The organism is Paenibacillus sp. Marseille-P2973 (assembly GCF_018101095.1).
Classification (GTDB): domain Bacteria; phylum Bacillota; class Bacilli; order Paenibacillales; family Paenibacillaceae; genus Fontibacillus; species Fontibacillus vini.
Window position 1 is genome coordinate 35,065 of the sequence record NZ_JAGQEH010000003.1, and the last position, 57,483, is coordinate 92,547.

Annotated in this window: 58 protein-coding genes and 2 tRNA genes; 38 read left to right on the forward strand and 22 right to left on the reverse strand. The window is 51.3% G+C overall.

What is annotated here, in order from left to right:
- Window positions 1-404: 404 nt before the first annotated feature.
- The 3 genes from mutM to KB559_RS06945 are packed head-to-tail and all read left to right on the forward strand — an operon-like array spanning window position 405 to window position 2,499.
- Window positions 405-1,346 carry a DNA-formamidopyrimidine glycosylase gene (gene mutM, locus KB559_RS06935; protein ID WP_211021016.1) on the forward strand — a complete coding sequence of 314 codons (942 nt, stop codon included), beginning with the start codon at window positions 405-407 and terminating at the stop codon, window positions 1,344-1,346.
- Window positions 1,343-1,939, forward strand: a complete 597-nt coding sequence (coaE, locus tag KB559_RS06940; RefSeq protein ID WP_211021017.1) for a dephospho-CoA kinase — start codon at window positions 1,343-1,345, stop codon at window positions 1,937-1,939. The genes mutM and coaE overlap by 4 nt, the downstream gene beginning before the upstream one ends.
- A complete protein-coding gene (locus KB559_RS06945) occupies window positions 1,936-2,499 on the forward strand; it encodes a lytic transglycosylase domain-containing protein (RefSeq protein WP_211021018.1) in 564 nt (187 codons plus the stop codon). The genes coaE and KB559_RS06945 overlap by 4 nt, the downstream gene beginning before the upstream one ends.
- A gap of 56 nt (window positions 2,500-2,555) precedes the next feature.
- Here the strand turns inward: KB559_RS06945 and KB559_RS06950 are convergent, their stop codons facing one another.
- Window positions 2,556-2,780: an alpha/beta-type small acid-soluble spore protein gene (locus KB559_RS06950; RefSeq protein ID WP_211021019.1), complete on the reverse strand. Its 225-nt coding sequence runs from the start codon at window positions 2,778-2,780 to the stop codon at window positions 2,556-2,558.
- A 133-nt stretch (window positions 2,781-2,913) separates the two neighbouring features.
- Between KB559_RS06950 and nrdR the strand changes: the two genes are divergently transcribed.
- From nrdR to pstB, 6 genes are all read left to right on the forward strand, one after another.
- Window positions 2,914-3,384: a transcriptional regulator NrdR gene (gene nrdR / locus KB559_RS06955; protein ID WP_211021020.1), complete on the forward strand. Its 471-nt coding sequence runs from the start codon at window positions 2,914-2,916 to the stop codon at window positions 3,382-3,384.
- A 59-nt stretch (window positions 3,385-3,443) separates the two neighbouring features.
- Window positions 3,444-3,638 carry a hypothetical protein gene (locus tag KB559_RS06960; protein ID WP_211021021.1) on the forward strand — a complete coding sequence of 65 codons (195 nt, stop codon included), beginning with the start codon at window positions 3,444-3,446 and terminating at the stop codon, window positions 3,636-3,638.
- Window positions 3,639-3,801: 163 nt separating this feature from the next.
- Entirely contained in the window at window positions 3,802-4,740 is a 939-nt protein-coding gene (locus tag KB559_RS06965; RefSeq protein ID WP_211021022.1) for a phosphate ABC transporter substrate-binding protein, read from the forward strand.
- Window positions 4,741-4,817: 77 nt separating this feature from the next.
- Window positions 4,818-5,720, forward strand: a complete 903-nt coding sequence (pstC, locus tag KB559_RS06970) for a phosphate ABC transporter permease subunit PstC (RefSeq protein WP_211021023.1) — start codon at window positions 4,818-4,820, stop codon at window positions 5,718-5,720.
- Window positions 5,717-6,604 carry a phosphate ABC transporter permease PstA gene (pstA, locus tag KB559_RS06975; RefSeq protein WP_211021024.1) on the forward strand — a complete coding sequence of 296 codons (888 nt, stop codon included), beginning with the start codon at window positions 5,717-5,719 and terminating at the stop codon, window positions 6,602-6,604. The genes pstC and pstA overlap by 4 nt, the downstream gene beginning before the upstream one ends.
- A gap of 10 nt (window positions 6,605-6,614) precedes the next feature.
- Window positions 6,615-7,373, forward strand: coding sequence for a phosphate ABC transporter ATP-binding protein PstB (gene pstB, locus KB559_RS06980; protein WP_211021025.1), 759 nt, complete (start codon window positions 6,615-6,617; stop codon window positions 7,371-7,373).
- 76 nt (window positions 7,374-7,449) lie between these two features.
- Here the strand turns inward: pstB and baiCD are convergent, their stop codons facing one another.
- Window positions 7,450-9,375, reverse strand: coding sequence for a bile acid Fe-S flavoenzyme BaiCD (gene baiCD / locus KB559_RS06985; protein WP_211021026.1), 1,926 nt, complete (start codon window positions 9,373-9,375; stop codon window positions 7,450-7,452).
- A gap of 206 nt (window positions 9,376-9,581) precedes the next feature.
- Here baiCD and KB559_RS06990 point away from each other — a divergent pair, with 206 nt between their 5' ends.
- Window positions 9,582-10,121, forward strand: a complete 540-nt coding sequence (locus KB559_RS06990) for a PadR family transcriptional regulator (RefSeq protein WP_211021027.1) — start codon at window positions 9,582-9,584, stop codon at window positions 10,119-10,121.
- A 128-nt stretch (window positions 10,122-10,249) separates the two neighbouring features.
- Window positions 10,250-10,891: a DedA family protein gene (locus tag KB559_RS06995; RefSeq protein ID WP_211021028.1), complete on the forward strand. Its 642-nt coding sequence runs from the start codon at window positions 10,250-10,252 to the stop codon at window positions 10,889-10,891.
- A 33-nt stretch (window positions 10,892-10,924) separates the two neighbouring features.
- On the opposite strand, the gene KB559_RS07000 is transcribed toward KB559_RS06995, so the two are convergent.
- The gene (locus KB559_RS07000) at window positions 10,925-11,131 is read right to left on the reverse strand and encodes a hypothetical protein (RefSeq protein WP_211021534.1); all 207 of its coding nucleotides are present in this window, start codon (window positions 11,129-11,131) and stop codon (window positions 10,925-10,927) included.
- A 203-nt stretch (window positions 11,132-11,334) separates the two neighbouring features.
- Between KB559_RS07000 and KB559_RS07005 the strand changes: the two genes are divergently transcribed.
- The 5 genes from KB559_RS07005 to KB559_RS07025 all read left to right on the forward strand — a co-directional run bounded on the left by KB559_RS07005 (window position 11,335) and on the right by KB559_RS07025 (window position 16,089).
- The gene (locus tag KB559_RS07005) at window positions 11,335-11,451 is read left to right on the forward strand and encodes a sporulation protein YjcZ (protein WP_211021029.1); all 117 of its coding nucleotides are present in this window, start codon (window positions 11,335-11,337) and stop codon (window positions 11,449-11,451) included.
- A 183-nt stretch (window positions 11,452-11,634) separates the two neighbouring features.
- Window positions 11,635-12,474, forward strand: coding sequence for a patatin-like phospholipase family protein (locus KB559_RS07010; protein ID WP_211021030.1), 840 nt, complete (start codon window positions 11,635-11,637; stop codon window positions 12,472-12,474).
- A gap of 519 nt (window positions 12,475-12,993) precedes the next feature.
- Window positions 12,994-14,343 carry a lytic polysaccharide monooxygenase gene (locus tag KB559_RS07015; protein ID WP_211021031.1) on the forward strand — a complete coding sequence of 450 codons (1,350 nt, stop codon included), beginning with the start codon at window positions 12,994-12,996 and terminating at the stop codon, window positions 14,341-14,343.
- A gap of 185 nt (window positions 14,344-14,528) precedes the next feature.
- Window positions 14,529-15,026 carry a DinB family protein gene (locus KB559_RS07020; RefSeq protein ID WP_211021032.1) on the forward strand — a complete coding sequence of 166 codons (498 nt, stop codon included), beginning with the start codon at window positions 14,529-14,531 and terminating at the stop codon, window positions 15,024-15,026.
- Between the two features lie 70 nt (window positions 15,027-15,096).
- The gene (locus KB559_RS07025; RefSeq protein ID WP_211021033.1) at window positions 15,097-16,089 is read left to right on the forward strand and encodes a helix-turn-helix transcriptional regulator; all 993 of its coding nucleotides are present in this window, start codon (window positions 15,097-15,099) and stop codon (window positions 16,087-16,089) included.
- A gap of 62 nt (window positions 16,090-16,151) precedes the next feature.
- Here the strand turns inward: KB559_RS07025 and KB559_RS07030 are convergent, their stop codons facing one another.
- On the reverse strand, window positions 16,152-18,218 hold the full coding sequence (locus tag KB559_RS07030; protein ID WP_211021034.1) for a HelD family protein: 2,067 nt from the start codon (window positions 18,216-18,218) through the stop codon (window positions 16,152-16,154).
- Between the two features lie 189 nt (window positions 18,219-18,407).
- Window positions 18,408-19,601, reverse strand: a complete 1,194-nt coding sequence (fabV, locus tag KB559_RS07035; RefSeq protein WP_211021035.1) for an enoyl-ACP reductase FabV — start codon at window positions 19,599-19,601, stop codon at window positions 18,408-18,410.
- Between the two features lie 285 nt (window positions 19,602-19,886).
- On the opposite strand from fabV, the gene KB559_RS07040 reads away from it, so the two are divergent.
- A complete protein-coding gene (locus KB559_RS07040) occupies window positions 19,887-20,876 on the forward strand; it encodes a glycoside hydrolase family 43 protein (RefSeq protein WP_211021036.1) in 990 nt (329 codons plus the stop codon).
- Between the two features lie 111 nt (window positions 20,877-20,987).
- Here KB559_RS07040 and KB559_RS07045 read toward each other — a convergent pair.
- From KB559_RS07045 to KB559_RS07055, 3 genes are all read right to left on the reverse strand, one after another.
- Window positions 20,988-21,060 (reverse strand) — tRNA-Lys (locus KB559_RS07045).
- Between the two features lie 12 nt (window positions 21,061-21,072).
- Window positions 21,073-21,148, reverse strand: a tRNA-Ala gene (locus KB559_RS07050).
- 107 nt (window positions 21,149-21,255) lie between these two features.
- Window positions 21,256-21,564 carry a hypothetical protein gene (locus KB559_RS07055; protein WP_211021037.1) on the reverse strand — a complete coding sequence of 103 codons (309 nt, stop codon included), beginning with the start codon at window positions 21,562-21,564 and terminating at the stop codon, window positions 21,256-21,258.
- A gap of 230 nt (window positions 21,565-21,794) precedes the next feature.
- Here KB559_RS07055 and KB559_RS07060 point away from each other — a divergent pair, with 230 nt between their 5' ends.
- From KB559_RS07060 to racE, 7 genes are all read left to right on the forward strand, one after another.
- Window positions 21,795-22,682, forward strand: a complete 888-nt coding sequence (locus KB559_RS07060) for an AraC family transcriptional regulator (protein ID WP_211021038.1) — start codon at window positions 21,795-21,797, stop codon at window positions 22,680-22,682.
- A 96-nt stretch (window positions 22,683-22,778) separates the two neighbouring features.
- A complete protein-coding gene (locus KB559_RS07065; protein WP_211021039.1) occupies window positions 22,779-23,768 on the forward strand; it encodes an N-acetylglucosamine kinase in 990 nt (329 codons plus the stop codon).
- Window positions 23,765-25,075, forward strand: coding sequence for a 6-phospho-beta-glucosidase (locus KB559_RS07070; protein WP_481856445.1), 1,311 nt, complete (start codon window positions 23,765-23,767; stop codon window positions 25,073-25,075). Before KB559_RS07065 ends, KB559_RS07070 begins: the two co-directional genes overlap by 4 nt.
- Window positions 25,076-25,273: 198 nt before the next feature.
- Complete coding sequence (locus tag KB559_RS07075; protein ID WP_211021041.1) at window positions 25,274-25,561, forward strand: Dabb family protein; 288 nt, start codon at window positions 25,274-25,276, stop codon at window positions 25,559-25,561.
- A gap of 56 nt (window positions 25,562-25,617) precedes the next feature.
- Entirely contained in the window at window positions 25,618-26,046 is a 429-nt protein-coding gene (locus KB559_RS07080) for a DUF86 domain-containing protein (protein ID WP_211021042.1), read from the forward strand.
- Between the two features lie 151 nt (window positions 26,047-26,197).
- Window positions 26,198-26,653: a YtxH domain-containing protein gene (locus KB559_RS07085; protein WP_211021043.1), complete on the forward strand. Its 456-nt coding sequence runs from the start codon at window positions 26,198-26,200 to the stop codon at window positions 26,651-26,653.
- A gap of 190 nt (window positions 26,654-26,843) precedes the next feature.
- Window positions 26,844-27,662, forward strand: a complete 819-nt coding sequence (gene racE / locus KB559_RS07090) for a glutamate racemase (RefSeq protein WP_211021044.1) — start codon at window positions 26,844-26,846, stop codon at window positions 27,660-27,662.
- 62 nt (window positions 27,663-27,724) lie between these two features.
- Here racE and KB559_RS07095 read toward each other — a convergent pair whose 3' ends face one another.
- The gene (locus tag KB559_RS07095; RefSeq protein WP_211021045.1) at window positions 27,725-28,636 is read right to left on the reverse strand and encodes a diacylglycerol/lipid kinase family protein; all 912 of its coding nucleotides are present in this window, start codon (window positions 28,634-28,636) and stop codon (window positions 27,725-27,727) included.
- 225 nt (window positions 28,637-28,861) lie between these two features.
- Between KB559_RS07095 and KB559_RS07100 the strand changes: the two genes are divergently transcribed.
- The 5 genes from KB559_RS07100 to KB559_RS07120 all read left to right on the forward strand — a co-directional run bounded on the left by KB559_RS07100 (window position 28,862) and on the right by KB559_RS07120 (window position 31,779).
- On the forward strand, window positions 28,862-29,494 hold the full coding sequence (locus KB559_RS07100) for a TraX family protein (protein WP_211021046.1): 633 nt from the start codon (window positions 28,862-28,864) through the stop codon (window positions 29,492-29,494).
- 86 nt (window positions 29,495-29,580) lie between these two features.
- A complete protein-coding gene (locus KB559_RS07105) occupies window positions 29,581-30,528 on the forward strand; it encodes a M14 family metallopeptidase (RefSeq protein WP_247681641.1) in 948 nt (315 codons plus the stop codon).
- A 301-nt stretch (window positions 30,529-30,829) separates the two neighbouring features.
- A complete protein-coding gene (locus KB559_RS07110) occupies window positions 30,830-31,087 on the forward strand; it encodes a YkvA family protein (protein ID WP_211021047.1) in 258 nt (85 codons plus the stop codon).
- A gap of 128 nt (window positions 31,088-31,215) precedes the next feature.
- On the forward strand, window positions 31,216-31,518 hold the full coding sequence (locus KB559_RS07115) for a HesB/IscA family protein (RefSeq protein ID WP_211021048.1): 303 nt from the start codon (window positions 31,216-31,218) through the stop codon (window positions 31,516-31,518).
- A gap of 27 nt (window positions 31,519-31,545) precedes the next feature.
- Entirely contained in the window at window positions 31,546-31,779 is a 234-nt protein-coding gene (locus KB559_RS07120) for a YuzB family protein (RefSeq protein ID WP_211021049.1), read from the forward strand.
- Between the two features lie 83 nt (window positions 31,780-31,862).
- Here KB559_RS07120 and KB559_RS07125 read toward each other — a convergent pair whose 3' ends face one another.
- The 4 genes from KB559_RS07125 to KB559_RS07140 all read right to left on the reverse strand — a co-directional run bounded on the left by KB559_RS07125 (window position 31,863) and on the right by KB559_RS07140 (window position 36,233).
- A complete protein-coding gene (locus tag KB559_RS07125) occupies window positions 31,863-32,537 on the reverse strand; it encodes a YdeI/OmpD-associated family protein (RefSeq protein ID WP_211021050.1) in 675 nt (224 codons plus the stop codon).
- A 4-nt stretch (window positions 32,538-32,541) separates the two neighbouring features.
- Entirely contained in the window at window positions 32,542-32,844 is a 303-nt protein-coding gene (locus KB559_RS07130; RefSeq protein ID WP_211021051.1) for a putative quinol monooxygenase, read from the reverse strand.
- 179 nt (window positions 32,845-33,023) lie between these two features.
- Window positions 33,024-35,048 carry an LTA synthase family protein gene (locus KB559_RS07135; RefSeq protein WP_211021052.1) on the reverse strand — a complete coding sequence of 675 codons (2,025 nt, stop codon included), beginning with the start codon at window positions 35,046-35,048 and terminating at the stop codon, window positions 33,024-33,026.
- A gap of 30 nt (window positions 35,049-35,078) precedes the next feature.
- Window positions 35,079-36,233, reverse strand: coding sequence for a THUMP domain-containing class I SAM-dependent RNA methyltransferase (locus KB559_RS07140; RefSeq protein ID WP_211021053.1), 1,155 nt, complete (start codon window positions 36,231-36,233; stop codon window positions 35,079-35,081).
- 126 nt (window positions 36,234-36,359) lie between these two features.
- On the opposite strand from KB559_RS07140, the gene KB559_RS07145 reads away from it, so the two are divergent.
- Both KB559_RS07145 and KB559_RS07150 read left to right on the forward strand, forming a co-directional pair.
- Entirely contained in the window at window positions 36,360-36,986 is a 627-nt protein-coding gene (locus KB559_RS07145; protein ID WP_211021054.1) for an O-methyltransferase, read from the forward strand.
- Between the two features lie 103 nt (window positions 36,987-37,089).
- Window positions 37,090-37,884 (forward strand): glucose 1-dehydrogenase, encoded by a 795-nt coding sequence (locus tag KB559_RS07150; RefSeq protein WP_211021055.1) that lies wholly within the window; start codon window positions 37,090-37,092, stop codon window positions 37,882-37,884.
- Window positions 37,885-37,981: 97 nt separating this feature from the next.
- On the opposite strand, the gene KB559_RS07155 is transcribed toward KB559_RS07150, so the two are convergent.
- Window positions 37,982-39,217, reverse strand: coding sequence for an MFS transporter (locus KB559_RS07155; RefSeq protein WP_211021056.1), 1,236 nt, complete (start codon window positions 39,215-39,217; stop codon window positions 37,982-37,984).
- 162 nt (window positions 39,218-39,379) lie between these two features.
- On the opposite strand from KB559_RS07155, the gene hemE reads away from it, so the two are divergent.
- From hemE to KB559_RS07190, 7 genes are all read left to right on the forward strand, one after another.
- Window positions 39,380-40,447, forward strand: a complete 1,068-nt coding sequence (gene hemE, locus KB559_RS07160; protein WP_211021057.1) for a uroporphyrinogen decarboxylase — start codon at window positions 39,380-39,382, stop codon at window positions 40,445-40,447.
- A 37-nt stretch (window positions 40,448-40,484) separates the two neighbouring features.
- Window positions 40,485-41,423: a ferrochelatase gene (gene hemH / locus KB559_RS07165; protein ID WP_211021058.1), complete on the forward strand. Its 939-nt coding sequence runs from the start codon at window positions 40,485-40,487 to the stop codon at window positions 41,421-41,423.
- 166 nt (window positions 41,424-41,589) lie between these two features.
- The gene (locus tag KB559_RS07170) at window positions 41,590-42,942 is read left to right on the forward strand and encodes a CapA family protein (RefSeq protein ID WP_211021059.1); all 1,353 of its coding nucleotides are present in this window, start codon (window positions 41,590-41,592) and stop codon (window positions 42,940-42,942) included.
- Between the two features lie 34 nt (window positions 42,943-42,976).
- Window positions 42,977-43,708 (forward strand): glycerophosphodiester phosphodiesterase, encoded by a 732-nt coding sequence (locus KB559_RS07175; RefSeq protein WP_211021060.1) that lies wholly within the window; start codon window positions 42,977-42,979, stop codon window positions 43,706-43,708.
- Between the two features lie 32 nt (window positions 43,709-43,740).
- Entirely contained in the window at window positions 43,741-44,385 is a 645-nt protein-coding gene (locus KB559_RS07180) for a fumarylacetoacetate hydrolase family protein (protein WP_211021061.1), read from the forward strand.
- A gap of 2 nt (window positions 44,386-44,387) precedes the next feature.
- Complete coding sequence (locus KB559_RS07185) at window positions 44,388-45,221, forward strand: DUF92 domain-containing protein (protein ID WP_211021493.1); 834 nt, start codon at window positions 44,388-44,390, stop codon at window positions 45,219-45,221.
- 96 nt (window positions 45,222-45,317) lie between these two features.
- Window positions 45,318-47,321 (forward strand): ABC-F family ATP-binding cassette domain-containing protein, encoded by a 2,004-nt coding sequence (locus KB559_RS07190; protein ID WP_211021062.1) that lies wholly within the window; start codon window positions 45,318-45,320, stop codon window positions 47,319-47,321.
- A 289-nt stretch (window positions 47,322-47,610) separates the two neighbouring features.
- Here KB559_RS07190 and KB559_RS07195 read toward each other — a convergent pair whose 3' ends face one another.
- From KB559_RS07195 to KB559_RS07230, 8 genes are all read right to left on the reverse strand, one after another.
- Window positions 47,611-51,834 carry a 2-hydroxyacyl-CoA dehydratase gene (locus KB559_RS07195; RefSeq protein WP_211021063.1) on the reverse strand — a complete coding sequence of 1,408 codons (4,224 nt, stop codon included), beginning with the start codon at window positions 51,832-51,834 and terminating at the stop codon, window positions 47,611-47,613.
- A 14-nt stretch (window positions 51,835-51,848) separates the two neighbouring features.
- On the reverse strand, window positions 51,849-52,331 hold the full coding sequence (locus KB559_RS07200) for a MarR family winged helix-turn-helix transcriptional regulator (protein ID WP_211021064.1): 483 nt from the start codon (window positions 52,329-52,331) through the stop codon (window positions 51,849-51,851).
- Between the two features lie 312 nt (window positions 52,332-52,643).
- Window positions 52,644-53,426, reverse strand: a complete 783-nt coding sequence (locus tag KB559_RS07205; protein WP_211021065.1) for a hypothetical protein — start codon at window positions 53,424-53,426, stop codon at window positions 52,644-52,646.
- Window positions 53,413-54,450, reverse strand: coding sequence for a M42 family metallopeptidase (locus KB559_RS07210; RefSeq protein WP_211021066.1), 1,038 nt, complete (start codon window positions 54,448-54,450; stop codon window positions 53,413-53,415). Before KB559_RS07210 ends, KB559_RS07205 begins: the two co-directional genes overlap by 14 nt.
- A gap of 32 nt (window positions 54,451-54,482) precedes the next feature.
- On the reverse strand, window positions 54,483-54,806 hold the full coding sequence (locus tag KB559_RS07215) for a LapA family protein (protein WP_211021067.1): 324 nt from the start codon (window positions 54,804-54,806) through the stop codon (window positions 54,483-54,485).
- Between the two features lie 79 nt (window positions 54,807-54,885).
- The gene (pepF, locus tag KB559_RS07220; RefSeq protein ID WP_211021494.1) at window positions 54,886-56,676 is read right to left on the reverse strand and encodes an oligoendopeptidase F; all 1,791 of its coding nucleotides are present in this window, start codon (window positions 56,674-56,676) and stop codon (window positions 54,886-54,888) included.
- Window positions 56,677-56,883: 207 nt separating this feature from the next.
- Complete coding sequence (locus KB559_RS07225; RefSeq protein WP_211021068.1) at window positions 56,884-57,063, reverse strand: hypothetical protein; 180 nt, start codon at window positions 57,061-57,063, stop codon at window positions 56,884-56,886.
- A gap of 43 nt (window positions 57,064-57,106) precedes the next feature.
- Complete coding sequence (locus KB559_RS07230; RefSeq protein WP_211021069.1) at window positions 57,107-57,340, reverse strand: hypothetical protein; 234 nt, start codon at window positions 57,338-57,340, stop codon at window positions 57,107-57,109.
- Window positions 57,341-57,483 lie beyond the last annotated feature (143 nt).

Consider the following 57,483-nt stretch of genomic DNA (forward strand, 5'->3'; position numbering starts at 1 on the left):
TTGAATTCAGCAGGGCCTTCCGGTGCTCACGTAGGAATATCCTACGCTCCGCTCCTCAGTCCCTGCCTCATCCAACCTTCTCGGTGCTGAAAACCCGACTTTTTGAACCTCCATTGAAGTTAGGTAGTTCAAAAAGTCAGCTTTTGATCACGAAGTGTTGCTGTGTGGCGTATTCGACATCGAATCTTGAATTCAGCAGGGCCTTCCGGTGCTCACGTAGGAATATCCTACGCTCCGCTCCTCAGTCCCTGCCTCATCCAACCTTCTCGGTGCTGAAAACCCGACTTTTTGAACCTCCATTGAAGTTAGGTAGGTCAAAAACTCAGCTTTTGATCACGAAGTATTGCTGTGTGGCGTATTCGGCATCGAATCTAGATATATCAATCATTAGAGGTGAAATTGGCATGCCGGAATTACCGGAGGTAGAGACGGTCAGACGAACATTGACCGGGTTAATTGTCGGCAAAACGATACAATCCGTAACGGTATCGCTGCCGCGGATCATTCAGCGGCCTGACGATATTCGGCGTTTTGAAATGGAACTGGCGGGACATCGGATTCTTGATGTCGGCCGCAGAGGCAAATTTTTAAGAATTATAATGGATGGACTTGTACTGGTCTCCCATCTGCGGATGGAGGGCCGGTACGGGCTGTACCGCAGCGAGGAACCCGTTGAGAAGCATACGCATGTCATTTTTCATTTTACGGACGGGACCGAGCTCAGATATAAAGATGTCCGTCAGTTTGGCACGATGCATCTATTTCTTCCGGGTGAGGAATTTAACCATAAGCCGTTGGCCAAACTGGGATTGGAGCCGTTGGACGAGGGATTTACCAAGGAGGCTTTCCGGGGTGCGATTGCCAAACGGACATCGAAGATCAAGCCTGTCCTCCTGAACCAGGAATATGTAGTGGGACTAGGGAATATTTATGTAGACGAAGCGCTCTTTCGCGCGGGGATTCATCCGGAGCAGCCTGCGAACACCTTAAGCGATACAGCTCTGGAGTCTCTGTACGAAGCGATACTTGCTACTTTGAATGAAGCGGTCAATGCAGGAGGATCCTCGATCAAGTCCTATGTCAATGGCCAAGGTGAGATGGGAATGTTTCAGCATTCACTGCGGATTTACGGACGGCAGGGAGAGCCATGTCTCAATTGCGGACAACCCGTCGAGAAGACGGTAGTGGGCGGAAGAGGGACGCATTATTGTCCAAACTGCCAGCCGTCGGATCGCACTGGAAGTTCGCTCAAAGCCGGCCATGGAGGAGGGAATGCGGTCAAAAAGCGGTTCGACAACGTCCATGCGTCATCCGGCCGCAGTACCGGAAATGGAGTGAAATCATGAATATCGGGTTGACCGGCGGGATCGCCACCGGGAAAAGCACGGTTTCGCAAATGCTCGTCCAGCGGGGAGCCGCATTAATTGATGCCGATGTCATCGCCAGGGAGATCATGGAGCCAGGTCACCCGGTCCTTGCCCAAGTGGCGAAGCATTTTGGACAAGACGTCCTGCTTCCCGGAGGACAACTGGACCGGAAGCGGCTAGGGAGTATCGTGTTCTCCGATCCGCAGCAGCGAAAAGCGCTGGAGAACATTACGCATCCGGCCATTCGCAGCGAAATGAAGAGACGGATGGCGGAGCTTGAAGCCAGCGATCCAAACAGGTTGGTCGTTGCGGACATTCCGCTTTTATACGAATCCGGTTTGGAAAGTCTCTACGACGAGATTATGGTTGTTTATGTGCCGCGCGGATTGCAGCTTGAACGGTTAATGGCCAGAGACGGATTGACCCGTGAAGAGGCTGAAGCGAGACTTCGGGCACAGATGGACATTGAATTAAAAAGAGAGAGGGCGGATATTTTGATTGATAACAGTCTCGGCAGGAAAGAGACGGAACTTCAAATAGACGACTTCTGGCGGAAAAAGGGACCGGCATGAGGTTTCTGCGAAAAAAGCGGGTCCTGCTTCTGCTGCTCCTTGGCTTTATACTGATTTTATTTTTTAATTCCGCTTGGTTATCATTGTTTTATCCGATTCATTACAAAGACGAAATCCGGTATCATGCCCGGAATAACGGTCTTGATCCTTTGATGGTCGCTGCGATCATCAAGGTCGAGTCGAAATATAACTCGGAGGCCGAATCAAGAAAAGGTGCGCTTGGAATTATGCAGATTATGCCGGATACGGCAGAGTGGATTGTTGAAAAGGCGAAAATGGAAGATGTGCCGCTGGACCGCTTAAAAGAGGAAACCGCAGCGAATATTCAGATCGGAACCTGGTATTTGAGGTGGTTGTCCGAGCAATTCGACGGTAATATGATTGAGGTTATCGCCGCCTATAATGCAGGACCGACAAACGTAAAAAATTGGATCAAGAGCGGACGTTGGGACGGCCGGTTGGAAACGGCCAAAGATATTCCGTTCGTTGAAACCCGTCATTACGTACAACGGGTATCCCATTATTATAATCAGTACTCCAGTATTTATGAGAATTTCTGACGCAAAAAAGGAAGCTTAGACAGCTAACGCTGTCTAAGCTTCCCGGTGATCGGTGTTTATTGGAATTGACCTGCCAGTTGTTGCTCGGCCAAAGTTACCAGACGTTTGGTAATGTAACCACCGATCGAACCGTTTTCGTAAGATGTCAGGTTACCAGCATATCCGTCTTGCGGGAAGTTAATCCCAAGCTCTTGAGCTACTTCATACTTCATTTGCTCCAGGGCTCCGGTAGCTTGTCTAACCACCAGGTTATTCGAAGAACTATTGTTGTTTTGGGCCATGATTGTTCACCTCCTTGCGGTTGGTACAAGTATTATGCTCGGGGAAGGCAAAGTTCATTACGTGTTTTTAAAGTAATTTATTGGAATTATTATAAAATGAGATTATAGCTTATTTAGAAGGGAGGGCATACATATGAAATGCCCCTACTGCGATTATTTAGGGACCAAGGTACTGGACTCCAGACCCGCCAATGAAAACAGGTCGATTCGCCGCCGCCGTGAATGCGAAAAATGCAGCCGCCGTTTTACAACTTTTGAAATGGTCGAAGAAATGCCGCTGATCGTGATTAAGAAAGACGGCAGCCGGGAAGAATTTAGCCGTGAGAAGATGCTGCGCGGTCTCATCCGGGCTTGCGAGAAAAGACCGGTCTCAGTTGAACAACTGGAAACGATCGTTTCCGAGGTGGAACGGTCGATGCGCCACTCGGCTAATGCCGAGGTGGAGAGCCGGGAAATCGGCGAACTGGTGATGGAGCAATTGTATCCGGTCGATGAAGTCGCCTATGTCCGCTTTGCATCGGTTTACCGTCAGTTTAAGGATATCAATATGTTTATGAAAGAATTAAAGGGACTTTTGTCCAAAAATACGGGAGAGGACCTCTGATAGGAGTGTCAGAAAGTCTGATCTGATCGTCCTGATTCCCAAGGAAGGAGCGGCAACGAGTGAAAACAGACGCTTTGAACGGACCGGCCATCGGCTTTTTGGCAGGAACGACCTTCGGCAGCGGACTGGCCTTTCTGTTGGGATGGCAGGCGTATCAAGTGGTATCTTCTGTTTCGATATTCGGAGTGGCAGGAGTTTTATTAGGTGTGATTGCCGGTCAAAGGATTCGTAGGCGGAAGACGGGCGTATCATGATGAATTGAATACATTATAAGTTTACAGACGGTTGTATTAGGGCATTGTCCTATGCAATCGTCTTTTTTATTTTTAACACTGCGTTTACAAAACGAAAACACGGGATTGATACTTGCTTTTTATAATCAGGTTATACAAACAAATCAAGGGGGAAACCTTCACAATGAAAAAGAGCTTGATGCTGGTTATGGCACTGATTTTAACATTTACTTTGGCTGCGTGCGGTCAAGGAAACAAAACGAACAATTCTGCTACAGGAAATAATGCGGGGACAAACAGTTCGGCAAACGGTGGAAATGACAAGGCGAGCGAGCTTTCCGGTTCTATCCTGGCCGTTGGTTCTTCCGCTTTACAACCATTGGTGGATCAGGCTTCCAAAAGCTTTATGGACAAAAATCCGAAAGTATCGATTCAAGTTCAAGGCGGCGGCAGCGGTACCGGCTTGACTCAAGTATCGGGCGGACAAGCGGATATCGGTAACTCTGACGTATTCGCAGAAGAAAAGCTTGAAGCCGGACCGGCCGGCGAATTGGTTGACCACCAAGTCGCAGTCGTAGCTATGGCAGCTGTAGTCAACCCGGATGTAAATATCGATAATCTGACGAAAGATCAGTTGGTCCAAATCTTCACAGGCAAAATTACGAACTGGAAAGATGCAGGCGGTCCGGATCAAGCGATCCAAATCGTCAACAGACCATCCAGTTCCGGTACCCGGGCCACTTTTGAAAAATATGCGCTTGGAACGAAAACCGAAGATCTTGCGGGCGCAATCCAAGAGGATTCCTCCGGTACGGTTAAGAAGCTTGTAGGCGAAACACCTGGGGCTATCGGCTACCTTGCTCTTTCTTACCTGGACGATTCCGTGAAAACATTGAAATATGAAGGCGTGGACGCAACGGAAGAAAATGTGGCGAATGGTACTTATCCGGTATGGGCTTATGAGCATATGTACACGAAAGGCGAGCCGAATGAAGTTGTAAAAGCATTCCTGGATTACATGACATCCGAGGAAGTGCAAAACGGCGATGTTGTTGAGCTTGGTTACATTCCGGCCAGCAAAATGCAAGTTAAACGCGACGTGGACGGTAACATCACGAAATAATTCCGGAGAACATCATACAGCAGGACAAGAGGCGGAACCATCTGCCTCTTTCTGTGCTGTAAAAAAGGAGAGGTCTCATGGCTCAGTCCAGAGAAAAACGCAAACTAAAACAGCATATTATTGAAGAGTGGACTGGTAAAGTATTTACCTCCTTATGCATCGTGCTATTGGTGGTGACTATTTTTTCCTTAGTCTATTTTGTCGCTACCAAAGGTTTTAGTTCCTTTATTAAAAATGGAATCTCGTTAGGAGAAATTTTCGGAGGTACCAAGTGGAAACCGGAAGGGGAGCCGCCGTTATTCGGTGCGCTGCCGTTTATTATAGGTTCATTCAGTACGTCGATTTTGGCGGCGATCATCGCCGCCCCGCTCAGCATTTGCGCCGCCTTGTTCATGGTGGAAATTATGCCGAAGATCGGTAGAAAATATCTTCAGCCGGCGATTGAGCTGCTGGCGGGTATTCCGTCCGTTGTCTACGGGTTTGTTGGACTCAGCGTTATCGTACCGTTTTATAGGGACATTTTTCCCGGACAAGGTCTAGGGATCGCTGCCGGGGCCAGCGTATTGTCGATTATGATTCTTCCGACCATGACATCCATTGCTACGGATGCTCTAGCCGCGCTTCCACCGGGGCTAAAAGAGGGCTCTTATGCGCTTGGTGCTACACGCTGGCAAACTCTTGCACGTACGGTCATTCCAACTACATTGCCGGCTTTAATGACCGGGGTGGTGCTGGGGATGGCTAGAGCGTTTGGGGAAGCTCTTGCCGTACAGATGGTTATCGGGAATGCACCGCATATTCCAAAATCCCTGTTTGAGTCTGCGTCGACGCTAACAAGCGCGATTACGCTCAGCATGGGGAATACGGTTATGGGCTCGGTTCAAAATAACGTCCTCTGGACACTGGCTTTAATTCTTATGTTAATGACCTTCGTCTTCGTCTTCATTGTCCGGTTTCTTGAAAGGAGAGCAAATCGATGAGCGCAAAAACCGCCGATAAAATCGCTACCGCAGTCATTATATTTTTTGCTGGCATCATCGTTCTGATCATGGCCGGTTTGCTCGGATTTATTCTCGTGCGCGGTATTGGACACATCAGTTTTGACTTCCTGACCTCGCCTCCCGAAACGATCAAGAAGGGCGGGGGGATCGGACCGCAATTATTCAACTCTTTGTTCTTGTTAGTATTGACGATGCTTATCACGGTTCCGCTCGGGTTAGGTGCGGGCATTTATATGAGCGAATACGCCAAGCCGGGAAAAGTAACGGATTTTATACGTCTGATCGTTGAGGTGCTGTCCTCTTTTCCGTCGATCGTGGTTGGTTTGTTCGGTTTGCTTGTCTTTGTCAATGTGTTCGGCTTTGGGTTCTCGCTGTTCTCAGGCGCGCTCGCGTTGACAGTATTTAACCTGCCGCTTATGGTACGGATTACGGAGCAGGGCATGCAAAGCGTTCCCCAGGCCCAAAAAGAAGCCAGTCTGGCGCTGGGCTTGTCCAAATGGAAAACGATCAAATCCATTATGCTTCCTATCGCTCTGCCGATTATTCTGACCGGTACGATTCTGGCCGCCGGCCGCGTGTTCGGTGAAGCCGCAGCCCTGCTGTTTACGGCAGGTATGAGCAGTCCGCGTCTGGACTTTTCGGATTGGAATCCGCTCAGCCCGATGTCGCCGCTGAACCCGTTCCGTCCTGCGGAGACGCTGGCCGTCCACATCTGGAAGATCAATTCCGAGGGACTTGCGCCGGATGCGCCGGAGATTGCCGCAGGAGCTTCCGCAGTGCTGATTCTTATGGTGCTGCTGTTCAACCTGTTGGCACGATGGATCGGTCGCCTGTTGCACAAGAAATTTACGGCTACGAAATAGGAGGACTCCCATGCAAAATATAGAATTGTCCACCAAGGATTTGAGCGTGTTCTATGGGGAAAAGCAAGCGGTCAAAGGAATCTCTCTCGACTTTGCATCCAGACAGGTAACGGCTTTGATCGGCCCGTCAGGCTGCGGGAAATCGACCTTTTTGCGCAGCTTGAACCGGATGAATGATTTGATCGGAGGCGCCCGGATCACCGGGGAAATCTGGATCGGAAATGAAAATATCAACGATCCCAAGACCGATGTGGTTCTGCTACGGCAAAAAATAGGGATGGTTTGGCAACGGCCGAACCCGTTTCATAAGTCCATTTATGAGAATATTGCCTTTGGTCCGCGTTACCATGGTATCCGCGATAAGAAGAAGCTGGATCAGATCGTGGAGGAATCGCTAACGAAGGCTGCTTTGTGGGAAGAGACGAAAGACAGGCTGAACCGTTCGGCGCTCTCCCTGTCAGGCGGCCAGCAGCAGCGTCTTTGCATTGCGAGATCGATTGCGGTCAGTCCGAGCATCATCTTGATGGATGAGCCGGCGTCCGCCCTGGACCCGATCTCGAGCGCAAAGATCGAAGAGCTGATCGCGGAGCTCAAGCGCGATTATAGCATCATTATCGTGACCCACAATATGCATCAAGCGGCCCGCGTATCGGAGAAGACGGCGTTTTTCCTGATGGGCGAAGTGGTTGAATACGATGATACGAGCAATATTTTCACGAACCCGTCGGATAAACGGACGGATGATTATATTTCCGGACGTTTCGGCTGATACGAAAAAGGATAAAAAAAACAACCCGGCTGGCTCAGTGCCTGCCGGGTTGTTGTATGTTCGGATGGTGTTAGTGTTAGATGGATCGTGCCACTTTGGCGCCTTCCCAAACCGCGTTGAGGGCACGGCGGGCCTGTTTGGCGTCGCCGATGACATGGTAAGGGATGCTGCATTCCTCAAGACAATCGGTAAGCTTTTGTTTGTCCAGGGCCCGGGAGCCGGCGGCGAGAACGACGTAATCGGCAGGGATGGATACTTCCTCTTCGCCTTGGAGGACGACGACGCGGTCCGATTCAATAGCGAGGCACTTGGTGTTCGTCATAAGCTGTACACCGTGGCCGTAAAGACTTTCCATCACGCATATTTTGCGAAGCAGTCCAAGATCCGCGGCCACCTCGTTTTGCATTTCAACCACGGTCACCTTCTGGCCGCGCTCGACGAGCAGCTCGGCGACTTCAAGGCCGACGAGGCCGCCGCCGATGATGACGATGTTGCCTACCGGGCGTACCGTGCCCCAAAGGACATCATGCGAGCCTACGACATGTCCGCGGTCCACACCTTTCACAGGAGGTATGACCGGTGTTGAGCCGATGGCGAGGATCACTTCATCCGGTTGAATCTCCCGGATCAATTCCGGCGTGACCTCCGTGTCCAGGCGAATCTCCACGCCAGCCCGCTTCGCAGCCTCGCCCATGCCGAGCGCCGCACTGGCCATCTCTTCTTTGCGCGGAGCCGCGCCGGCGATATACAGCTGTCCGCCGAGCATATGGCTCTTCTCGCAAAGGATCGGCTCATGTCCGCGCCGCTTCAATGTTACGGCCGCTTCCAGCCCGGCCGGTCCTCCTCCGGCGATGAGGACCCGTTTCGGCCGCTCGGCTGGTACAAGCTCATATTCGCTTTCCCGGCCGGTGGCGGGGTTGAACATGCAGCTGATAAACGGCACGTTCGGGTTGACGAACCCGTCGAAGCAGCCCTGGTCGCAGCCGACGCATTTGATGATCTCGGCTTCGCGGCCGCTTTCCGACTTCGCGCAGAATTCCGGGTCGGCAAGCTGAGCCCGGCCGATAGCGACAAAGTCGGCCAGCCCTGCGGCGATGATCCGGTCGGCGACCGCAGGATCGTTGATGCGGCCTACGGCAATGACGGGAATGCCGACCACCGATTTGATCTGGGTTGCATTATCAACGTTAAAGCCTACCGGCAGATCGATCGGAGGCACTTCATATTTGATCGCGGCCCCGGAAGGAACTCCGCGCGACACGTTAATCGCGTCGATCCCGGCCTGCTCTGCGAGCACAGAAAATGCCTTCATATCTTCTAGTGTCAGTCCGCCCGGCAAATCCTCAATAGCGGAGATGCGCATCAGAATCGGAAAGTCCGGGCCGACCGCCCGGCGAATGGCTCGAATACATTCCAGCGGGAATCGGGTACGGTTCTCCCAGGAGCCGCCGTATTCATCCTGCCTGAAATTCATGGCAGGGCTCAAAAATTGCTGAGGCAAATATCCGTGTCCGGCATGGAATTCCACGCTGTCAAACCCCGCTTGCTTGGCACGGGCCGCCGTTTCCGCATAGGCTTGAACCATTTCCGGGATTTCCGCAGTTTCGAGTTCTCTCGGCACGATGGCAACGCCCTCGAACGCGATCGGAGATGAGGAGACCTGGTTCGGATTGTAGGCGACTTTTCCACCATGCCATAGTTGCAGACAGCTCTTACCGCCGGCTTCGCGGATACTATCGGCCAATTTTTTCATGCCAGGGATAAATTTATCGTCAAACAGCGCTGGCGAATCTTCAGTGAAAGCCGTCGGATGCACGGTGGTAACTTCTACGGTGTTCAAGCCGCATCCGCCTTTGGCGCGGGCCACATGGTAATCGATCAGCCGCTGGCTTACGAAGCCGCCGGGTTCATTCATTTTGGTACCCATGGCAGGCAGAATAATGCGGTTCTTCAACTCCATACTTCCGATCTTATGCGGACTGAACAAATTTGGAAATGCCATGCTGCATCTTCCTCTCGAGATTAAGAATGATATAACATAGGTTAATTTAACCTAATTATAAAATGGAGTAGAAGACAAATATGTGAAAAGTATCACAACCAATGTGAAAATCCTCCTATAAACAAGTGATTGGCACGTTATGGCGAATAGAGTAAAATAAAGGGATATGAAACGATGTAATTGATTCGAGGGTTCGGAGGATTTGCATGGAAATCGAGTTATTGATATTGGCCCAGTTAATGCAGGGGCCTAAGCATGGTTATGAGATTAAGAAAAATATCGTATTTGTCATGAATAATAAAAAAATCATCAATAACAATTCGCTTTACCCGAAATTAAGGCGGTTTGAAGAGCAGGGTATGGTCAGCAAAACGATGGAAGAACAGGAAGGCAGACCGAACCGGCATGTCTATGCCATTACCGAAAAAGGCCGCAAGGACTTTTACGATAAAATTAACTGCTTTACGCCGGAAATGATCGAAGTGGATGATGAATGGAGTATCCGCCTGGCATATTACAATCTTCTGAATGAGCAAACCCGCACCAGATTGTTTGAATACCGTATGCAGATGATACAGGACCGGATGAGCCGGCTGGAAAAATTGTCTCTTTCGGTCGGGGACAGCAAATACTTGATGTATTCGCCTGAATTGTATTTTTATACGCAGAACATGCTGGAGAAGGAAAAAGAATTGATCTCAGCGATGGAAGAGCAAATGAAGGACAGGTTGTCCAATTCGGACTAAAGTCCGGGAAAGATTACGACCGGAGTCTATTTTGAATTATCGCTTCGCCGTTCATACTAATAACGAACGATCAGGCGGCGTGTTCCGGAAAGGGCCTTTGGAACAGAGAAAGAGGAGACAACCTAAATATGAACCTGCTGGAATGGATTGAAGGGATGTTCCGGGAATACGGATACTTCGTATTACTGCTTGGACTTCCTGTGGATTTTATTGCATTGCCCCTGCCTCCGGGGCAGACTACCTTAACATATACGGGATATCTGGCCTATAAAGGGGTTCTTTCTTTATTTCCCGCAATATTAGTCGCGTTCGCGGGCTCCGTGATCGGCATTACTATTACCTACCTCATTGGACATCATGTAGGGGCGCCGCTGGTTCAGCGTTACGGCAAGTGGTTTTTCCTGAAGCCTTCCCATCTTGAGAAAACGAGGAAGACCTATGACAAATACGGGAACAGGATGCTGCTGATCAGCTTCTTTATTCCGGGGGTCAGACAGTTCTTTGGCTATTTCGTCGGCATCATTCAGGTGCCTTTCCGTACTTTTGCGCTGTATGCATATCCGGGAGCGGCCCTATGGGTTGTCGTCTTTGTCGGTATCGGCTACATATTTGGAGAGCAATGGCAGCATGTCATCCTGTTGGTGGAGAAGTACCTGGTTTATTTCTTCAGCGGGTTGGGAGTGCTTCTGATCGGACTCCTGTACTTGAGATGGCGCAGATGGAAAAAATGGCGGCTAAAGCATGCCGGCCCGAAAAAGGAGCTCGGATAGAAAAAGCGTCGGGATGAGAGTCCCCACGCTTTTTTATTTCTCTTTTCCGGCTGCCGCATCTTTTTCTTCTTGTTGAACCTTGATCAGTGATAAAAAAGCAAACAGATCTCCCAGGACAGCCAATCCTGCCCCGATAATCGCCAAATCATCCGAAGTAATTTCGTCACTGATGATATTGCTGCTGCTGTTGCCGCGGTTCTTGTTTCTATTTTTATTTAACGGTCTTCCTCTGTTGGGCAAACGTACCACCTGCTTCAAATCGTCTTTATTTATGATATGCGGGCCGGATGTGACTTGAATAGGCTACTTTTAAAATATAGGCGCGTGAAGAAGTAAGGTACCTCTGCTAAGCGGCATTATTTTTATTGGAACTATGCATATGCCGTTTCCTCAGTCCGGAGAACATAATATGATACCGTATATTAAAAAAGGGAGGGAAAGCCATGTCGGGCTGCGATAACGGAAATCAGGGTGGATACGTAGGCGGAATCTGGACTTCTACCGGCGTTATTTTGGTATTGTTCATCCTTTTGGTTATTGTATCTAGAACCTTCGTGTAAATACGATCTGAGTTCAACATGAACCCAAGGACTCTGCCGCGGCAGGGTTCTTTCTAATTTATCGGGATTATAGCAGTTATTTACATATTTATCTCCTTGGACTATGATTTAGTAAGATGATTTTAATTTAAGTGTGAGTTCAAAAAGTCGCTTTTCAGCATTTGCGCAATAAGGAGGATTTAAGTGCCTAGTTTAGTATTGGAAGGGGGAACCCTCCGTCCTATTTTCAGTGCCGGGGTCATGGATGCACTTCTGGATCATGATCTAATGTTCCCGTACTGTATCGGAGTGTCCGCCGGAATCAGCAACGGGATTTCCTATATTTCGAAGCAAAAGCGGAGAAATCTTGAAATTATGGAGAAGTATCGTCATGATCGCAGGTACATAGGTTATCGAAACTTTTTGAAGAGCCGCAGCTTGTTCGGACTTGATTTTGTATTCGGAGAAATTCCGGCCAAGCTGATTCCGTTTGATACATTAACCTATCGTAATTATACAGGCAGACTTCTGGTCGGTGTTACGAATGCACATACGGGAATGGCGGAATATATGGATGGAATGGAAGCGGACGAGCGATGGACTATGCTTAGGGCCACTTGTGCCATACCGCTTGTATTTCCGGCGATCGAGCTGAATGGTCAAAAGTATTATGACGGCGGGTTGAGCGACCCTATACCCATCCGCAAGGCCATCGCAGACGGAAATGATAAGCATTTGATTGTGTTGACGCAACCTAAGGGGTACAGAAAATCGTTCAGCAAACGAAATACGCACGTGGCGCGTCTTCTTCGCCGCAAGTATCCGAACCTGGAGGAAGTACTGCTTACGAGGCATGAGCGCTACAATGAAACGGTGGCGTTTTGTGAACAGCTTGAACGAGAGGGGCGGGCGATTATTCTTCGTCCCGAGACACCTTTAGACAGCTTCGAAAAGGATATCGGCAAACTGAGGGAGACCTGTCAACAGGGCTACGAATTGGCGAACGGGCGAATCGAGGACATCCGGAGGCTGTTTGAGATCTAGTGAACGACGATTAAAATATCTTTCTACCCAATGCTTCGGACTCAGTTCGGGGCTTTTTTTACATTTGTGAGACAAATATAAATAAGTTAAAGCGAGAAAAATTATAAATAACTACAATTTTTGTTAAAAATCACCGTTTTTCAACGATAGTTCACACAAAGTTCATAACTAGCGTTATAATTGGACAAGAATACAATATTTACTTTTTTCTTCCTCTTTTTATAGAATCTTCGGTTTTGTCTATTTGCTTCCGATTCAGCTTCTTCTCTATTTTCTTACCCTATTTCCAGCAATCATCCACGGTATCTTTGTCATGTTGTATATAAACCTATCAAGGTTTATATAAATTTGCTTAGAAGGGAGTGCGCGGCCATCGAGTTTGCCTGAGATTTCTTCATAACGGCTAATTCAGAGACGGGAGGGGGAAGGCGTTTGGTCGTCAAGAGCGACAGGAAATTATAACTATACAGCGCTTTAAAATGATATGACATGTCCAAAATCATAAGGAGGTATTTGATAATGACTTCTATTCGTTTATCGAATTCTTTGTTATTGAAGGCGCTTACTTCTTTCGGGATTATGTTGATTGCTGTTTTTTGTATGTTCCTGTTAGCTGAAAAAGCTTCTGCTCACGGATATATAGATTCACCGGGTAGCCGGGGTTATCTCTGCAAACTTGGTCAGAATACGGACTGCGGTGCGGTAGTCTATGAACCTCATAGCTTAGAAGCGCCGAAGGGATTCCCTGCTGCAGGACCAGCTGACGGCAAAATCGCCAGTGCGGGCGGCATCTTCCCGAAACTGGATGAGCAATCGGCTAACCGCTGGACCAAAGTCAATATGTCTTCGGGGACGAATACGTTCCACTGGACGTTGACCGCGGCCCATGCAACGTCTAGCTGGAAATATTATATTACCAAACCCAATTGGAACCCGGATGCCCCGTTGACTCGGGATTCTTTTGATCTGACACCGTTCTGCTCCGTGGATTACGGCGGCGTACGGCCTCCGTTTACGTACTCCGATACTTGTAATGTACCGGTTCGTACCGGTTATCATGTCATTCTGGCGGTTTGGGAAATCGCAGACACGGCCAATGCTTTCTACAATGTAATCGATGTTAATTTTGGCGGAAGCAATCCGGTGGATACGCAAGCGCCAACTGCTCCATCTTCCCTCGCATTCTCCGGAGTTACTTCAACCAGCGTTAATTTATCCTGGAATGCCTCCTCGGACAACGTGGGGGTGACGGGTTATCGTATTTACAATGGAACTAATCAAATTGCAGCGGTCTCTGGATCGACTTTGAACTATAATGTAACCGGTTTGACGGCAAATACGGCTTACTCCTTCCAGGTGAAGGCAGTGGATGCTGCGGGCAATTTGTCCGCTGCCAGCAATACCGTGAACGTTACGACAAGCCAGGTTGTAAATGATACGCAGGCGCCTACTGCTCCAGGCAATCTGCATGTCATGGGCACTCCCACTTCTTCCAGCGTTACGCTCATGTGGAATCCATCCACTGACAACGTTGGGGTAACCGGTTATAAAATCTACCGCGGCACAACGCTTGCTGGAACCGTATCCGGTACGACGACCGAATACACCGTTTCCGGCCTGAGTGCCAGCACGTCGTACACCTTTACGGTTCGTGCCATAGACGCAGCCGGAAACGAATCGGCGGCCAGCAATTCCGTGAGCGCCACGACGGCAGCACCACCTGCCGCGCAGCCTTGGGCGCCGAATGTAGCTTACACCGCCGGGACGCTCGTAAGCTACAACGGAAACACCTATGAATGCCGCCAGAGCCATACCTCGCTGACAGGCTGGGAACCTTCCAATGTGCCAGCCCTCTGGTTGTTGAAATAATAGATATGATATAAACATCTGCTTTAGAACAATATATTGATTGAGTGGAGCTGTGCTTCAGTAGGGTAACTACCGGAGTACAGCTTCAATATTTTAATTACTTTAAAAATCACTGACCGAATCTGTCAGTGATTTTTTTATATACTCGGTTTGTAAAAGATCCCTTAACTAATGGAGGAATGATGATGTTCGTGAAAATCAATGACTTTGCAAAGGAATGGGAAGAGGAGCTTAAGCTAACGGAAAAGGTAATGGGGGCGCTCACGGACGATTCGCTGTCCAGGGAAGTGATTCCCGGCCGGAGGACACTTGGGGATATCGCCTGGCATCTGGTTCTTTCTCCGCACTATATGACAGGATGCGGTCTGGTTTTTGACGGACCGGCGGGCGGAAAGGAAGTTCCTGCTTCGGCGGCAGTGATTGCGGAGGAATACGGCAGGATCAGCCGGGCACTCCTTGAAGCGGTGAAGACGCAGTGGAGCGACGATAGTCTGCTGGAAACCGTAGATATGATGGGAGAAAGTTGGGCGAACGGGGTAACTTTACGGTTTACGCTAATGCACCAGGCCCATCATCGGGGACAGATGACGGTTCTTATGAGACAAGCGGGACTTCGTATTCCGGAAGTATACGGACAAACTTATGATTCCTGGATTGAAGCAGGAATGGAACCGCTCAAGTAAACAAGTTACAATAGAATAAAATAACGGGGATTGGCTTGCGGTTCCCGGAAACAACCGAAAGGAATCCGACATGTCCAAATCCGACCAGATGCTGTCCATTCTGTGGCTGCTCCGCTCCGGGAGGAAACTGACCGCTGGGGAGCTGGCAGACAAGCTGGAAATTCATATTCGAACAGTATACCGTTGCATAGATTCATTGTGCGCAAGCGGTGCCCCGATTATAGCGGATTCGGGCCCGGGCGGCGGATACCGCATATTAGGGCGGTTTGCTGAATCCCCCTTACTGTTTGATCAGGAGGAACAAAAAGCCTTGGTCCATGCATCGACCTTTGCCAGGGAGGCGGGCTATCCCCATTCGGAAAGCCTGGAGCGGGCGATCGACAAATTGAAGCTTTATACGAATGATGAGCAGCTTCTTCGGCTGGAGCTCCATGACCAAGGGGTGTCGGTGATTTATCCGCCTTTGGAGGAGCGGGAACGATCCTTTCTTCAACAGCTTGAGGAAGCGGCGGCCCAGGGAATGACTCTTGAAATGGTTTATGATAAAGGCCGGAGCGAGCCGCCGGTTTCAAGAGATTTCGATCCCTATGGTATTGTCCATTGGAAAGGCTGCTGGTATACGGTTGGATACTGCCGGCTGCGGCAAACGATACGGAGCTTTCGGGCCGACAGGATCGTGAAACTGGGGCCGACGGAGCAAAGGTTTGACAGGCCTGGCGGCTTTTCCGCCAAGGCCCACCTGCTGGAGAGCCTGCTTCCCGGCTCACTTGATGGAGAGACGATGGTCAATGTGCGGATTGCCGGGCCCGAACAGGCCTTGAATGAGCTTGGCCGCCACTGGTTGTTCGGACACGCGCTGATCTCCCGTGAACCGGAGGAGGCGCTGTTCCGGATTGGACAAGCCGCTTTGGTATCCTACGTGCCGTATTTTTTATTGCCTTACGGCAAAGCACTGACGATTCTCGAACCATTATCCCTGGTTGAACGACTGGTTCGGGTCAGCGCGGAGGTGGCAGCGCATTATGCCGAGATGAAGGGACAATTTGGAAAGAGACTTCGCTAAAGCACAATGCCGCTGACGATCTGTAATCAGATCGCAGCGGCTTGTTTTTGTTTAACAGCGGTTCAAGGCAAAAAAGGGGAAGGTTTCCCCGTATAAGTCAGGGCCAATTGATGCATGGCACGAGTACAGGCGATGTACAGCAGGCTTTGATCCAGATCTTGGCTATAATTTGCTGCATCCGCTCCAGGAATGAGAACCCGGTCGAATTCCAGTCCTTTGGCCAAATGAGCCGTAGTGACCACGACACCTTCTTGAAACTGTACACTGTTGAAATCAAGCCGATGGACCGGAAGCGAAGGCAGCGACAATTTCAAATGCTGATACATCTCCTCGGCCTGCCGCCGGGTTTTGACGATAATCCCCAAGGAATGATGACCCGAAGATACAAAGTCATTCAACAATTCCGCGATTCTCCGCCATTCTTCCTCGGCGTCATCGCATTTCAGGACGCGGGGTTCCTCGCCGTGCCGCTCAACGGGGACCAGCGAAGGATTGACTTTGATTTTACCGGCAAAGCTGTTGATTTCTAAGGTGGACCGGTAGCTCTTGGTCAATTCCACGGTTTCCGCACCCGGGAACATTTTGCTTATTTCCTCAAGCGAGGAAGAGGAGTAAGGGTTCACGGATTGGCTGCTATCGCCCAAGATCGTTTTTTTGCAGGTAAACAGCAAGGACAGAACGGCATATTGGATCGGTGTATAGTCCTGCATTTCATCGACTAGAATATGCTTCACAAACTCAAATGGGGATAATCCTTCGTAGTAATGTTTTAAATAAATTAGAGGAAATACATCGGAATATTCTACGGTCCTTGTCTTGGATTGCGAGTATTTAAAGAGCTCCGGCATTCCCAGATGATCGTAAAATCCCTTGTAAAGTGAGAGTAGATTGGAATGCTTGTACAATTTTTTGATGGCGGCTTTAAGCTTTTTGGTGGTGGAAGGGTCGGGTTTTTCGCCGTCTTGACTTCGGCAGTTAGCTATGAGCTGACCGGCGAGCTTTTCTAATCGAAGTTTAACCGGCATTCTAAATTGTGATGCATAACCGTTCCTTAGTTCCTCTTGGCGTATTGTGAACTTTCCGACGGTAATGTCATTGGGAGTAAAGAAGGCTTCATCCGCATATTCGATAAACGAGTTCATTTCACCGACAAGGCGGGAAGTGGCTTTATAAGCAATTCTTTCTCTGAACCTGGGATCATCGTGCTCGGTCAACTCCGTAACCTGTTCATAAAAGGTTTGAAAAGCACAAATACCTGCAAGCTCTCCGGCAGCTAGATCTTCAAACCCGGACTCCAGCATATTCTCTTCACCCAGTTCGGGAAGCACATTGGATATATAATCCGCGAACACCTTGTTGGGCGAAAGGATCAACACATTTTTCGAAGTGATTGTTCCTTTGTATTTGTAGAGTAAAAAAGCGATTCTGTGCAAAGCCACTGAAGTTTTTCCTGAACCGGCCACGCCCTGGATAATGAGCTCATGCGAGCTTTCATTGCGAATGATGGCATTTTGTTCTTGTTGAATCGTCGCCACGATATTTTTCATTTTTTCATCCGTAGTGCTGCTGAGTTCCTTTTGCAAAACGTCGTCATTGATGTTCATGGAGGTTTCGATCATGTATTCAAGCGATCCGTTTTTGATTTTATATTGCCGTTTTAACGTGATCTCTCCTTCCACATTCCCTTCAGGGGCTTGAAAAGAAGCTTGACCTGTGCCGTAATCGTAAAACAGGCTGGCTACCGGGGAGCGCCAATCGTAGACCAGGTTGGTTTGATGATCTTCGGCCGAAAAGGAATGGATGCCGATATAGAATGGCTCGGATTCGCCTTCGGTGTTCCTTTTAAAGTCCACCCTTCCGAAATAAGGAGATTGCTCCAGCTTGTATAGCTTCCTGAGCTTGTCTTTGGATTTCTCGCCTGCATTGATGGAAAGACCGATGTCGATCACATTGGCTGCTCTTTCCGCAGGATCCAATTGGCTGATATTGTGCCATACATATTTCTTGGCTTCGATGATCTCCCGATAGGTATCGGTGAGATTTCCGGCCAATCGGCTTATGGTTTGGTGCAGCAGGCCGGTAATTCTCTGTAAATACTGTTTTTCCGCCGCCTCGGTGTGATTTAACATAATAGCTGCCTCCTCGTTAAGAATATCTCTAAGTATAGAAGCAACTTGGAAAAAGTATAGACTTATACTTTCCGTTGTAGTATTGTATTTAGAACGAGGGTCCAAAAATAGTCATACGACTTTGATAAAAAATAACGGCTGGAACAGAGGGGATTTCCCTTTGTCCAACCGTTTTTTTGCATGTGCGGTTTATTTTTGATTGACTACTTCAACAATCGGATCGGTGTCCGCTTCATAGTCCACGCCATCGACTTCAAAGCCGAAAAGCTGGAAGAACTCGCGACGGAAGCCTTCGAGATCGGACAGATCATAAATATTGTCCGTCGTCAGGTTATCCCAGAGCTTTGTGACTTCCGCTTGCACGTCCTCGCGCATCTCCCAATCATCAAGACGAATTCGGCCTTCCTCATCGACTGGAACGGCTTGCGGCCCGTACAGTCTGTTGGAGAATAACCGGTACATCTGCTCGATGGTCCCTTCGTGAATCCCTTTTTCTTTCATCGTTTTGTACAGCGCTGACATATACAGCGGAACGATGGGAATCGCCGAGCTGGATTGCGTAACGAGCGCCTTGCTCACGACGACATAGGCATGCCCGCCGCCGTTCGCTGAGAGCCGTTCGTCCAGCTTCCGGGCGGTTTCCTCCAAATGATCCTTCGCCCGGCCGATCGTGCCTTCCCGGTAGATCGGCATCGTAATTTGCGATCCGATGTAAGAGTAAGCGACGGTGACAGCATTCGGGGCCAGCGCTCCGGCATTTTCCAGAACGTTGATCCATTCCTGCCAATCCTCGCCTCCCATCACAAATACCGTATCCTCGATTTCTTGCTCTGTGGCGGGTTCAAGAGTAATATCGCTGATTTCTCCGGTATGGAAGTTCACCGTTTTATTCGTATACGGTTTGCCGATCGGTTTCAGCACGGAGGTGCGAGGCTGCCCGGTAACCGGGTCGGTCCGGCGAGCGGTAGCCACGCTGTATACGACCATATCAACTTGGCCCAGCTCGCTTCGGATTAATTCGGCAGTTTTCGCCTTAGTCTCTTCAGAGAAGGCGTCTCCCGTCACGCTGAAGGACTTAAGTCCGGCCGCCTGAGCGGCCTTTTCGAATGCAGCGGAATTGTACCAGCCTGCCGAGGCAGTCCGGGTTGCGCTGGCGGCGCTTGGACGGTAGACGCCCACTGTGTTGGCCTGCGCTCCAAAAGCGGCAACAATGCGGGAAGCAAGGCCATATCCCGTCGAAGCTCCGATGACAAGCACATTTTTCGGCCCCTGAATGGCCGTTTGGTTTTTGACGTAATCAATTTGCTGCTCTACCTGGCGCTCGCATCCTGCCGGATGCGACGTCGTACAAATAAAGCCGCGTGTCCGTGGTTTAATGATCATAGATTGATGTTTTCCTTTCTAATGTGAGTACAGCATTCTTTAAATTTTTATTAATCTTATCTATTGTACCTGTATTTTTCATTTTGAAAAAGAGCGCACGGATTCCGGGGGTCAAATGATGGAATTTTGCTGCTAAAGACTCTGTGCGCCCCTAAACCCCGACTGAGCAAATGAAGGAACAACTAAAGTTTTTGGGATATAACCTATACTTTCATGAATTCACAGGATACTGTTTATCTGATACGATGAAAACGCATGCATTTCAGTTAAATAGGAGGAAAAGACGTGACAAAACCTGCACAACCCAATGAGCCAATCGTGACTCATATTTATACCGCAGATCCTTCGGCTCATGTTTTTGAAGGTAAAATCTTTATCTATCCTTCCCATGACTTAGACCATGAGAAGCTTTCAAATGATAACGGGGACCAATATGACATGGAGGATTATCATGTTTTGTCCATGGACGATGCAGGGGCTCCGTGCGTGGATCATGGTGAGGTGCTTCATCTTAAGGATATTCCTTGGGCCAGTCAGCAGCTATGGGCCCCTGATGCCGCTTATAAGAACAATACCTATTATTTATTCTTCCCGGCTAGGGACCATGAAGGCGTATTCCGAATCGGCGTAGCCAAGAGCTCTTCCCCTGCGGGTCCGTTCACGCCGGAGCCGGAGTATATTCCTGGAAGCTTCAGCATCGATCCTGCCGTTTTCATTGACCAGGACGATAGAGCCTATATGTATTTCGGTGGACTATGGGGAGGTCAGTTAGAGAAATGGCAAACCGGCACCTACAATCCAGATGCTGAAGGTCCGGCTCCTACGGAACCAGCACTTGGTCCGATCGTTGCGGAATTAAGCGAAGACATGCTTACATTTAAAGCACGGCCGCAGGAGATTTCGATCGTGGATGAGGACGGCAATCCGATCCTTGCCGGAGATGAAGAGAGACGTTACTTTGAAGGACCGTGGGTTCACAAGTATAACGACTATTACTATCTGTCCTATTCTACAGGAACTACACACAGTATTGTATACGCTATCAGTAAGAATCCGATGGGTCCTTATCAATATCAAGGAAAAATCCTTACTCCCGTAGTCGGGTGGACCACTCATCATTCCATCGTCCAGTTCAAGGAGAAATGGTACTTATTTTATCATGACAGTTCCTTGTCCGGCGGAGCCGACAATAAGCGCTGCGTCAAGTATACCGAATTAAAATACAATGATGACGGTACGATCCAGACGATTGAGCCTTATAAAAACGAAGAATAATAATAGCAAGCAGCTGCTCCGATTCTTGTATCGGGGCGGCTGTTTATTTATAAGGCCGGATAAAACAAAAACATCCAGCATTTCTGCCGGATGTTTCATATAAACTCGGTATGGATCGTCAGGGACTCGAACCCTGGACCTGTCGATTAAGAGTCGAATGCTCTACCAACTGAGCTAACGATCCGTAGAAGTAATATGGTGGAGCCTAGGGGGATCGAACCCCTGACCTCATCGCTGCCAGCGATGCGCTCTCCCAGCTGAGCTAAGGCCCCTTGTCTCATAAGCGACTATTTTATTTTATAAAAATGGTTGCTTGATGTCAAGAATTTTTTTGAAAAAAATATCCGGCAAGATTACCGGATTAAATACTGCCCTAAAATTAGAAGCGGACTGCGGTAATTCTCGGAAATGGAATCATTACGACTTGTCCGGAATCATCGATCAGTTCGAGAGATTCTGTTTGGATAGATACGAGAGTTCCTTGAATCAGGGATTCTCCGGCAATAACCGTCAAAAACCTTCCTTCCGACTTGGCTAACTTCTCGTAGGTTTCGGCATCCGGAAATTTTGAGGCCTCGATGGACGATTCTAGGTGGTCAATCCGGTTCTCCAGCAGTTCGATTCTGGCCTGGAGTGTTCGTATTCGTGTGCGTAGCGGGGTATTCAACAGAAATTGTAATGCGCGCATACATATCACCCCCTTCACTATATGATATGTTTAATAGTTTGATAGGGTTTGGACAACGTTAAGAAAGGTGAGAAGCCGGCGGGCTTTCGGTGTGGTTACTTTGGAAAACATTCAGGTCTGCAACGCTATTGTGCGGTCATTTAGGGTGTGGTTCAATAGACTGGTAAGGCGGATTTTGATGTTTGCTTTTATATAAAGCGATTCACACGGGAGCAAAAGGAGGAATTAAGGTGAAGCCTTCGACTTCGTCTTCTCTTCATATTCAGCCGGACCAAATAATCTTGCCGTCAAGGTTTCCGCTCTCGATTTCGAGCTCCAAGGGGGTGACTCCTTCCTTTCAGCGGCTGCACTGGCACCGGGCGCTCGAGATTAACTGGATTACCGGAGGCAGCGGGATTTATACGATCAATGGCCGGGAATATCATTTCGAGCAGGGGGATCTGTTTCTGATCGACTCCCATGATCTGCACCGTGCCTATGAAGGCAAAAACCTGGAGATGGTGATCGTGATGTTTGAACCCGCATTACTAGGAGCGGAACAGAGATACGATCCGGATATTTTGCAGCCATTCAGACATACGGGAACGAGATTCTCGAATCACATTTCTCATACACATCCGTCCAGTCCATTGCTGGGCGAATATATTGAAAAAATGCAGCGGGAGTATGAGTTGGGCCAGCCTTCCTTCATCTCGGCTGTCCGCGGGCTGCTGCTGTTGTTCATGGCGGAAATTAACCGGCGTTTCCGCACGGAGCAAGACACATTCGGGTACGCCAGCACGAAACATTTGGAGCAAATCCGCGAGGTGATCCAAACGATGGATGCGGACTTGGCGAAGCCCTGGTCCTTGAAGGAGTTAGCCGATCTGGTTCATTTAAGTCCCTCTCGCTTCAGTGTGTTATTTAGTCAAATCGTCGGATCGTCGCCGATGAATTATCTGGTTCAACTGCGGCTCGAATACGCTGTCAAGCTGCTGGAGGAAGATGATCTGAGTGTACTGGAAATTGCCGAGGCCGCCGGATTTCGAAACTTGTCCAATTTTAACCGATTATTTCTTCATCATATCGGGGTATCGCCGAGCGTTTTAAGAAGACGGCTTCGCGGTAAAACCGAATAAGACTCGAAACAGTAAGATAGTATCATTAAAGAGGACTATTGCAGAGGAATTGCGATAGTCCTTTTTTGTATGCTAATGGTGAAGGAGAGATGCGGGATGAAGTTTTATATGGGTGTTGATGCAGGAGGAAGTAAAACTTATTGTTTGCTGGTGAACGAGAAGGGTGAGACCGTGGGCCGGGGAGTCTCCGGTAACGGAAATCACCAGACCAATCCGCTGGATGCGGAGAAGAATATAGCATCAGCGTGTTCCAACGCGCTAAGGGAAGCGGGTCTGAAGCCGGCTGAGGTGGAATTTGCTTATTTCGGGCTTGCCGGGGCGGACCGGGAACCGGATTATGCCATTCTCCGGCCGATGATCGCCAAGCTCGGCTTTCCGAGACACGCCATTGCCTGCGATACCATGATCGCTATGCGTGCCGGAACGGACCGTCCTTACGGAGCCGTTGTCATCAGCGGCACCGGGTTTAATGCGGCGGCAAGGAACCGGGCGGGAGAGGAACTCCAATATGGCGGCTTCGGTTATTTATTCGGGGATGGGCAGGGATCGGGCCGGGACATGGCCAACTTTGCGTTCCGTTCGGCGGTACGTGCTTGGGACGGCCGCGGCAGACCGACCCTCCTGCATGACATGGTCTTGGAGACGACAGGATTTGCAAGCGTTCCGGATATGCTGGATGCAGCCTTGGATGAGGGTTATGCGCCTCCGCTGCACTTGGCTGAGCTGATCTTCCGGGCAGCGGGAGAGGGTGATGAGGTGGCGGTCGGCATTCTTGCCGAGCAGGGGGTTGAGCTAGGCAATGCCGCGGCCGCATTGATCCAGCGTCTTGGGATGGAGAATGAAGAATTCGACGTCGTTTTGGGCGGGAGCGTGCTGGCCAAAAGCGTGCCGGCTATTATGCAGGATGCGCTGGCAAAGAGGGTACGCCTCACGGCTCCGCAGGCGAAAATCACGAGAATCACCATGGAGCCGGTTGCGGGCGCTGTACTAAGCGCAATGGATCAGGCGGGAATTCAAGCCGGGACCCAAGTGATGAATAATCTGAATACTGTTTCATTTGACGATTTGAAAGGGGATGCGAGATAGTGAAGGATCAACGGAAAATCAAAATTGCTGTCATTGGCGGGGGCTCATCCTATACGCCTGAACTGGTGGAAGGCTTGATCAAAGGTTACTCGGATATGCCGGTATCCGAATTATGGCTCGTTGACATTGAAGAAGGCAGACACAAGCTTGAAATCGTAGGAAGTCTGGCGAAACGGATGGTAAAAAAATCAGGACTTCCCATGCAGGTCCATTTGACGCTGGACCGGCGGGCGGCGATTCAGGGCGCTGATTTCGTTACTACCCAAATGCGCGTAGGCCTTTTGGAAGCCCGGAAGCTGGATGAGCATATTCCGATCCGTCACGGAGTTATCGGTCAGGAAACGACGGGTCCGGGAGGCATGTTCAAAGCGCTCCGAACCATTCCTGTCATCCTGGATATTTGCCGTGATATCGAAGAATTGGCTCCGAACGCATGGATGCTGAATTTTACGAATCCGGCCGGAATGGTAACGGAGGCGGTGACCAAATATTCCCGCGTGAAAACCGTAGGCTTATGCAACTCACCGATCAATTTTAAGAAATTTCTCGCCGAAGCCTACCAAACGCCCGAAAGCCAGGTTTTACCCGAATTTGTCGGAATCAACCACCTGCACTGGGTAACCTCGGCACTAGTGGACGGTAAAGAAAGATTGCCGGAATTGCTGATGGGCAAGGGCGAATACACAGCCAAAAACGTACCTACCATGGGCTGGGATCCGGAATTTTTGCAATCCCTCGTCTGTATTCCGACGTATTATCTGAAATATTACTATATGACGACGGAAATGCTTGAAGAGGAGAAGGCAGCGCTTGAAAAGGATGGGACCCGGGCCGATGTCGTTAGCCGTGTGGAGAAAGAATTGTTTGAGCTCTATGCCGACGAGACACTGGAGGACAAACCGAAACAATTGGAGCAGCGGGGCGGAGCGTTCTACTCCGAGGCGGCGGTTCATTTAATGCAGTCGCTTTATCTGGGCCGGAACGATATTCAAACCCTCAATGTGCGAAACGGCGGAATTTATGATTTCCTGCCGGAAGATGCCAGTATCGAAATTAACTGTGTCGTTACCTCGGGGGGCCCGATTCCGCTTGCGCCAAAGCATGTTCCGCAGCAAATCAAAGGATTGCTGCATGCGGTGAAAACCTATGAAAGCCTGGCGATCGACGCGGCCGTCAGCGGGGATCGGGGGCTTGCCCTGCAAGCGATGGTTCATCATCCACTCGTGCCTTCGGTCTCCATCGCCAAGGTGCTGCTGGAAGAATTGCTGGAGGCTCACAAGCGTTATCTTCCGAACTTCTTTGCTTAATTCAAACAGTTTTGCATGACCACAGCAGCCTTGGGATCATCTGGCCCCGGGCTGCTTTTTTTGCGGGCTTATCTCGTTCCTGATTCCACAGTACAAAAGCTTCCTTCCTTGCTTCTGACCGTTATGATATATTTTGATTAGAGCAGTTGGACAAGCATAGGCCGAAACGGCCACTATCGTTGAAGGAGAGATTGCGGAATGATCAAGCATATCGTGTTGTTCAAATTGAAGGACTCCTCCCCGGAAAGCATTGCAACTACGGCCGGCGTGCTGAGCAGCCTGAAGGGAAAAGTAGAGCAGCTCCGGGAGCTGGAGGTCGGGATCGATGTGGTTAAATCCGCGCGTTCCTACGATATCGCACTGGTGGCAACATTTGATTCTCTGGAGGATCTGGAAGGCTATCAGGTTCATCCCGAGCACAAAAAAGTAATCGAGCATATGACGCAGGTCCGGGAAAGCCAGGTAGCCGTCGATTTCGAATTTTAGATCTTAATTAAACGGATTTCATAACTTCATCTATTGATCACGAAGGAGAACATGCCATGTATTATGTGAACCGGGAACAAATCGAACGCCGGCTGAATGTAATTCCTGAGCTTGTGCAAGTTGTCGAAGCTGCCGGCTCCGCCCGCGAAGCGTCATTGCTCGAACGGTTTGCCGAAGAGAGAGCGCTTCATTTGGCGATTGAGATCGTAACGGACGTAGGGAGTTATTTGATCGACGGCTTTATTATGCGGGATGCAAGCAGCTACGAGGATATCGTTGACATCATGCATGACGAAAAGGTGATCGGCGAGGAGTTGTTTCAAATGCTGACCCGCCTGGTCCGGTTACGGAAGCCCCTCGTTCAGGAATATTTCGATTGGGACCGGAGCGGCGCTCATGCGCTGGCGGGACTTCTTCCGCAGCTGCTGGATGATTTTGCGGGCAGAGTTCGGGCGTATTTGGATAAGGAAGGGATCACAGTCTGACCGGAGCCTCTTTTTTTCTCGGGATGTGTGACGGGATAAGCCCAAGGTGCTTATAATACATTATCGATATAGGCATTTGCCCGGTAAACACAGGGATCGCCGTTTACGTCAGGGAAGATCCGGGATAATGCCGACAAGGGAGAGATGAAGCGTGAAAAAAGAAACTAAAGGCTTGATCTGGGGTGCCGCCATTGGTACGGTTCTTGGCGGGGTAACTGCGTTGCTGTTCGCTCCGAAACCGGGACGCGAGCTTCGCAAGGATATCGCCGACGGGGCGCGTCAGGTTAGCGAGAAAACGCAACAGGTCGCTGAGAAGGTTGGCGAACAAAGCAGCCAGCTGGCAGGCAAGGTAAAGGAAACGGCCGAAGGACTGGTTAATGATTTCCAAGCATGGCGTGCGGCCAAGGGGAACACGGAAAGCGAAGACAAGGAAGTGCTGATTTCCTCGTTCGGGGAAGAAGAGGTTACTTCCGATGAGACGGCCGTAATCGGTATAGCCGAAGAAGCGGAAGTTGAGGCGGCGGCTGCGGTAGAGCCGGAAGAGGCCGAAACTTCAGTGGAGACAGCCGCTGCGGTCATCGAAGGGGAAACGGAACAAAAATTATAATATGTAATTCAAGCAAAGAAACAAGGAGACCCGAAAGGGTCTTTTTGCTCTTTTACGGTTAAATATGGAAAGCGCCCTTTTAGTTGTACGGCTTCATAAATTGAGTTAAGATTTAGGTACGCTTTATGGCCGCAAAACATAAAGTAGGTAGAGAAAACGAAATACAAATTTTTTGGCAAAAGGAAGCGGTATGTTCGTGCAGCAAGCCATCGCAATATTAGACTCAGGCGTGGGAGGTCTCACTGTCGTCAAGGAAGTTATGAGACAGCTGCCTAGAGAAAAGATTATTTATTTCGGCGATACCGCGCGCTCTCCCTATGGACCTCGCTCTTCGGAAGAGGTGCGCCTATTTACCGAGCAAATCGTAGATTTTTTAGTTCAATTCGACCCTAAAATGATCGTAATCGCATGTAATACCGCAACTGCGGCTGCTTTGGACTATATCAAGGCGAAGGTTTCCATTCCCGTCATCGGCGTCATTCATCCGGGAGCCCGGGCTGCCATCAGCGCTACGAAGACCGGCAGAGTCGGAGTCATCGGAACGATCGGAACGATTCGGAGCGGCGCATACACCTCTGCTCTAAAAGAACTGAATCCGGCGATTGAAATCGTCAGCGAGGCTTGTCCCACATTGGCTCCGCTCGTGGAGCAAGGACGGTATGAAATGCCGGAAGCGCTGGGAGTCGTTGAGGATGCGCTCCGCGATATTAAACAGTATCCGATTGATTGCTTGATTCTGGGTTGTACTCATTATCCATTTTTGAAAAGAACCATGCATAAAGTGATGGGGCCCTCGGTTAAACTGATCAGCTCGGCGGATGAAACGGCCCGGGAGATCAGTACGGTCCTTCATCAAAAAGGCCGGCTTGCCCGCGGAAGCGAAATTCCGGTTCACCAGTTCTTTTGCAGCGGGGAACCTGAAATATTCCGCAGAATCGCACTGCAGTGGCTGGGAAGACAAATTGAACTGACGCCCATCGTCTGGCAGGTTTCCAACCCTTCCCGATGAAGCAAAAAACCTTTGGACGGGATTTGTTCCGCCAAAGGTTTTTTTGTACATGTAGGTCTGGGCTATACCGCCAGAGAATCCGGGCACATCACCCGCAAAGCTCCCGGATCCGCGGATGCGGTGAGCGGGGTGGATGCGACATGTTCCCCGTCCCCCAGCGCCAGTCTCGGCAGGCTGCTGTGAATAGTGACGTTGCTGCCGCGCAGCATCGTCACGAAGGGGAAGCGGGTATGCTTGCCGAACAGCAGCGTCGGGAACAGCAGCATAAGCTTCAGCCGCGAACAATCGTGGACGATGCAAATGTCCAGGAGACCGTCATCGGTTTTTGCATCGGGACAGATCGCCAGTCCTCCGCCATAAGTGGTTACATTGTTCACGGCGGCGAGCCAGGCGGATGGGAAAGTATGCTCGGTTCCGTCGCATTCGACGCTCAGCGGTGCGGGACGGAAGGTAAGCAGCGTGTGGAAGACGCCGATGATGTAAGCGAGCCGGCCCATGCCGAGCGCATTGCATATTTTTTTGTAGCGGCTGTTGTTTACGTTATGCGCGACTTCGGCGTCAAACCCGACCGCCAGCGCAGTCAGCGTGCTGCCGCCGGAAATCGAGATAAGGTCGGCGTTTCGCGGCATCCCTTCCAGCATGATGTCCAGAGCGGCGGCAGTTTTTCTGGGAATCCGGAAGCCGCGGGCAGTATCATTACCCGAGCCGGCGGGGAAGACGGCCAATGGAATGCCCGAATCCCGCATGGCGGGGAGAAGGCTGTGAATCGTGCCGTCGCCGCCCACCACACCTACCGCTCTCCAGTCGGATTTAAGGGCGAATTGCTCCTTTAAATATAAATGCGCTTCCTCTGCGCTGCGGGTATATATATAATCATAAGGAATATTCCGACGTTGCAGGATATCCCGGATCTTTTTCCAAACCCGGTCCCCTCCGCCGTTCCCGGAATTTTGATTTACGATAAATAAATACATGACCATTCCCCCATCAATTTAGCAAGCAATCACCTGTAAATTCAGTGTAAGCAAAATAACGTTAAAAAGAAATCATTATTAATTAAAAGTGTGTGTTCAAAAAGTCGACTTTTCAGCACCGGAAAGCCCGCCTGAATTTAAGATTCGATGTCGGGTAAGCAACCTGAAGCGCTTCGTGATCAAAAGATGACTTTATTGAATAACCTCTTAAAAGGAGTTTCGCGTATGCAGTTGATTGCCATGATTACGATGCTGATCGATCATATCGGACTGCTGTTCTTCCCGGGCGAAATGGCCTGGAGAATAATAGGGCGGATCGCGTTTCCGATTTACGCTTATGCGCTTGTTCAGGGCTACACCCACACTTCCAATTTTAAAAAATATGCCCTCCGGCTGCTGTTAATCGCAGTCTTATCACAAATCCCTTATCAAATTGTCGTCAACGAAGGCGGTTTGAACGTGGTGGCCACGTTGCTGGGAGCTGTGCTAGTGCTGCGAATGCTGGACAGTGTTAAACCGGGTCCGCTCTCCGCCTTGCTCATTGCGGGTTGCTGCATTGTGATGGAGGTACTGCCGTTCGATTATGGGGCATATGGACTGCTCCTCGTGCTTATATTCAAATATGCGCGTTCAACGCAAATCCTGCTGATGCACCTGCTGCTGAATCTGGTTTATTTGCTGTCTTACGGCTGGGTCGTTCAAATGGTCAGCATATTGCCGACCCTGGTCATCGTCTTTGGTCCGCAGCTTTGGAAGGCGATGGAGGCCCGGCGTGTGCCGGCCTGGGTTTGGCGTTCCTTTTACCCGGCGCATCTGGCGATCCTTGCCGTCATCGTTTATATGGCGGGAACCGGGTAGGTATCAGCCTGTTTTCGAACGGGTGGTACGTTTGGGAATACAGATGACGTTCCGGCGAAACGCATTAATGGATTGAGAGAGGGGGCTTGGAAATTCTGACTGCTGCCGGCAATCACGTCCATCGTCCTATCGTCGCCATTGAGCGCGGCGGATTCCGCAATGCAGATTATGTAGATCAAATGAGTCGCCTGTTGCAAAAATATGATGTCCTGAGAAGCAGGCAGATCGGCACAAGCGTGCTGGGGCAGCCTTTGTTTGCCCTGATTGTGGGCGATGGCCCGGAAAAGGTTCATATCAACGCCGCGGTTCATGCTAATGAGTGGATTACAGCGCCGCTGCTGCTGCGCTTTGTGGAGGAGCTGGCAGCGGCGAGAAGCGCTGGCGACCCTTGCGGCCTCGATGCGGTCACGCTGTGGGCGGTGCCGATGGCCAATCCGGACGGCGCGGACCTCGCGCAGGACGGAATCCCGCCCGGCTGCGCCTGGGCGGAGGAGCTGGCCGCGTGGAACGGCGGCAGCGGGGATTTTCGCCGCTGGAAGGCCAATATCCGCGGCGTCGATTTGAACGACCAGTTCCCGGCCTGCTGGGAACTGGAGCGGGAGCGCCGGGGACTGGCTGCCCCGGCGCCGCAGGATTACGGCGGTCCGCATCCGCTCAGTGAGCCGGAGGCGGCCGCGCTGGCCGGGCTAACCCGCGCCGAGCGGTTCAGCCGGGTCTTGTCCTTGCATACGCAGGGCAAGGAGATTTACTGGAACTACCGCGACCGCGAGCCGCAGGAAGCGGAAGCGATGGCGGAACGGCTCGCGGCGGCAAGCGGCGAAGGGAGCGATGGCAGCAATGGCAGCGGCGGCGGATACCGCGCAGTCAAGCTGAGCGGCAGCGATGCCGGATACAAAGACTGGTTCATCGACGAGTTCCGCCGGCCCGGCTTTACCGTGGAGGCGGGGGAGGGCGTGAACCCGCTGCCGGTGGAGCAGTTTGACGACATCTACAAGGGATTGGCGCCGATTTTGGCGGAATTTATCCGGGGGTAAGCTGCCCTCGGATTTTTGCCGTGAGCCTGGCCTTTTCCCCATGTAATTGGAAATATCCATTCATTTTAGCTCGACATTGCTCAAAGATATGCCTTGATTGGAAATATCCAATGAAATTATCGGATTGGCACTTGTTTATAGCAAAAGAGCCCATTATGATTGGAAATATCCAATCAAACTCTTAAATTTGCTTCTTGTGCATTGCTTTAACTGGAAATATCCAATGAGCACGGCTAGCCGATTTTTGATTTCACTAAAAATAGGGTATCTTATCGTATAAAGTATTGAAGGGGGAATGTCGATGAAATGGTCAAAAATATGGTCGCTGCGCCACTGGGGACATGTTTTTCGCCGGCTTCCCGCACTGTTGAGGTCGCCCCGGATTCCGCTTATGGACAAGCTGCTGCTTGTAGTGCCCGCTATTTTGTACTGGGTCCTGCCGGATGTGCTGCCATTCATCCCGATTGACGATATGGCGGTGACGATGCTGCTGATGAACTGGTTCGTGTCGAGAGCGGAGCGGAAAGAACAGGCCGGCATGAAGCAAATCGGGAAATGAGTAATCATGCGAGCGGAGCTCGGATTTAGCGAACATGACTTATATGTGACGGTCTTGCGCGATAGACGATGATTATTTACAATAGGAATATTGAAGATGTTACTCTGGATAGAGATAGGAGAGGTTCTATGAGCGTCAAGATTACCCGCAATGCGGCGAAAGTGATAAAGAAAGAACTGGACAAGGAAGAGAACAAAGGCCTGGTGTTGAAAGTAGTCATCACGCATGCCCATGGCGACCACGCTCACTATGGCATGGATTTGGTCAAGCCTGGAGACAACGATAACGTCATCTCGACCGATAAAGAGATCGATGTAATCATTGATAAAGACGAGCCGCTGCTGGATGGCGTAAAAATCGATTATTTGTATTTTCCTCAAGAAGGATTCGTGATTACGAACCCGTCCAAAGGAAATCACGGGGATCACTAATCAGCATGGAACAAAGAAGGGAATAGCATGGCAAACGATATTCGTATATGCGATAAATGCAATCATATCCGTATGAAGACTTTTGTGCCCAAGCTGCAAAAGCTGGCGCCGGACGCCGAGATCAAAATCGGTTGCAAGTCCTACTGCGGACCGTGCGGCAAGAGACCCTTCGTTTACGTGAACGGCCGCTATGTCAGCGGACCTACGGAAGACGAAGTGCTGGCCAAGGCCGCACCTTTTGTAAAGAAGCCGAAACAATAAATCAAAGCCGCTCCGGTCCTCCGACCAGAGCGGCTTTATTGATAGTTGTACTAAAATCGGTTATTGTTGACCTGGCCGCTCGGTTATCCTTCAACCTTGCGGTAGAGCTCCCGGCTCTTGTAGCCCGCGCCAAGAATGGTCTTCATCTCCTCACGCCGCTTGGTTCTCGTGCTCTCTTGTTTGGCGCTGTATACGTATCTGGCCCAGTCTTTCCGGTATCCAGGCGTAAGTGAACGATAAAAGGCAAGGAGCTCCGGGGCGTCGTGCAAATCTTTCTCCACTTCCGGGACCATAGCCTCGTAATCATCGACACGCTGGCTCGGCCGTGAGGTGGACTGTGGCCGGTTCCGGCTTCGGGCGTCCTCCTTTAGGCCAACGACCGTAAACACCTCATCCATGCCTACCATGCGGGCAAACTTGATGGAGCTTGTCCCGACATATCCGTCCTCGTCCGCGCCTAACCCGTCCAGCAAGTCATCGCGATGAATGAAGGTGGGGTATTTTTTGTTGCCTTTTTTCGGATATGCCAGATACAGGTACCCGTCCTGTTTTAGGCGATCTTCTTCGATCACTTTGCTGACCATAGCCTTCAAGGCATCCATGTCCAGGACGAAAGCAAAAATAAGATCGTATTTGCTTTTCGTAAGCTCGCGGTCAAAGGTCAATTCCGCCAGATCGCCGGTTTCCTGCGGCAGATTTAACACGGCGGCTGTTTCATACTTTTGCAAATTCAGCTTTTCGACGATTGATTTTGCCATAAGGTTAGAGTCCTTTTCCGCCTACGGGCCGGATTTGACAGGACTCTACCCCCGCGATTAATGGCATGGCCTGCCGGATCGAAGCTTTGCTGGCTTCTTGATCGAGAGAGGCTTGATGTGCTTCCGCATTACTCCAAATTTCATACACCCAGATGACATCCGGTTCGGTGTCCGACACGCTGATGATATATTTTTCGCAATCCGGCACACCCTCTGCGACCGCTGCAGCGCCTAGCAAGATTTGCGCCAGAGCATCCCGTTGCCCTTCTTTTGCCGTAAACTTCACATTCATTCCGAATTTGCTCATTAAACACCCCTCCAAGGGAACAAAATAGATAATCATAAACAAACCTTTACGAAAAGAGTATAGCGAATAGGCGGTAGAAGATTCAAATGAAATGCTGGCGGGAATTCATTTAAATCAAAAAAACATAAACAAGGACCCCGAGTTCCGTCAGCGGAATCATCAGGGTCCTTTCTCAAAATTTATGGTTGTTGCGCATCCTTGCCGCTTCTCAGCTCTGGAATTAGGTCTGAGGCGATCAGATCATCGGAAATTTGCAGCCGTTTCTTGGCTTCTTCATGAGGAACCCGGCATTTTTCGATATCCGTTTTCTCTTTGGTTGAAAGGTCATAGCAGTTGCCGTTCTCGAACAAATTGTCCGGGGAAGGAATGTAATATAATTTACCGTCCGTAAAAGCTCCCGATCTCAGGACGACGAATTTGTCTCCATCGGCAAACAAGTTGTTGCCCATCATGTAGTACGGTTTCGTCGATATTCCCAGCAAATGCAGGATCGAGGGGGCCATGTCGAGCTGCCCGGCCGGCTGATCGTAGATTCCGGCAGCTTTGCCGTCCGGCAAGTGTACAAGCAGCGGCACCTGGTTCATGATTTGATGCATATCGAGTTCGGTCAGCGGCTTGCCGAGGAATTTCTCGTAATCCGCTTGTTCCGTGATCGAGTTGTCATGGTCACCATAAACGTAAAGGATCGTATTGTCCCACAGTCCGTCCCGTTTCATGTCCTCCACCAGCTCGCCAAGAGCGGCGTCCGCGTAATGGATCGATTCCAGATAATTTCCGAAGATGGTGTCCTTGAATTCGCCGGTATCAAGCTGGCGGACCGATGCCGGAAGAGAGTAGGGATGATGGCTGGACAGCGTAATTAAGAACGAATAAAAAGGTTGTTGTTCTTCGGACATCTTGGCGAGCGATTGGCGGAAGAACGATTTGTCACCCAGCGACCAGCCGAGCGATTCGTCCATGGCGTATTCTTTTTTACTGTAGAAATGATCGTATCCCATCGCTTTATACATATTGATCCGGTTCCAGAAGCTGCCCTCGTAAGCATGGAAAGCACCGGTCTCATATCCGTTTTGGCTAAGAATTTGCGGCAGCGTATCATACGTATGATCCGGATAGCGGACGAATACGGAGCCTGTCGGAAGCGGGTGCAGCGAGCTTTGCGATGAGAAGTCGGCATCGGAAGTCCGTCCTTGGCCAGTCTGGTGAAAGTAGTTGAAAAAATACAGGCTCTCCTGCATCAGCTTATTGAAATTCGGGGTAATTTCCTGGCCGCCGATTTTTTTGCCGATCATGAAATTCATGAAGGCTTCTACCTGCACCGCCAGAACATTGCTCCCTTTATAAGCGCCAAAAGTCCCGTCAGTGGCTGTCTCGCGGGCATCGCCGGCTTTTTGAAACCAATCCCGGATATTGTCCTTCTCCTCCGCCGAGAGCTCGGGTTTGTCGCCGAGGTGTTCTTTAGCGTAACGATAAGCGTCATAATAATGGAAGCCGAGCAGTCCGGTGACATTGTAAAGCGAAATATTCCACCAGCCCCCTTCGAACAGGCCGACCGCCCACGTTTTTGCATAGAACCGGATCGGTCCCATCGTAATAACAAAGCCGAGTACGAAGACGCCTAGGCCTGTAATGAATCGGGATAACAGACGGGAACTTCGGGTTTTACCGGGACGGGGTGACTGAGAGTATGCTCTATGGTTTCTGGCCGTTTGTTTTCGTGTAACCGTGCGGCGGTAGAACATGAGGCCGATTGTAATTGCCAGCCAGATAATCCAGTCCGCAACGAGCCAGAGATCCCTAAAATGGATCAGCGACAGAATACTGTCTCCGAGTTCACCGACCTGACCGGCTTGAAGCAGCACCGGAACCGTGATGAAATCGCCAAAATAACGATAGTAGACGAGATCCGAGAAAATGATCCCCGTCAGCAGTATATTCAAGATAATCATTGCAATGGAGCGGCCCCGACGGGGCAGCCATAGCGTCCAGAACGATACCAGCAGGATGGAGCCGATGGCGATCACGTCATCCAGCAAATTCATATCGATATACCGTGCATGTAGATTATCGTGAAGAATATGCAATTTGAAAAAAATGATCAGCGTGAACAAAATATATTCAAAATTACGGTAATGGGCCAGTTTTTTCAAAAAATGACTCGTTTTATTGCCTGGTGTTGCCAAGTCGGATTTCCTCCTTTCCATTCCAAAACGGAGAAACCCTCCACCCGGGCATTAATGCCGCGGGGGAAGGGGTCCAAGAAACTGCAGATATTGGCATTCGATCCGGCCGTTAAACAGCTTGCGGCGTTTATCCGCTTTACGCTGAAAGTCTTGTTCGAATTGTTTCGTAGGTGTCAGCGCGAAGAACGACCAGGTCGGCAATTCGGCTGTAACGCGGCCGAGCTGGGAGATCAGGCGGCGGACTTCTTTTTCCTCGCCGATACGTTCGCCGTAAGGCGGGTTGGTAATCATGCAGCCGTAATCGCCTTCCGGCTGGATTTTGACGGCAGGGAGCTGCCGGAAGGTAATCTCTTTGGCGAGCCCTGCGGCTTTGGCCGCCGCTTGGGCCACTTCAATGGCCTGCGCATCGATATCGCTGCCGGCGATGTTCAGCGGGATATCGTCCTTCACCGCATCGATCGCTTCATCGCGGGCCTCCTGCCACATCGATTCCGGCAACACCGGCCATGCTTCCGAATTGAACGTGCGACGCAGCCCCGGAGCGATGTTCCAGGCGATCATCGCCGCCTCGATCGGCAGCGTTCCTGAGCCGCAGCACGGGTCGTAGAACGGCCGTGACGGGTTTTGGTTCCAACGGCTGAGCAGGATCATCGCTGCCGCCATCGTTTCCTTTAATGGCGCTTCGGTCGCTATTTTGCGGTAACCGCGCTTATGCAGCGCCGGGCCGGTGGTATCGAGCGTCAGCAGCGCCTTGTCGTTCAGCAGGTTGATTTCGATGACGTATCGCGGCCCGTTCTCATCAAACCATTCATTGCGGTACGTTTCCTTCAGCTTCTCAACGATCGCTTTCTTCACGATCCCCTGGCAGGCTGGCACGCTGCTGAGCTGGGATTTATGCGATCGGCCCTCCACCGGAAATTCGCCGTGCACGGGGATCCAATCCTGCCAAGGCAGCGCCTTCGTGCCTTCGAAGAGTTCATCGAACGTGAGCGCGGTGAACTCGCCCATTTTAATGAGGACCCGGTCGGAAGTGCGCAGCCACAAATTACAGCGGCAGATGTCGCTTAAGTTTCCTTTAAATGTGACCCGGCCGTTCTCGACGACGGTGTCATGGTAACCCAAATCTTTAAGCTCGCGGGCAACGACGGCTTCGAGCCCCATCGGTGCGGTAGCGATCAATTCTAATTGTTGTCCTTGTCCTGGCATATGATCATATCAACTCCGTGAAATACTTGTGGTTATAGTGCAAAAACCATACAATTCAGTATAGGACAATGTTAAATAAGATACAAACGGCTTTTTGACAACAGGAAAAAGGAGTGTGCCGGGGAGATGAACCCTGAACAATATAGTGAGGAATTATATACCGAGGACAGCATGCTGAAGAGCGTCACGGAATCCATCCTGGAAAGCGGGATGAACGATGTCTCGATCGCTCCAGGATACGGCAGGCTTCTTACGATGCTTGCCGCTGTTTCGGGAGCGGAGGCGGTACTCGAAATCGGCGCCCTCGGCGGCTATAGCGGCGTTTGCCTGGCGCGGGGAATGAAGCAGGGGGGAAGACTCGTCTCGCTCGAGTTGAAAGAGGAAAATGCCGCCCTGGCCCGACGGAACTTGGAGCGCGCCGGATTTGGTGGAATGACTGAGTATATGATCGGTCCGGCGCTTGACAGTCTGGCGCAATTGGAGAATCGGGGCGAGAGGTTCGATTTCTTTTTGATCGACGCCGACAAGGAAAACTACCCCGCATACCTGGAATACGCAATCCGGCTGGCCCGGCCCGGGGCGATTATCGCAGGGGACAATACGCTGCTGCGCGGACGGACGCTGAATCCGGACAAAAACGGGCCTTCAGTCCTCGCGATGCGGAAGTTCAACGAATCGATCGCTACCGACGAGCGGCTGATCAGCACCATGCTGCCGGCGTACGACGGCCTTGCGCTCGCAATGGTGAAGTAGGCTAGAGAGGGAAACTAGCATATAATTATCGCTCCGTGCATTAATGTTCTGCCTGAAGGTTAAATTAATACACATTCTTATTATGTTTAAGGATGTGGACTGAATGAGCAGAAGATTAGAAGGCAAAGTGATTGTAGTAACGGGTGCAGCCATGGGGCTGGGTCAAGCGACGGCGATGGAAGCGGCCAAGGAAGGTGCGAGCCTGGCCTTGATCGATCTCAAAGAAGATGCATTGGGACAAGCAAAGCAGGAGCTTTTGGCGAAATACCCGGAAGCAAAAGTGCTTACCGTAACCGCCGATGTTTCGGATGAAACGGCTGTAAAAAAGTACGTAGATGAGACCGTTAAGACATACGGCCGTATCGACGGGTTTTATAATAATGCAGGCATCGAGGGCAAACAGGCGCTAATCCCCGATTATGATGTTCAGGTTTTCAAGAAGGTCATTGACATTAATCTTATGGGCGTCTATTACGGCATGCGTTACGTTATCCCGGTTATGAAAAAACAGCAATACGGCAGAATCGTAAACACCGCATCGGTTGGCGGCATCCGAGGTGTCCTTAACCAGATCCCGTATGTCGCAAGCAAGCATGCGGTTTCCGGAATGACCAAAAATGCTGCACTCGAATTCGCACGCGAAGGTATCGTAACTAATGCGATTGCTCCGGGTGCTATATTGACGCCGATGGTTGCCGGTTCCTTCAAGCAGGTAAACCCCGTGGATCCCAAGAAGGCGGAGGCTGAATTCGCCCAGGGGAATCCGACAAAGCGGCTGGGGCTTCCTGAAGAAGTAGCTAAGGTTGTAGTCTTCCTGCTCAGTGAAGATTGCAGCTACGTAAACGGCCAGACCATTGCGATTGATGGAGGGCAGTCCAATACTTATGGTTTCGCATAAGTTGCATAAGTAAGTTAGGATTTGGATTTCCGTTTTAATGATCAAAAAAGAGCGAGCACCGAGGTTGGATGAACCGCGGACCCGCTCTTTTTTTGTTTTATTTGTATTCCAGTTTCGGCTTGCCGTACAGCTTCCAGCGTACCCATACGGTGTTAAGGACCAGCAGAACTCCGGAGACGATAAAAATCCCTTCGATTCCGATAAATCCGGACAGGAAGCCGCCGATCAAGGAGCCTAGCATGTTGCCGAGCGCCAGGGTGCTGCTGTTGAAGCCGAAGGCCCGGCTCTCCATGCCGTCCGGTGTATAGAACCGGATAAGCGCATTGACGCTTGGCAGCAGACCGCCCATGAAGACTCCCATAAGGAAGCGGATGAGAATGAGCTGCCAGACCGTATGCACAAAAGCTTGCGGGATGAGGGTGGCTGCCGCGCCGATTAAGCAAAAGGTCAATATCCGATGCGCCCCGACTTTGTCACTCACACGCCCCAGCACAGGCGAGGTGATCATGTTGGAGATCCCGGTCACGGCGGTAACGAACCCGGCCCAGAAGGGAACGTCGGTCGGAACGCCGTGCAGTTTTTCAACATAGAGGGGAAGCAGGGACATTGGGCTGAGCATGGCGAATTGCAGAAGGAACGTTACTGCAAATAAAGCGGTCAACTGCGGGGATTTGTTCAGCTCGACAAAGCCCTGCATAACGGAGATCTGCGGCGTATGAGCCGCTTCTTCCCGGTCGAATTTCTCGCGGACGAACAATAAAGCAAGCATGGAAGCCACAAACAGCAGGGCCCCGGTAATATAAAAAATAGGGCGGAAACCGATATATTCCGCCATAAGTCCGCCGATCAGCGGGCCCAGGATCGTGCCGGCCACGTTCCCTGATTGAATCGTGCCCATGGCGAACCCCATCCGCTCTTTTGGAGCGGTGCCCGATATGAGCGATACGGCCGCCGGATTGAAGCCGGAAATCGTACCGTTCAGCAAACGGAGCACCAGCAGATGCCACGGCTTTGTCGCAAAGCCCATTAGTGTAATTACGATGGCCATGCCGAAACCGGAGCGCAGCAGCATGATTTTGCGTCCGTACTTGTCGGCGAGTTTGCCCCACAGCGGTTGAAATATAAAGGACGTCGCAAAGTTGGCCGCAAAGATCAGGCCGGCCCAAATGCCGATGGCGTGTTCACCTTGCACATGCAGGTTTCTGGCCAGGTAAAGCGATAAAAAAGGAGTAATCATCGTCATTCCCGCATTGACGAAAAACAGTCCGAACCAAAGCACAATGAGGTTCAATTTCCACGATTTCAATGTGCTTTCACTTCCTTTCGGGTTCATCTGGTTGTAAACAAAGTCTTTTTAGTATAGCACAGTTTTAAGAGCGCCCTGGCGGAGCAATGTCATACGATTGTCATGGGACGAGCCGGTGTGATAGTTGTTACTTACTTTTAAAAAGGGCATAATGTATATTAGAGATTTTAGTATAGGAGGCCTGTAAACGTGGCTTATAATGATCGGTTCATCCGAGCCTGTCAAAGGCAGGAGGTGGATCGTCTCCCTGTATGGTACATGCGCCAGGCGGGTAGATATGATCCCGAATATCGTAAAGTCAAAGAAAAATACAGTCTGCTCGAAATTTGCCGACAGCCTGAACTGGCAGCGGAAATTACGATGATGCCCGTACGTAAGCTGGGCGTGGATGCCGCTATTTTATATTCGGATATTATGAATCCCGTAGCCTCGCTGGGCATTGACTTTGACATCGTCAAGAATATCGGGCCGGTTATCGACAATCCGATTCGTTCCAAGGAGGACATTGACCGCTTAAAGCCGATCGATGTCGAGAAGGATCTCTCGCATATCTTGGAAACGATCGCTATTTTGGATCGGGAGCTTGAAGTGCCGTTAATCACTTTTGCCGGTGCTCCGTTTACGATTGCAAGCTATCTGATCGAAGGACGACCTTCGAAAAGCTATATCCGCACGAAAAGCCTGATGTACGGGGAACCGGAATTATGGGACAAGCTGATGGGCAAGCTCGGCGATATGGTCATCACTTATTTGCGTGCCCACGTCAAGAGCGGCGGGAAAGCGTTCCAGCTGTTTGACAGCTGGGTCGGGGCGCTTGCTCCGAAGGATTTTGAACGGTTTGTGCTGCCGACGATTACCCGTATTTTTGCCGAACTTGGCGATTTGGATGTACCGAAAATATATTTTCCAGGCGTAAGTTCCGGAGAACTGTTGCCGACGCTGACCCAGCTTCAGGCCGATGTCATCGGTCTCGATTGGCGGGTATCCATTACGGAAGGACGCCGGCGCATCGGGGAGAAGTTTGCCGTTCAAGGGAACCTGGACCCGTATATTTTGACCGCTCCTATGGACACCATTAAACAGTATGCCAAAGAATTGATTGATCAGGGACTTGAAGCTCCCGGATACATATTCAATCTCGGCCACGGATTGTTCCCGGAAGCATCGCTCGAGAAGCTTAGAGAACTGACTGACTTTGTACACGAGTACTCGGAGCAAGTCATTTCTCAGCGTCATCATATTCAATTGAACTTTTGAGAACTCATGACACGAACTTATTGAGGTGAAGAAGACCATGAAGACAAAAATCGGTGTATTGGTGATGTCCTATGGCACACCGGAAAGTCTGGACCAGGTAGAACCTTATTACACGCATATTCGTCGGGGGAATCCGCCGACCGCGGAACAGCTGAAAGAACTGAAGGACCGTTATGAGGCGATTGTCGGAGGCGTATTCCCGCTTCGTGCGAACACGGATAATCAGGTGGCTGCGCTGCAGGATACGCTAAACCGTTTAAATCCTTACGCAGAGCAAGAATTCGTTTGTTATCAAGGATTGAAGCATGCCCGCCCGTTTATCGAAGACGGAGTGGAGGCTATGGCCGGCGACGGCATTACGGAGGCGATCGGCATCGTGCTGGCACCGCATTACTCTGTGATGAGTATCGGCGGTTATATCAAGCGGGCCGAGGCGAAAGCGGCCGAAGCCGGAATCGCCATGAAATTCGTCCGCAGCTATCATTTGCATCCGAAGCTGATTGAATCGCTGGCCGCAAGAGTATCGAGCAAATTGGATTTGTTCGTAGAAGCCGGAGCGGAGCGGGAGAAAGTGAGAGTCTTGTTCAGTGCGCACAGCTTGCCTGCAAAGATCCTCGAAATGGGCGATCCTTATCAGGACCAGCTGCTGGAAACTTCAAAAGCGGTAGCCGAACGGGCCGGAGTGACCTCCTGGCAATTTACGTGGCAGAGCGCGGGACGTACGGCAGAGCCTTGGCTTGGGCCGGATATTCTGGACACGCTCCGCTCTTTGAGCCTGGAGCAAGTCGAGGACGTTCTGGTAGCTCCGGTCGGATTCGTATCGGATCACTTGGAGGTTCTATACGATCTTGACATCGAAGCCAAAGCGATCGCCAAAGAGCTCGACATGCGGCTTGAGCGGATCGATTCGCTGAACACCGATCCATTGTATATGGAAACGCTCAGCGATGTGATTTTTCAATTGCGTAAAGAGTAGAAATTAAATATCGGCTTATCAGGCCGAAGTCGTCCTAACCGACTAGGCCCCAAGATACCCTTCGCTTAAAATAGGCGAGGGGTTCTATTTATTTCAGGTTACCTGATATAATAAAATCAATCATGTTCAAGAATCAAGGCGAGTATGAGGGAAAAAGGAGTTTACCATGTATCCACCACGTTCGGAGAAATACAGTAAGAAGAAACAGGATAAGCAGCGGGGCCAAAACCGTTTTTGGCTTGGGTTGAACGTATCGCTTATTCTGATCATCGTTGTTTTGGGAACTTATTTTTATTTATCGGATCTTACGACACAAAGCAGTCCTAAGTCAGGAGATGCGGACTATTCGTCCGATGTAAATGGTGACAATGGCAAAGGCGGAGAGGTCGGCAGCCAAATTCCGGACCAGGAAAATCAATCGCCGGACGTAAATAACGCCGTACAGGAACCTGACGGTTCAGACTCAGCGGCGGAGCCTGACGAAGCAGGGAATCGAACCGGTAATAGCGGACAGAAAGAAATAGAGCCGGATGAGACTCAGGATCCGGATCCGGTGCAAAATACCGATCCCGATGAACGGCTTCTCATTCATTTTGCGGGGGATACGATCTTTTCCAGCAAAGTGGCGGAGAAACTGCAAAAGGAAGGGTATGATTACCCTTATCGTTATGTGAAAGATCTGTTTCTGAACGATGATCTCAGCGTCGTGAACCTGGAAACGCCGGTGACGGAACGAGGTACGGCGGCCGAGAACAAACAGTTCGTGTTCAAATCGTCGCCCCAGGCGCTGCCGGAGCTGGCCAAAGCGGGAGTGGAGGCTGTAAACCTGGCCAACAACCACATTCTTGATCAGGGTGTGGAAGGTCTGCTGGATACGATAGATCATTTGAAGGAGAGCAAGCTGCATTACGTCGGAGCGGGGAAGAATAGCACGGATGCATATGCCCCGGTCTATATTGAGCGAAAAGGGATTAAAATTGCGCTTTGCGGCTACACAAGAGTGATTCCCGAGTCGCATTGGGTAGCGGGAAAGAACCCTGGCGTAGCGGCCGTGTACGATTCCAAACAGGCTCTGAAGGCCATTCAGACGGCACGTCAAAATGCCGACCTTGTGTTTGTCGTTGTTCATTGGGGTAAGGAACGTACAACGAAGCTGGAGGAGCATCAAACGACGCTGGCCCGGGAATTTATCGATGCCGGCGCTGATCTGGTTGTTGGCGGCCATCCGCATGTGCTTCAGGGACTTGAGAAATATAAAGGAAAATGGATCGCTTACAGCACGGGTAACTTTATTTTTACGAAATCGAAGGATCCGAAAACTTGGGAAACCGCCGTTTTTGCTGCGGAATGCACGCGTGGGGGCGATTGTGACCTGAAGCTGATTCCTTACAAAACGGAGCTTGGGCAACCGATTCCGATGAGTGATGAGGAAGGTAGTAAATTGTTTAAAGAGGTAGAGAGCTTCTCACCCGGAATTTCGATCGGAGCATCGGGCGAAGCGAAGGCAGACAATACCTGAACCATAGAATACAGCAGGGAGGGAGCGTGGTTGTGTGTCCAACCTTTGCGTTGCGCACCGTGGATTTTCGGGAATTGCGCCGGAGAATACAATGGCTGCCGTCTCTCTTGCGATGGAGCAGCCTTATGTTGGGTGGATTGAAATTGATGTCCAGCTGTCTAAGGACGGCGTGCCCCTGCTGATTCATGATTTCACGTTAAACCGTACTACCAACGGGCGGGGGCCGGTCAAGGACAAAACATGGGAAGAGCTGCAAAGACTGGACGCCGGCCGATGGAAGTCCAAGGCATATACCGGGGAGAAACTGATCAGTCTGGATGAATTTCTGGATAAAATCAAAGGCCGGTTGCAAGCGAATATCGAAGTGAAAACCCAGGGCAACCTGTATCCCGGCATTGAAGAGAAGATTATTTCAGCCGTTCGGAAACGGCGCATGGAGCAGGATGTCGTTCTAACCTCTTTCGAGCCGCGAATATTGGCCAAGATCAAAGAGATCGGCCGGGGAATCCGTACAGGCCTGATTGTCAACGGCAAGGCGAGGGATGTGCTGCTAAGGCTGCAGATGCTTCAATGTTCATTCTTGTCCATGAATCATCGATATTTAACGGCCGAGATCGCCGGCAAGGCCGCCAGACGCGGTATTGAGGTCATGGCCTGGACGATGGATGATGTCCGTAGAATGCGGCGGGTGGCCGCCATGCACGGCGATATACTTCTCTGCACGAACCGGCCCGATGTATGGCGCAAGGCAATAATAGAAAACTGAACTATTGACCAGGAATCCAGGAGGCTTAATGAATGAATAAAATGATTTCGAACGTCTATTGTGTTGGACGCAATTACCGGCTGCACGCCGAGGAGCTCGGCAATGAAGTGCCGTCCGAGCCGATGATTTTTCTAAAGCCTTCCCATGCGGTAGTTTCGATGGAGGGTGCCGGGCTGGCGCTCCCCGAGAACTGCGGAGAAGTTCATTATGAAACCGAGCTGGTCCTGCGGATCGGCAGACGGTATGAATCCGGCATGACGGTGGACGAGCTGGTGGATGTAGTGGCGTTCGGCATCGATTTCACGCTGCGCGATGTACAGAGCGAATTGAAGAAAAAGGGGCAGCCTTGGACGGCGGCCAAAGGATTTAGAAATTCCGCTCCGATTACGCCTTACATCGCTTTTCCCGGAGCCGAAGGAACAGCCGGAGAAGATTTCACGTTGCGGAAAAACGGGGAGCTGGTACAGCGCGGAAATATTAAGAATATGATTTTTTCGCTGCAGCAAATCGTGGATTATATAGCCGACAGATATGGATTGGATGAAGGGGATCTCATCTTCACGGGAACTCCGGAAGGGGTGGGGCCTGTGTACCAAGGAGACCGTTTGGAAATTGCTTACGGAACCAAGGTGCTGGGCAGCTTTGAAGTTTCGGCGGGTCCCCGGGCAAAACAATGATGATTGACTGGATCATAGGGGCGCTAGGCGCCCTTTTGGTCTCTACGGCCGCTTACCGTAAATCGTCCCTTTCCTTATCGGGCATGATCGCCGCCACTATAATGGGGATGGTATATTACGGGGCGGGCGATTTGTTCTGGTTCGGTATTTTGCTGCTGTTCTTCATTACGTCTTCGATATTCTCCAAATTCCGCGGGGAGCGGAAGCGGGAACTGGAGAAATCCTATGCCAAAAGCGGCAGGCGGGATGCTGGACAAGTGTTTGCCAACGGCGGGTTGGGGATGCTTGCCTGCATCGGCTATGCGATTTGGCCCGATCCTGTTTGGGCCTATCTATTCGTAGGCACCATGGCAGCGGTCACCGCGGATACGTGGGCGACCGAATGGGGCGGGCTTAGCCGCAAGCTCCCGCGGTCGGTGCTGACCTGGAGGCAGTTGCCCGCCGGAACTTCCGGAGGGGTATCGCTGCTTGGCAGCACCGCCTCACTGGCCGGCGCGATGCTGATCGGCGGGGCGGCCTGGCTGCTGCTGCGTTGGACCGACGGGACAAGCACCGGAACGTCCGTGCTTCCCGCCCTATCCTTGTGGCAGTGGCTTATCGTTGGCGGCATCTCAGGCTTTGCCGGCGCGTTTGCCGACTCCCTGCTAGGCGCAACCATCCAGCGGATGAACCGCTGTCCGGAATGCGGAAAGAGCGTGGAGGTGGACAAGCATTGCGGGGTCGATACCGTACCACTGCGGGGACTGCGCTGGATGAGCAATGATGCGGTAAATATGCTCAGCTCCCTTGCCGCAGGCCTGATTGCTTGGGGACTTGCCTCCGCGCTTTTGATATAATTAGCCGTAGACTGTCCTAGAACCCGAAGTATTTCGGACCAAAAGAATATTTTTTTGGACAACCTCTTAAATGGCTTAGAGAGTAGGTAAAACTTAATGAATATATTGACTGTGGAACATCTAACGAAAAGCTATGGCGAAAAGGTTCTGTTTCAGGATGCCTCGTTCGGCATGGATGAGCATGACAAAATCGGCGTGATCGGGGTCAACGGTACGGGGAAATCCACTTTTCTCCGCGTGATTGCCGGGTTGGAACCTGCCGATGAAGGCAGGGTTTCGGTAAACCGGGACACTCGGATTACTTTTTTATCCCAGAACCCCGAATTTGATCCGGGTATCACCGTATTACGCGGGGTGTTCCAAAACGGCGGTCCCGAGCTGGAGGTCGTCTCCGCTTACATGGAGGCTATGGAGGAGCTGGATTTGCTGCCGACGGATGAGGGTCTTCAGGCCAAAGTGACGAAGCTGAGTCAGGAAATGGACCGGCTACAGGCCTGGAGCCTGGAGAGCGACGCCAAAAGCGTGTTGTCCAGACTCGGAATTACCGACTTCGGCCGAAAAATGGGCGAATTGTCCGGAGGACAGCGCAAGCGGGTCGCTCTGGCGTCCGCGCTCATCATTCCTTCGGAGCTGCTGATTATGGACGAGCCAACCAACCATATCGACAACGATTCGGTCGCCTGGCTGGAATCGTTCCTTCAGAAACGGCGCGGCGCGCTGCTGCTGATCACGCATGACCGGTATTTCCTGGACCGGGTTTGCAATGTCATGTTAGAGCTGGATCATGGCCGTTTGTTCCGCTACGAAGCGAATTACAGCCGCTTTCTGGAGCTGAAGAGCGAACGCGAGGAGCGCGAAGCGGCCTCGGAGCAGAAGCGCCAGAATTTGCTGCGGAACGAGCTGGCCTGGATCCGGCGCGGCGCTCAGGCTCGTTCGACGAAGCAAAAGGCCCGGATCGAACGCTTTGAGAAGCTGCAAAATATGAAAACGGAATTCAAGAGCAATTCGCTTGATATTTCCGTGGCTTCGACCCGGCTGGGACGAAAAATATTGGAGATTTCCGGGCTGCGCAAATCCGCCGGGGAACGGCTTTTGATCGGTGGGTTGACCTATACGGCGGTCCCTGGTGACCGTGTCGGCATCGTCGGTCCGAACGGCAGCGGGAAATCCACGCTGCTCAACATGATCGCCGGTCGGATTCAGCCGGATGCGGGGGAAATCGAGCTCGGCCAGACGGTAAAGCTCGGTTATTTCACCCAGGAGCATCAGGAGATGGACGGCAAGCAGCGGGTGATTGAATATATCAAGGAGGAAGCCGAGGTTGTGGAAACCGCAGACGGCTCGCGGATTACTGCGGCTCAGATGCTGGAGCGGTTCTTGTTTCCGCCGGCCATGCAGTGGACTCCGATTGCAAAGCTGTCCGGGGGAGAGAAGCGGCGTCTGTATTTGCTCCGCGTCCTGATGGGCGCCCCTAACGTGCTGTTGCTGGACGAACCGACTAACGATCTGGACATTCAAACTCTGACCGTCCTAGAAGCTTACTTGGACGAATTTCCGGGCGCCGTATTCGTGGTATCCCATGACCGGTATTTCCTTGACCGTACGGTCGATAAGATTATGGCGTTCGAGGGCGGCGGCGTAGTAGCCGTGCATGTCGGGGATTATAGCGACTATGAGGAGCGATTGCAGGCGGCTGGCAAAGACGTGGTGAATCCCGGCTTATCGTCCGGTGCTGCTGGCGGCAAGAGTCTGGCGGGCAAGGCGGCGGATAGCAAGAACGCAGGAGGTGCGGACAGTTCTTCCGGCGCTGTATCCGCTTCAACCGCTGGAAGCAGTAAAGATCCGGCCCGCGGCGAGAAGCTTAAGTTCAGTTATAATGAGCAGCGGGAATATGAGACGATCGACGAGAAGGTGGAAGCCGCAGAACAGCGGCTGACCGCAATTACGGAAGGGATGGCAGCCGCAGTGAGCGACGCGGTTAAGCTGCAGGAACTGATGCAGGAGCAGCAGGAAGCCGAAGCGGAGCTGGAGCGGCTGATGGACCGCTGGGCCTATTTGAACGAGCTGGCCGAGAAAATAGACAGTCAGCGGAACGGGTAGGCGTTTCATTGTAATCCCGATGACCTGTGGATAAGGGACTTTTAGGGCGTTATTCTCATTATATTGAGCTTTCAGAGAGAAATAAGGGCTTTTTAGGTTCTTATTAATAGGGAAATCGCGAAAACAGGCTGTTTTTATATAAACCTAGGAAATAGGGCCCCTCATGTCCCTTATTTTAGGCGTAATGCGGCATTCAAGGCCCAATAAGACCCGTTTTGTCCCTTAATCATGACCCTAGATTAAAACCGCCCCCGGATCCAATATGGATTTTGGGGGCGGTTTTGCTGTCTCAGCACAACACGCCGTTCGCAATCGACATCATCAGCTTGATCCGGTTGATCTGGTTGACCTCGCTGGCGCCGGCATCGTAATCGATTGCGGCAATGTTCGCATCCGGATACATTTCCTTCAGGCCCTTGACCATGCCGCGGCCGGTAATATGATTCGGCAGGCAGGCGAACGGTTGAATGCAGACGATATTGTTGACGCCGTGATCCAGCAGTTCCATCATTTCGGCGGTCAGAAACCAGCCTTCTCCCATCTGGTTCCCGACGGATAAGAGCCGGCTGGCTTTATCCGCCAGATCATAGATACTCTCAGGAGGCGTGAGGAAGCGGCTATGTTCAAGCGCTTTTTTTACGGGCTTACGGTACATTTCCAGATAGCCGATCACCATCGGATTGACCAGTCCCAGCATTTTGCTCTTGCCGAGCTGATCGGCTTTGTAAATCGGGTTATACAGGCAGTAGAACATAAAATCCAGAAAATCCGGCACGACCGCTTCGCCGCACTCGGCCTCGATTACCTCCACGAGCCGGTTGTTGGCATCGGGATGGAACTTGATGAGGATTTCGCCGACGATGCCGACTCGGGGTTTAGTCTTCCCGGTTAGGGGCAATGCCTCGAATTCCTCAACCATCGTGGCAATATACTCCTTATATTGTGCAAAGGAAAACCGCCGCAGCGAGTGACGGCATAAATTCATCCATTTGCGAAACAGCAGTTCCGTATCCCCGGCATTGAGCTCATATGGACGGAAGCGGTAAAGCAGCCGCATCAGCAAATCGCCATAACAGCAAGCGGCGATCAGCCGGTTGATGATTTTTAGATTCAGCTTGAAGCCGGGCTGGTTCTCCAGTCCCGAAACATTGAGCGAGATGACCGGGATTTGCTCCATCTTCGCTTCCTTCAGAGCTTTGCGGAGGAGGCCGATATAATTGGTGGCCCGGCATCCGCCTCCGGTCTGCGTCAAAATGACCGCAGTCCGGTCCGGATCATAATCCCCGCTTTTTAACGCGGCCACGATTTGTCCGATGGTCACGATGGCGGGATAGCAGGCGTCATTATTGACGAATTTGAGCCCTTCTTCCGTCGTTTCTTTACTTGCCGTCTTCAACACCTTAAGCCGGTATCCGGCTTCCCGGAACACCGTTTCGAACAGCTCGAAATGAATCGGGGAAACTTGCGGCGCCAGGATCGTATAGCTATCTTTCATTTTCTTCGTAAAAGAGGCCGGGTGAACCGGGGCAGGCATACCGTCCAGTGGCGATTTAGCCGTTTCCCGTTCCTTCATGGCGGCAAGTAAGGAGCGCAGCCGAATCCGCGCGGCTCCCAGGTTGCTGATCTCATCCACTTTGATAAGGGTAAACGTTTTGCCTTCCCGTTCCAGAATTTCCTGGACCGCGTCGGCGGTGATCGCATCGATGCCGCAGCCGAAGGAAGTAAGCTGTACCAACTCCAGATCGTTCCGCTCTGTAACGACATAGGCGGCCCGGTACATTCTTCCGTGATAGGTCCATTGATTAACGACCGGCAGCGGATGCTTCACTTCGCCGAGATGGGAAATCGAATCCTCGGTCAGCACGGCGAGACCCATTCCCGTAATCAATTCGGCGATTCCATGATTGATTTCCGGGTCCGTATGATACGGATGACCGCATAGAACGATCCCTTTTGTCCCTGTGCTTTGCAAATAATCGAGTGTTTCCTCGCCTTTGGCCCGGATTTCGTCCTTGGCCCGTTCCGCTTCCTCCCAAGCGTCTGCAAACGCGGATGCCAGCTCTTCTTTTGGAATGAACGGAAACGTCTCCTGCAGGCGTTTGCGCAACACCGGTTCCGAATCGAAATTGAGGAAGGGGCTAACCAGCGGAGTTCCGCCTTCTTTTAACGCGTCGACATTCGTACGGATGACCTCCGGGTAACTGGCCACCACCGGACAGTTAAAATGATTGTCCGCGGATTCATCTTCCTTTTTCTCATATACGACGGCAGGATAGAAAATAAAGTCCACCCGGCTCCGGATCAAGCTTTGGATATGGCCGTGCGCCAGCTTGGCAGGATAACAGACGGATTCGGAGGGGATCGTCTCCATTCCGCTTTCATACAGCTTTTTCGTCGATTTCGGCGACAATACTACCCGGTACCCGAGCTTCGTAAAGAAGGTGTGCCAAAAAGGATAGTTCTCGAACAGATTCAGTACCCGCGGGATGCCGACAGTACCTCGGACGGCCTGCTCGGGCTCAAGGGAAGCATATCTGAACATCCGGTCATATTTGTAGGCCGTCAGATTCGGCAGCCCGTTCTTCTCCATCTTCTGGGTTGCCCCGCGTTCGCAGCGGTTCCCTGTCACATGGAAGCTTTTGTCGGGAAACCGGCTTACGGTCATGGCGCAATTATTGCAGCACAGATAGCATCTGGCATGAGAGACCTCGCAAGCAAAAGTATCCAGCGCTTCCCGCGACAAAATTGTGCTAGATCCGGTCCCGGCGTAGCCGGTCCGTGCGATCAAAGCACAGCCGTAAGCGCCCATCATGCCGGCGATATCGGGCCGAATCACTTCCCGGCCGGTAAGCTGTTCAAACGCACGCAATACCGCGTCATTCAGGAAGGTACCGCCCTGTACGATAATCCGTTCTCCCATGTCTTCGGGATTGCGGATTTTAATGACTTTTTGCAGCGCATTCTTGATTACGGAATAGGCGAGGCCGGCGGAAAGATCGGGGAGGGTCGCACCTTCCTTTTGTACCTGCTTGACCTTGGAATTCATGAATACCGTGCAGCGGGAACCGAGATCGACGGGCGCTTTAGCCTGCAGCGCTTGGTCGGCGAATTCGGTGATGTTCAGACCGAGCGTGCCGGCGAAGCTCTCCAGGAACGAGCCGCAGCCGGCCGAGCAGGCTTCATTCAGCATCAGGGTATCGATGGCGCCGCCGCGGATTTTGATGCATTTCATGTCCTGGCCACCGATATCCAGAATGAAGTCGACTCCCGGCAGAAAGGAAGAGGCCGCTTTATAGTGAGCAACGGTTTCAACTTCGCCGCCGTCAATCCGGAACGCGGCTTTAACCAATCCTTCCCCATAGCCGGTAACGTACGCGTGAGCTATGAAGCAATCGGCAGGAAGGATGTCGTAGATTTCTTTAAGAGCCTCCCGGACGGTAGCCAGGGGATTGCCTTTATTACCTGCATAGAACGTATGCAGGATTTGATCCTCGCTGCCGGTCAGGACGAGCTTCGTCGTCGTGGATCCGGCGTCGATACCGAGGAAGCAGGGGCCTTCGTAGTTTGCCAGTTCAGCGCGTACGGCAGATGCGGCGCCATGGCGCAGCCGGAACGCATCCAGCTCCGCTTGGTTTGCGAACAGGGGCGGGAGCAGCGGGTCTTTGCCGCCGCCATACGAGCCTGAGGCAGCAAAGTTGACGGCCTGCAGCCGCTCCAACCAGGCAGACAGCGGAAGCTGCTCGCCACTCGCGCTGTGCAGACAGGCGCCTAACGCCACGAAGTATTGACTGCGCTCGGGGAAGAGGACCTCGTCTTCTGCGAGGCCCAGTGTCAAGGCAAACCGCTCCCGGAGCATAGGCAGGAACGTCAGGGGGCCGCCAAGTAAAGCCACTTTGCCGCGAATCGGGCGGCCGCAGGCCAGCCCGCTGATCGTCTGGTTGACGATGGCCTGGAAGATCGAGGCGGCGATATCTTCCCGCCGTGCGCCTTCGTTTAACAGTGGCTGAATGTCCGTCTTGGCGAATACCCCACATCGGGAAGCGATGGGGTAGATCGTCTCATAACGGCTTGCCAGTTCATTAAGCCCGGCCGGGTCGGTCTCCAGCAAGGCCGCCATCTGGTCGATAAACGCACCCGTGCCCCCGGCACAGGCGTTGTTCATTCTTTGCTCGATGCCCCCGCGGAAATAAATAATCTTGGCGTCTTCGCCGCCCAATTCGATGGCGGTATCGGTCTCAGGCGCCAGAAGCTTGACGGCCTTCGTGCAGGCGACTACCTCTTGCAGAAATGGAATCCCGGCAAGCTCCGAAAAGGAAAGGCCGGACGAACCGCTCATGCAGACAGTCGCTTCCGCATCGGGATGTAAACGCATCAATTGTTCCCAAAGAGATAGAACCGCGTTCTGAATGTCCGAATAATGGCGGATGTAATGCTCATGTACAATTTCCGACCGTTGCATTGCGATTATTTTGGCCGTTGTCGATCCGATGTCCAGTCCGATTTGCAGCAGCATCTATTCACCTAATCTCATAAAGATTGACTTTGCATTTGCAGCGGGTGCTGCGTGTAACCCGTAGTAAACTTCTCCTGAATCACCCTCAGCGACCTCAAAAATATAGTCAGGTGCTCATCCGAAAAATCATCTAGAATATTTTGAAATACAAGGTTGCGTTTTGCGATCATTTCAGCCAGGGCCGATTGGCCGGCCAGGGTGATTTCAATCCAGCAAATTCGTTTGTCCTGTTTGTCTTTGACCCGCTTCAATAGACCTTCCTTGACCAGTTTATTCACCGCGATCGTGTTGGCACTGGAAGAGAGGCCTACCCGGTCGGCGATTTGAGTGACCATGCAGGGTCCGCCCCGGGAAACCGTCAGAAGTATGAAGAACTTGCTGGGCAAGACTGAATCGCCTTCATTAAAAAATAATCGGCCCATATGATGGGCTATGGCCAAGGTAGACTCGCAAATTTCATTTACGGCGTCCTGGCCTGGAGGGTCACTGTTATTCATGTGAAAAACACGACCTTTCTCGGGTTCGAAGAAAGTTTTATGATAAAGCTTTATATACAAACTTTAACAAATTAGGTATTCAAGAAGCTGTGTTATATATAACAACTGGATATATTTTGATGGGAACGAATCGTTAATTCTTTTCCGCCCGTTCATGCAGTGAAGATGCATGGAGTGATTGTCTGTTTTAGCAGAACAGCGAACCTGGAAGAATGGCCTAGGTAGGACAATTAAGAATACAAAAAAACCGCCCGATTTAACGAGCGGTTTAAGCAAGCAATTAGCCGAGAGCCAGCTACAGAGTTATAGCTATCAATGGATCACGATAATCTGCTGCAGATCTCGTGAATCGCCGTACAGCGATACTTCGGCGGATTTCAATTGAGCGGAGCCGTCGCCGTCCAGAAAAATACCTTCTTTGGCGGAGCCGGGCGCAATCACTTCAAGAATCGCCGAGCGAAACTCGGCAGCGGTACACCGGTCCGGCGTTACGATCAGCCACAGAAGCCCAGCGTCGTCGTATACGAGGCCGGAGCGGAGGCGCCGTTCGTCAGGGTTAGGCAGATGCTCGCGGAGCATAGCTTCCTCCCAGGCGTTCTCATCGCCCAGATTCATGCTGACACCGCCTTGGGCAAAATACCGGCTGCGGTCCTGCACCTGCAGCTCGTCGGCGGACGAGGCGACTTGGACCGAGAATCTGTCAGCTGCTTCGTCCCAAACCAACGTACCGCGGGCGTATTTGGCGTTGAACCAGCCGGAGCCGTATTCGCCCGCCTGTCCTTTCACCGGCTCATCTCCGTTCACTGCGATAGACAAAACGGTGTCCTGGTAGAAGAAGCCGCCGTTGATACCGTACACACGGTAATCGCGCAGCGGCCGATCCGCGGCTCGAAGCTCGATCCGCTCAGGCTTTACGGCCATTGCGTGGATCTCGAGACCGCTGCTAGCGATAGCCTTATGATAGGTGTAAGGGTGGGGCAGCAAATAGCTCCGTCCCCAGGCCAGCATCCCGATCACACATAACGCGAGCAGTGCCGCGGCCGAAGCTGCCAAGGGCCAGCGGCTTCTTACCGTCGTAGCATTAGCCGGCAACATAAGCGGCCAGCAGTCTGGTCGTATTGAGAATCGCCTGCTTGTGCGTTCTTTCCATCGCGTGCGAGGCATGCACGCCCGGACCAATCAGAGCGGCCCGGATGTTATGGCCGCCGTGGAGCGCGGCAGAAGCGTCCGAGCCGTAATGCGGATAAATATCCACCGCAAAGGCGATGTCCAGCCCTTTTGCCAGCTCGATCAACCGGCCGGTCATATCATAGTCATAAGGACCGGTGGAGTCTTTCGCGCAGATGGAGACATCGGTCTCCTTACAGCTCAAGTTATCGCCCATCGCGCCCATATCGACGGCGATCATTTCATGGACGCCGTCCGGGATCCAGGACGCCCCATGACCGACTTCCTCATAGTTGGAGATGAGGAATACAAGATCGTGCTTCGGCGTCCAGCCTTCGCGCTTGCTGGATTCCAGCAAGCCGAACAGCGCGGCGACGCTGGCCTTGTCATCCAGGTGGCGGGACTTCACATAGCCGCTAGGCGTGATTACCGCCCGGGCGTCGAAGGAAATGAAGTCCCCGACCGAGATGCCCAGCTTCAGCACATCGTCCTTGCTCTCCACGAGCTCGTCGATACGCACCTCCATGTTCCGTTCCTCTCGCTTGAAGTCCCGCGCGTCGCTGTATACATGGACGGAGGGATGGGACGACAGAATCGTCCCGGTGTAGACCTTGCCGCCGCGGGTGTGAATTTGGCAGTACTCGTTCTCGATACTGTTCATCATAAAGCCGCCGACGGAAGTGATCGCAAGCGTCCCGTTCGAATTGACGGCGCGGACCATGGCTCCGAGCGTATCGACATGGGCGCTGATCGCGATCTTGCGTGAAGAGTCGCTGCCTTTCAAGGTCAGTAATGCTCCGCCTTTTTCATTTTGCGAGAACGGTACGCCCAATGCTTCCGCTTCTTCGCGAACCAGGTTCATGACTTCCCGGGTAAATCCGCTTGGGCTGGGGGTATCGAGCAATTTTTTCAGTAATTCCAAAATATAAGTCTCATTGGGTTGAATGTTCATGGATAAGCCTCCTATGAATTCGTGTAGGTAAGTTAGTCTTGGAGTGGAGTCGTATCTTCAGCCGGTACGGCCGCGGTTGCGGGTTCCGGAAAAACATACCCCGTAGCCTCCTGGATATGTACAAGCTTTGCATTCAGTGTCTTTATTTCTCTTTGCAGTCGGTAGCCGCGATAAATGCCGAAGGCTCCGACAATAATGCCGCCGAGCAGCGTGGAGCCCAGGATCAACAGGATCAAGGGAAGGCTGATCGAGCCGAAGAGCAGATTCACGGGCACGGGATCGACATTGATGACGGCGAAAACTGCGGTAATTAGCGCAAAAACCATGGCTAAAATTAAGGACCATTGAATTTTCATGACGAGGAACACCTCCTTCTTATGACAGTATAAAATCCCTTGCCCGCAAGGAGCAAGGGATTCTCTGTTAAAGCCAACTTTATTTCGTCAAGTTCTCCATTTGTTCAATGATGTCTTCGAACACGCTCATCGCTTCGCGGACCGGTTGCGGGGTGGACATATCCACGCCGGCCTTGCTCAGGATATTGATCGAATAGTCGCTTCCGCCGCTCTTCAGGAAACCGAGATAACGGTCGATCGCCGGCTGGCCTTCTTCCAGAATCTGTTTCGAGAAGCTGGTGGCCGCGGAGAAACCGGTGGCGTATTTGTACACATAGAAGCTCGTATAGAAGTGGGGAATCCGCGCCCATTCCATTTCGATATCCTGATCTACGGTCATCTCTTTACCGTGGTATTTCAAGTTGAGATCGTAGTAGATGGAAGACAGTTCCTGCGGCGTGAGCGATTCGCCCGCTTCAGCCCGTTCATGGATAAGCTTTTCGAATTCCGCGAACATCGTCTGCCGGAACAGGGTGGTCCGGAATTGATCGGCGTAATAGGTGAGCAGGTACATTTTTTGCTTCGGATCGGTCGAATGCTTAAGCAGGTAATCCATCAGCAGCGCTTCATTCGTCGTCGAGGCTACTTCCGCCAGGAAGATAGTGTACTGCGCGTCCCGGTACTTCAAGGCTTCGTCGGAAAAATACGAATGCAGTGCATGACCCATCTCATGGGCCAGCGTGAACATGCTGTTCAAGTTGTCCTTATGGTTCAAAAGCACGTATGGATGCGTTCCGTAAGCGCCCCAGCTGTAAGCGCCGGTCCGTTTGCCTTCGTTCTCGTAAACGTCGATCCAGCGGTTGTCGAAGCCGTCCTTCAGCACGCTGAGATAGTTATCCCCAAGCGGCTTCAAGCCCTCTTCCACCATTTTTTTGGCATCCTCATAAGTGATGTCCCATTTATACTCTTCCACGAGAGGGGCAAAAAGGTCATACATATGAAGCTCGTCGACGCCGAGCAGTTTTTTGCGCAGTTTCATATAGCGGTGGAGCAGCGGAAGGCTCTCGTGCACCGTGTCAATGAGGTTGGTGTAAACTTCCTTCGGAATGTTGTCGCCATACAGGGACATTTCGAGAACCGAAGGATATTTGCGTACTTTGGAGTAGAACATGTTTTTGTTGACGTTGGCGCTCAAAGTAGCCGCAATCGTATTTTTTTGCTTGCCGTAAGTTTCGTAGACCGCTTTGAAGGCGCGGCGGCGTACATCGCGGTTCGGATTTTCCAGGAATTGAATGTAGCTGCCGTGCGTAAGCTCCACTTCTTTTCCGTTCTCGTCCTCGATCTTCGGGAACTTGATATCCGCATTGTTGATCATGCCGAAAATATGCTGAGGCGCTTGCGATAAGTTACCGACCTGGGCCAGCAACGCCTCTTCGGTTTTGCTCAGGACATGCGCTTTTTCCCGCTTGATTTCCTGCAGCGTAAATTTGTAATCCGCCAGCTCGGGATTGTCGATCAGGGCATCCAGCTCGCTCTCAGGCAGGGAAAGAATTTCAGGCGTGATGAAGGACAGCGCTTCGCCGATTTCCACGTTCAGTTTCTTGGCCTTTTGCGTCAGCGCCTGGTATGTAGGGTTTGTCGTATCCTGGTCATGGTTCAAATGGGCATACACATACAGCCGCTCCAGGTTTTGCGAGATTTCATCCTCCAGGGCAAAAATAGCTTTGACGCTCTGCGGATTATCCAGCTTGCCTTCGTAATCGGCTACTTTATTTTTCTGCTGTTTCAGTCCTTCAAGGGCCGTGTCCCAGGCTTTCTGATCAGGGAACATGTCTTCCAGCTTCCATGTATTCTCGGTTTGGACTTCGGAACGTTTCGGTAATGTGCTCATCGGAATCCTCCTTTGGTTTGGGTAAACTGAACCGGCAGCTGCCGGATGACCGGCTGCGGCCGCACTCGGCAAGGCGGTAGCCATGACGCAAACGGTCAACAGCAAATGGAGCAGACGGGGTCTTTGCATATTTAAATAGGAAACCTCCCTTGAAAAATAGAGACATTGTCCTATCATACCCTTTGTCGTCCGCTGTTATTTACCATTTCACCGGCCCATATTATAAAAACTGTAAACCAATAAAAAGAACGCAATTACGACCATCACGAGGGCAGCAATGGCATAGCCGCGCCGCAGCTTGGGAGGGATACTGTTCTTGGTCAATATAAGTACGACTCCCAATGCAAACGCGCAAATAATGAAAATTAGCAGGTTAGAACTGTCCATGACTTGGCTCCATCTCTCTTGTGTTTTTGGCGCGGTGCAGGGCTTAGACCTGCTTGAAGGCGTTCATGATGTCATGCCATTCTTCTTCCTTGCCGGCGAATTCCTCCTTGGGAAAACGGTTCTGCGCCCATTGCATCAATGCCGGACGGCTGAGAAAAGTATGGGATTCTTCGCCCCACTGGTCGGAAATTTCGCGTAAAATGATGTATTTTCCCTGTACTTCCACAGTCATCATATTCCACTTGTCTCTTTTGTATATTTCGTGTTTTTTGATCATGGCAATGGCTCCGATCTTTGGCGTCTTAATCTGCAAAATCGAGATGTCAGATTGTTCTGCTTAAATGAAATATTTTTATGTAAAATGATAACTCACCCCCTTAAGGAAAGCAAATGATTATAGGCACTCCATGAAAGAAATGG

Coding starts and splice junctions, on each gene's coding strand:
- KB559_RS07180 (WP_211021061.1), top strand. CDS start 43,741: ATGAATAAAATGATTTCGAACGTCTATTGTGTTGGACGCAATTACCGG.
- KB559_RS07155 (WP_211021056.1), bottom strand. CDS start 39,217: ATGAACCCGAAAGGAAGTGAAAGCACATTGAAATCGTGGAAATTGAAC.
- KB559_RS07230 (WP_211021069.1), bottom strand. CDS start 57,340: ATGATCAAAAAACACGAAATATACAAAAGAGACAAGTGGAATATGATG.
- KB559_RS07100 (WP_211021046.1), top strand. CDS start 28,862: ATGCAGTTGATTGCCATGATTACGATGCTGATCGATCATATCGGACTG.
- KB559_RS07225 (WP_211021068.1), bottom strand. CDS start 57,063: ATGGACAGTTCTAACCTGCTAATTTTCATTATTTGCGCGTTTGCATTG.
- KB559_RS07020 (WP_211021032.1), top strand. CDS start 14,529: ATGTTCGTGAAAATCAATGACTTTGCAAAGGAATGGGAAGAGGAGCTT.
- KB559_RS06995 (WP_211021028.1), top strand. CDS start 10,250: ATGAACCTGCTGGAATGGATTGAAGGGATGTTCCGGGAATACGGATAC.
- pstC (WP_211021023.1), top strand. CDS start 4,818: ATGGCTCAGTCCAGAGAAAAACGCAAACTAAAACAGCATATTATTGAA.
- KB559_RS06965 (WP_211021022.1), top strand. CDS start 3,802: ATGAAAAAGAGCTTGATGCTGGTTATGGCACTGATTTTAACATTTACT.
- KB559_RS06990 (WP_211021027.1), top strand. CDS start 9,582: ATGGAAATCGAGTTATTGATATTGGCCCAGTTAATGCAGGGGCCTAAG.
- KB559_RS07200 (WP_211021064.1), bottom strand. CDS start 52,331: ATGAATAACAGTGACCCTCCAGGCCAGGACGCCGTAAATGAAATTTGC.
- KB559_RS07195 (WP_211021063.1), bottom strand. CDS start 51,834: ATGCTGCTGCAAATCGGACTGGACATCGGATCGACAACGGCCAAAATA.
- KB559_RS07065 (WP_211021039.1), top strand. CDS start 22,779: ATGAAGTTTTATATGGGTGTTGATGCAGGAGGAAGTAAAACTTATTGT.
- KB559_RS07135 (WP_211021052.1), bottom strand. CDS start 35,048: ATGGAAAGGAGGAAATCCGACTTGGCAACACCAGGCAATAAAACGAGT.
- KB559_RS07005 (WP_211021029.1), top strand. CDS start 11,335: ATGTCGGGCTGCGATAACGGAAATCAGGGTGGATACGTAGGCGGAATC.
- KB559_RS07015 (WP_211021031.1), top strand. CDS start 12,994: ATGACTTCTATTCGTTTATCGAATTCTTTGTTATTGAAGGCGCTTACT.
- KB559_RS07150 (WP_211021055.1), top strand. CDS start 37,090: ATGAGCAGAAGATTAGAAGGCAAAGTGATTGTAGTAACGGGTGCAGCC.
- pepF (WP_211021494.1), bottom strand. CDS start 56,676: ATGAGCACATTACCGAAACGTTCCGAAGTCCAAACCGAGAATACATGG.
- KB559_RS07025 (WP_211021033.1), top strand. CDS start 15,097: ATGTCCAAATCCGACCAGATGCTGTCCATTCTGTGGCTGCTCCGCTCC.
- KB559_RS06950 (WP_211021019.1), bottom strand. CDS start 2,780: ATGGCCCAAAACAACAATAGTTCTTCGAATAACCTGGTGGTTAGACAA.
- nrdR (WP_211021020.1), top strand. CDS start 2,914: ATGAAATGCCCCTACTGCGATTATTTAGGGACCAAGGTACTGGACTCC.
- hemH (WP_211021058.1), top strand. CDS start 40,485: ATGAAGACAAAAATCGGTGTATTGGTGATGTCCTATGGCACACCGGAA.
- pstA (WP_211021024.1), top strand. CDS start 5,717: ATGAGCGCAAAAACCGCCGATAAAATCGCTACCGCAGTCATTATATTT.
- KB559_RS07210 (WP_211021066.1), bottom strand. CDS start 54,450: ATGAACATTCAACCCAATGAGACTTATATTTTGGAATTACTGAAAAAA.
- KB559_RS07205 (WP_211021065.1), bottom strand. CDS start 53,426: ATGTTGCCGGCTAATGCTACGACGGTAAGAAGCCGCTGGCCCTTGGCA.
- KB559_RS07115 (WP_211021048.1), top strand. CDS start 31,216: ATGAGCGTCAAGATTACCCGCAATGCGGCGAAAGTGATAAAGAAAGAA.
- pstB (WP_211021025.1), top strand. CDS start 6,615: ATGCAAAATATAGAATTGTCCACCAAGGATTTGAGCGTGTTCTATGGG.
- KB559_RS07215 (WP_211021067.1), bottom strand. CDS start 54,806: ATGAAAATTCAATGGTCCTTAATTTTAGCCATGGTTTTTGCGCTAATT.
- KB559_RS07145 (WP_211021054.1), top strand. CDS start 36,360: ATGAACCCTGAACAATATAGTGAGGAATTATATACCGAGGACAGCATG.
- fabV (WP_211021035.1), bottom strand. CDS start 19,601: ATGATCATTAAACCACGGACACGCGGCTTTATTTGTACGACGTCGCAT.
- KB559_RS07080 (WP_211021042.1), top strand. CDS start 25,618: ATGTATTATGTGAACCGGGAACAAATCGAACGCCGGCTGAATGTAATT.
- racE (WP_211021044.1), top strand. CDS start 26,844: ATGTTCGTGCAGCAAGCCATCGCAATATTAGACTCAGGCGTGGGAGGT.
- KB559_RS07075 (WP_211021041.1), top strand. CDS start 25,274: ATGATCAAGCATATCGTGTTGTTCAAATTGAAGGACTCCTCCCCGGAA.
- KB559_RS07170 (WP_211021059.1), top strand. CDS start 41,590: ATGTATCCACCACGTTCGGAGAAATACAGTAAGAAGAAACAGGATAAG.
- KB559_RS06945 (WP_211021018.1), top strand. CDS start 1,936: ATGAGGTTTCTGCGAAAAAAGCGGGTCCTGCTTCTGCTGCTCCTTGGC.
- KB559_RS07140 (WP_211021053.1), bottom strand. CDS start 36,233: ATGCCAGGACAAGGACAACAATTAGAATTGATCGCTACCGCACCGATG.
- baiCD (WP_211021026.1), bottom strand. CDS start 9,375: ATGGCATTTCCAAATTTGTTCAGTCCGCATAAGATCGGAAGTATGGAG.
- KB559_RS07120 (WP_211021049.1), top strand. CDS start 31,546: ATGGCAAACGATATTCGTATATGCGATAAATGCAATCATATCCGTATG.
- KB559_RS07130 (WP_211021051.1), bottom strand. CDS start 32,844: ATGAGCAAATTCGGAATGAATGTGAAGTTTACGGCAAAAGAAGGGCAA.
- KB559_RS07190 (WP_211021062.1), top strand. CDS start 45,318: ATGAATATATTGACTGTGGAACATCTAACGAAAAGCTATGGCGAAAAG.
- KB559_RS07110 (WP_211021047.1), top strand. CDS start 30,830: ATGAAATGGTCAAAAATATGGTCGCTGCGCCACTGGGGACATGTTTTT.
- KB559_RS07095 (WP_211021045.1), bottom strand. CDS start 28,636: ATGTATTTATTTATCGTAAATCAAAATTCCGGGAACGGCGGAGGGGAC.
- KB559_RS07055 (WP_211021037.1), bottom strand. CDS start 21,564: ATGCGCGCATTACAATTTCTGTTGAATACCCCGCTACGCACACGAATA.
- KB559_RS07125 (WP_211021050.1), bottom strand. CDS start 32,537: ATGGCAAAATCAATCGTCGAAAAGCTGAATTTGCAAAAGTATGAAACA.
- coaE (WP_211021017.1), top strand. CDS start 1,343: ATGAATATCGGGTTGACCGGCGGGATCGCCACCGGGAAAAGCACGGTT.
- KB559_RS07030 (WP_211021034.1), bottom strand. CDS start 18,218: ATGTTAAATCACACCGAGGCGGCGGAAAAACAGTATTTACAGAGAATT.
- mutM (WP_211021016.1), top strand. CDS start 405: ATGCCGGAATTACCGGAGGTAGAGACGGTCAGACGAACATTGACCGGG.